This window comes from Bartonella queenslandensis, from assembly GCF_018155095.1.
Taxonomy (GTDB): Bacteria; Pseudomonadota; Alphaproteobacteria; order Rhizobiales; family Rhizobiaceae; genus Bartonella; species Bartonella queenslandensis_B.
Window position 1 is genome coordinate 1 of sequence record NZ_NAAI01000008.1, and the last position, 57,671, is coordinate 57,671.

Consider the following 57,671-nt stretch of genomic DNA (forward strand, 5'->3'; position numbering starts at 1 on the left):
TCTTAAGTTCCTGACATAAAGCAGCATGAACCATGCAAGAGCTTGTGCATTTTAATTGCCCTTCTTGCTAAGCAAAGCATCTAGGACAATCACCACACAACCTTATGGGAATTCCGCTCTATGACAATTCAAGCGCTCACCTTTTCCTGCTCTTTTGTCCATTGTCCTAAAGCCGCAAGATGATTCATCCGAGCACGATGACAAAATGCCTTTTGTGCAACAGCAATATTTTCATGCTTGCCAGCCCATGCTTTTAAAGCAGCCGCTTGCAATGCGCGTCCGTAGGAAAAGGTCAATTTCCAAGGCAATGTACCCATAGCATTCATGGCCGATAAATGCGCCGTTGCTTCTTGATCAGATTGCCCTCCAGAAAGAAAAGCAATTCCTGGAACAGCGGAAGGTACGGTTTGTTTAAGCACATGGACAGTCTTTTCAGCCACTTCTTCAACACCAGCCTTGCGTGCATCTTTGCCATCAATCACCATATTTGGCTTTAAAATCATCCCCTCTAAAACGACACGGGCTTCAAACAATTCTTTAAAGACAGCCTGTAAAACAGTGCGTGTCACTTCAAAGCAACGCGCAATGGAATGCCCGCACGACGGTCCATCCATCAGCACTTCCGGCTCAACAATTGGCACAATCTTAAGTTCCTGACATAAAGCAGCATAACGCGCAAGAGCTTGTGCATTTTGATTGATAGCGCCTCTTGTTGGCAAAGTATCTGCATTAATAGCAATCACCGCCCGCCATTTAGCAAAACGCGCTCCCAAAGTATAATAGTCTTTTAACCGTTCACGAAGACCATCTAACCCTTCGGTAATTGTTTCTTGGGGAAAAGCGGCCAATGGCTTAGCACCCGTATCCACTTTAATCCCTGGTAACGCCCCTGCATCACGAATAAGATCTGTCAACATTTGCCCTGTTGATGCTTTTTGTCGAATGGTTTCATCAAATAAAATGACCCCAGAGATAGCGTTTTCCATAGCTTCTTTTGCACTAAAAAGCATTTCACGATAAGCACGGCGCCTATCTTCATTGGATTCAACACCAATGCTTTCAAAACGCTTTCCAATGGTTGCTGTACTTTCATCTGCCGCCAAAATACCTTTACCCGCCTGCACAAGAGAAAGTGCAATATCTTCAAGCCGTTCAGTCATAAAAAATTCCTCTTTATTTTCTCTATTTTTTCTTAAAATTTTCCAAAAGTGTGCAATACGCTTAAACTCACCTTACGCAACACACAGCTTTAAAGCTGCTTTTAAAATAATCCCTTTAAGCCTGCATAAGAGCAAGAATACCGGGCAAAACCTTCCCTTCCATCCATTCCAAAAAAGCCCCTCCAGCAGTCGAGAGATAAGTAAAATCATTGGCAACCTCAGCATGATTAAGAGCAAAAACCGTATCGCCTCCTCCAGCAATTGAAACCAATTTACCCATTAAACTCCGTTCTGCTGCATGACGTGCAACGGCAATTGTTCCCTTATCAAAGGGAGGCATCTCAAAAACACCAAGGGGGCCATTCCACACGAGGGTAGAAGCTTCATCAATTGCAGCATTGATATGGGCAATAGAGCGGGTCCCGATATCTAATATCATGCCATCTTCAGGAATATCGCCAATATCATAAAGACGATGCGGTGCATTTTTTTCAAAACGAAACCCAACGACAGCATCCACAGGAAGCAGAAGTGTACAATGACACCCTTGTGCTTTTTTAATGATTTTTTTTATCGTTTCCATCAATGCATGTTCACACAATGACTTCCCCACATGGATACCTTGCGCGGCTAAAAAACTGTTAGCCATCCCGCCCCCAATCACCAAGGAGTCGACTTTTTCCACCAAATGATTGAGAACAAAAAGCTTACTGGAAACTTTCGCCCCTCCCACAATGGCAACGACAGGATGCGTTGGATTTCCAAGCCCTTTTTCTAAGGCCTGCAACTCAGCTTGCAAAGAGCGCCCCGCATAAGAGGGCAACAAATGCGTTATTCCCTCCACCGAAGCATGGGCACGATGAGAAACGGAAAAAGCATCATTGACATAAAGATCCCCATTATGCGCCAAAGCCTCTGCAAAAGAACAATCATTCTTTTCTTCACCGGCATAAAAACGAATATTTTCAAGTAGTAAAACACCACCATTTTGTAATGACTCAATCGCCACCTGCACGGCTAAGCCAATACAGTCAGGAGCAAAAGCAACCGGCTGATGAATGATTTTTTCCAACACTTCTACAACAGGACGGAGTGAAAATTCTGGCTCTACCTTTCCTTTAGGACGACCACAATGAGAAAGCAGAATAAGTTTAGCACCACGCTTTTGTAGCTCAACGAGCGTTTCTTTATGTCGTACAAGACGCGTCTTATCACAAACTTTGCCCAGTGCCATAGGAACATTAAAATCTACGCGCACAAGAACACGTTTGCCCAAAACATCAACATCATCAAGTGTACGAAATCCCATCACCGCTTCCTCTTCACTTTCCATTGTTTCAAATAACAATGCATCAAGCAAACCTACTCACTTTTTTCCACTTACCCCCTCCTCTTTGCTTTTGCATGACACATCTTTGTTTTGCATGAAAGAGCTCTACGACAGCCACCCTTCTCTCCCCTCTGCTTGGAAAATCCAAAGCCTCTATCATCAAGTGTACAAAAGCTCACCATTGTTCTTATCTTCACATCCCACTGTTGCAAAACAAATGCATTTTCTCAATTTGATTTCCATTCAAGACTCCTTTTACTTTTATGCAAAAGAGTTTACACTTTTCGTTTTTTTCACATTGTCTCATACAGCATTTGCTTCCTAGCACACAAGACAACACCCTTTATCCGCTTTTCTCAAAATTGTATAAAATGAGGCTTTTTCTTATAAGAAAAGGACCCGAAGGTCCTTTTTTCTAGACTGTCTTGGCAAAAGCCACAGCCGTATCGCTCATACGGTTAGAAAAGCCCCACTCATTATCATACCAAACCAGAACACGACAGAGCTTACCATCAATGACCTTGGTTTGATCATTGTGGAAAATAGCTGAATGAGGATTATGATTAAAATCACAACTCACAAGCTTTTCCTCTGTATAGTCTAAAATTCCCTTTAAGGAACCGCGTGCTGCAGTCGCAATCGCTGTATTAATTTCTTCAATCGTTGTGGAACGCTTAGCGGTAAATGTCAAATCCACCACGGAAACATTTGGTGTTGGAACACGGATCGACACACCATCGAGCAAGCCTTTTAATTCTGGCAAGACCAATCCCACAGCTTTCGCTGCTCCTGTTGAGGTAGGAATCATCGAAAGAGCTGCCGCACGCGCCCGATAAAGGTCACGATGCATAGTATCCAAGACAGGTTGATCACCCGTATAAGAATGAATTGTTGTCATAAATCCCTTTTCAATACCCACCGTGTTGTGCAGCACTTGAGCAACAGGGGCTAAGCAGTTTGTTGTACAAGAAGCATTTGAAACAACGCGATGCTCTTTATTTAAAGATTGATGATTAACCCCGTATACCACGGTAAGATCGGCTCCTTCAGAAGGTGCAGAAACAAGCACACGCTTTGCCCCCGCATCCAAATGAGCCTTTGCTTTATCACGCGCAGTAAAAATGCCCGTACATTCCAAAGCAATATCGATATCTAAATCCTTCCAAGGCAATTGTGCAGGATCACGCTCTGCGCATACCTTTATTAAACCACTCCCCACATCAATGGCATCCCCCACCACCTTAACAACTCCAGGGAAACGCCCATGAACTGAATCATAGCGCAACAAATGGGCATTTGTTTCCACCGATCCCAAATCATTAATTGCAACCACTTCAATATCTTGTCGTCCACTTTCCATAAGTGCACGTAAAATATTGCGTCCAATACGACCAAACCCATTAATTGCAACACGAACTGTCATTTCACATATTTCCTTATCTCATTTTTAAAGCACAACAAATGGGCATCTTCTAATCCCGAATCATGAATTCCTAAAACGTCAATATCTCGATCAATGACTGACTTATCCACAATAATGCACAACATTATCCATAACACTGTACAGAATAGGATATCCTACAACTACCCCCACTCATGACAACACAAATTGTCATTTTGTCTTTTCCTCTTCGATCTTTTCCAGCTCTTTTTCAGCGGTAGCAACGACATTTTCCCAAGTAATACCAAAATGCGCATAAAGGTCATCAATTGTTCCACTTGCACCAAATCCCTCCATGCCAATAAACACACCATCACAGCCAATAAAACGCTCCCATCCTTGGGCAACAGCAGCTTCAATCGCGATTTTAATCGGCGCTTCTCCAATGAGAGCCCGTTGATAGGAGCAAGATTGTTGAGAAAAGAGCTCAAAACAAGGCACAGAAACCACACGCGTTGGAATGCCTTTTTCTTCTAAGACCGCATGTGCTTTTACCGCAATTTGCAATTCTGAACCAGAAGCAAACAAAGTCACTTGCGCCTCATCACTTGCCGTTAAAAATTCATAAGCACCAAGCATACAGAGATTTTCTTCTTCATATTCTTGACGCAAAAGCGGTAGATTTTGTCGGCTCAACGCTAAGGTAGAAGGCGTCCCACGTACTTTCAAAGCCAATTGCCAACACTCGACTGTCTCCATAGCATCAGCAGGGCGGAACACAAGATGATTAGGCATAGCGCGCAAGCAAGCCAAATGTTCCACGGGTTGATGAGTCGGACCATCCTCTCCAAGACCAATAGAATCATGGGTCATGACATAAATCACCCGCAACCCCATGAGAGAAGATAAACGCATAGCAGGACGCATATAGTCAGAGAAGCATAAGAACGTGCCTCCATAAGGAATAAAGCCCCCATGAAGAGCTATCCCATTCATTATAGCGCCCATTGCATGCTCACGAATACCATAATGAAGATATCGCCCTGAAAAATCATCCGCAGAGATACTTTTCATCTGACTGCTTTTTGTATTATTGGATCCCGTTAAATCGGCAGACCCCCCAATGGTCTCACTCACGACTTCATTGATTACTTCAAGAGCCATTTCCGAAGCTTTACGCGTAGCAACCACAGGAGCCTCTTCAATGAGTTTCTGTTTATAAGCATCGATAGCACCATCAAATCCACCCAATAGATCACCACGCATCAATCTTTCAAACTCGACCCGTTCTGAGACAGGAAGATCAGCCAATTTTTCTTCCCACTTTTGTCGCCTTTTAGCGGCATTAAGCCCTGCTAAGCGCCAATTATCGAGAATATCAGCTGGAATAACGAAAGGCTCTACCTCCCACCCCAAGGCGATACGGGTCTCAGCAATTTCTCGTACACCTAAAGGGGATCCATGAACTTTATTGGTTCCAGCTTTATTTGGTGCTCCAAAACCGATCGTTGTTTTACAAGCGATTAAAGTTGGTTTATCAGAATTTTTCGCCTCTTCAATGGCATGCGCAATGGCTGTTTGGCTATGTCCATCGACTTTGATTGTATTCCAACCAGATGCCTTAAAACGCGCACACTGATCTGTGCTATCTGCAAGAGAAATTTCTCCATCGATAGAGATATTATTATCATCCCACAACACGATAAGCTTGTGAAGTTTTAAATGCCCAGCCAAGGAAAGTGCTTCTTGCGAAATCCCTTCCATCAAGCATCCATCCCCCACCAAGGCATAAGTATAATGGTTGATAAGATCGCCAAAACGAGCATTTTGCAAACGTTCTGCAAGAGCCATCCCCACAGCATTAGCCAACCCTTGTCCGAGAGGTCCAGTTGTTGTTTCAATTCCTGCCGCATGCCCATATTCTGGATGCCCCGCAAGCTTTGCGCCTAATTGGCGAAAATTTTTGAGATCCTCAATACCGATATCTTCATAACCAGAAAGATACAGCAAAGCATAAAGCAACATAGATCCATGTCCTGCTGATAACACAAAACGATCACGGTTAGGCCAACGAGGATTTTTAGGATCATGAGCAAGGAATTGTGTATAAAGAACCGTAGCAATATCGGCTGCCCCCATTGGCAAGCCCGGATGACCAGAATTTGCTTTTTCAATCGCATCAATAGCAAGAAAACGGATAGCATTAGCCATCTGATTCTGTTGGAGGGTGTTTGTCATGAATGATCGACCATTTCGTTAACTACGTTATTCTGTTGCTTTTTGCGTATTCTCTTAAAATTCCTTAAGAAATACTGTTTTTAACCACCAGCATGAAACTTCTTGTCACCACTTCAATAGCATTAATAACATTCCCCTCACGCATCCTGTATATCCATGTCATTTATGTCAATACGCGTAAAAAATCCAGCTTTTAATTTATATCTATCTCCTGCTTTGCTTGCTAAAATATCCTACATACTTAAAAATAAAATACACACAATACCAGAATGTAAGTGATTCGTTTTTGCATAACGCATTGATAAAGGATACAATTACCCAGAGGACAAAAACAATGAACCAAGAGACTACGGTTCTACAAGATGCTCTAGAGCACCTAGAAAAAGCACTTAGGACTTTAGAGATCACCATAATAAACCGCAACGCCGTTATTGATAAAAATAACGAATGGGAAGAAGAAATTCAACGAATGAATGCTGACCGCAGCCATCTTGCCCAAGCGCTTGACAAAGCTGAAGCCCAAATTGAACGCTTAGAATCTGTTAACAAAGAAGTTTCCAAACGCCTTATTAAAGCAATGGAAACGATTCGTATCGTCATTGATAGATAAAGGTTTGAATGTATGGAAACAGTTTCCGTTACCATTGATGGTAAAAATTATCGCATGGCTTGTAATAAAGGGCAAGAAAGTCATCTTATTGCGCTTGCCGCTCAATTGGATCAATACATCACCCATTTAAAGAAAAATTTTGGTGAAATTGGCGATCATCGTTTATCGGTTATGGCTGGCATAATGATTATCGATGAAATGGAAGAAATAAAACGAGAAAATAAAAAGTTACAAGAAGACTACAATGCTCTTTTACGCCTTCACAATGAAAAGGAGCGCACCATGGGAAAAATTATGCGTGACACCACACAACGCATTGAAAATCTCACCAATCAATTGCTCAAAGATGATCAAAACAGCACAAACATTCAAGAACAAGAGCAGGAAGATTTCTAAAACATACAACAGCGCCGTAATAAACGTGCGATTTGATTTGCCTCCCCCTCATAGGATAAAAAACAGGATAAAAATTCTTAAACCCACACCCCATAAACAATCCGATTTTTTATCGAGAGAATTCCAGTGACAGATCATGCATACGATCAAAAAGCTGTACCTCGAATATTTCGCTGACACACAAACACTTCATACATCAAAGAAGCAGCCTTATATTACCACGCTTCCAATGAGGGGTCTCGCGCAACAAACGACCAAAACCAATATCCCAAAACCAATATAATTGTAAAAAGAAATCATATCGATGATCAATCAAACAATGCGTAAAGCCTATTTTTTACATAAAAGCAACGCACGAAAAGCATATTTTTTAAACATATTCATCCATCACTTTAATTCTCATGCCATACCAGCATGGCTTTTTTGAACCCATAATTTTATTCAATTCTGTTTGCAAAAGTTTCATCCGTTCATAGAGGCTTAAAATGAGAAAATTTTTAAAGCTCTCAAACAGGACTAGAATGAATTCTCATGATCAATGAATATCTCGCTCGTAAAAGATTAATAAAGCGATTCCTAAGATGCCTTAATGAGATAAAAGGGGATCTTCCATTAAATGCTCCACCATAAAAGCAACTTTCTCAGAACTACAAACAAAATCAATAGACCATATCACCACATCTACTCTGTTCCCATCACCAAACCTCATGCCCAAACGAAATGCCGTGCGGTTTCCGCAAAAGGCAATGGCTGCGGCTCGATCAACCATATCCTCTAAATTCTTTGCATCATCGGTCACCACACGAATGATGCCCCCAAACGAGAGCCAAACGCCGTGCAGTTTCCACAATAGGAGATAACACAATAATCGGTCTATTGGGACGTTCACGAGAGGTGCGCCTCCCCGTTGTTCCTAAAGTCGGTTCAAAGATGCATGAAAAAATACCAAGCGTAAACCGCTCAAATCCCCTTCGTACCATCTTGAGAAACAGAAGCAATACGCAAGAGGTTGGTAGCCCCAGGCGTTCCAAGGGGAACACCAGCTGTCACAAGGAAGCGATCCCCTCCTTGGCAAAAACCTTCCTGAAAGGCAATGGCTGCGGCTCGATCAACCATATCCTCTAAATTCCTTGCATCATCGGTTACCACACAATGAAGCCCCCAAACGAGAGCCAAACGCCGTGCGGTTTCCACAATGGGCGATAACGCAATAATCGGTCTATTGGGACGTTCACGAGAAGTGCGCACCCCTGTTGTTCCTGAAGCCGTATAGGCAACGATAGCCGCTAACGCAAGTGTTTCAGCAATCTGACGTGCTGCAAGAGAAATCGCATCGGTTCCTGTTGATTCTGGAGCAGGATGTTGAGCCCCAACCTGAGCGGCATAAGTGTGATCTTGTTCGATTTGCCGCGCGATTCGGTCCATCATAAGCACCGCTTCTTCCGGATAACGACCAGAAGCAGATTCAGCCGACAACATCACCGCATCTGTTCCAGCATAAACCGCCGTAGCAACATCTGAGACTTCTGCGCGTGTCGGAACAGGAGATGTGATCATTGACTCGAGCATTTGTGTTGCCACCACAACCGGTTTTCCAGCTAAACGACAAGCTTTTATTAACTCCATCTGAAGCGCAGGAATCCTTTCCAGAGGCATTTCCACACCGAGATCACCCCGTGCAATCATAATACCATCACAGATTTCAATAATCTTCTCTATATGCTCCAAGGCTTGAGGCTTTTCGATTTTAGCCATCAAAGACACCTTGCTTTTCGTCAACTGACGCACCGCTATAATATCTTCTGGACGCTGAATAAAAGAAAGCGCAACCCAATCAACAGGATACTGTAACAGAGCCTGAAGATCCTCTTTATCTTTTGAGGTTATCGAATCAAAAGGCAAAATTGTATCAGGAAAACTCACACCTTTTCGATCAGAAATACGGGTTCCAGCAACCACACAACACTGAACAAAATGATCATCACATACTTCAGCGCGCAGTTCCACCCTTCCATCATCAATCAACAACCGATCCCCTGGTTTAAGTGCCGAAAAAACATCCTTATGAGGAAAAAAAACACGCTGTGCATCACCAGCCGCATCGCGATGATCTAATGTAAAGCTTTGCCCAACACACAAATCTTCTTGACCTTTGGCAAAACGACCAATACGCAGTTTGGGTCCCTGAAGATCCACTAAAATACCGATGGGCCGTTGAACAATTTTTTCAACCTCCCGTATAGACTTGACCAAATCAGCCAGTGTGTCACGATCTGTATGACTCATATTAAGGCGAAAAACATCTGCCCCTGCCCTAAAAAGCTTCTCAATCATTAAACGAGAAAAAGAAGAAGGGCCAAGAGTCGCAATAATTTTTACTTTACGGGCACGTTTCACGGTGGAGAACTTCCTGAAAAAGAAGGGACAACTGAATTGTTAAACAAAGAATCATCCGTCAACTGTACCATCCAACTGGTTTGATTACCGGTATCGATTTCCTGAAACTCAGCCTTTTGATATCCTCGAGGAAAACAATCATGAACCCCCTGAATGGTAAATTGGCTATCTTGCACACACATGGTCACAGAGCCTGCCCAGTTCCCCTTTTTTTGTGCTCCTTCCGCATAAAAATAATAAAATCGCGAGGCAAGAGGTCCTTCGATGAGGGTTTTACATTCTGTCACGGGAACCACCCACCAGCCTTCGCTCACCCACCCTGAAAACGTACGATATCCAAGAGCAACCCCTACAGACTGCTGCGTTGTATTACACACCCTAAAGTCAGCTTTTGCACAAATAGCAAAGGGAAACAAGAGCAAAATGCTCAAAAGAAAAACCTTTAATCCTTTCTGAAGAGCCCAATATTGCTTTTTCAAAATCAAAGAACTTTCTCTATAATGCAAATTCTCAAAATAAACCATACATCTCTTTTTTCAAAAGCTTTTCAAGTTTAAAACATATATTTTTCTTTTTATAGCCCTTTTATCAAGGCATATATTTTAAAAATTTTACAAAATATTTAAAATCAATTGGTAAAAAAACTGTAGTGCTTGATTGAGTTTTTGTTTTTTCAAGCTTTTCCAACATAAATTTATCGTCGAAAAAACAACTTAAAAATATATAAACTGGAGAAAATACAATGAATGATACAGTAACCGACCAAACACACGCTATATCCGTCAATCAATTACGCTCTTTTATCGAACGAATTGAACGACTAGAAGAAGAAAAAAAGACGATTTCTGACGATATTAAAGACGTATATACTGAACTTAAAGGCTCTGGTTTTGATAGTAAAGCGGTTCGAAGCATTATACGGTTGCGTAAAAAAGAAGAGCATGAACGAATGGAAGAAGAAGCAATCATTGAGCTTTATAAAAATGCACTTGGGATGAGTTAACTCTATTGATAACGTTGGAAATTTTCTTAAGAAAATGGAAAAAATGAGTAAATGCGAAAAAATTCTGCTCACTGTTTAAGTCATTTGTGCAAAATAACAAAAAATTCATGTAACTTGTGACAAGACGACTGGTCACAGGATGCGCAAGGTTACCACAGCCCTCACATTTAAAAGGATTCATGATATGATGATCAATTAATTCATTATATAAGGAAAAATATTGAAAAAGATCAGCAAACTAAAATCGGCTAAACAAGAGTCTGAGCTTTTTACAGAAAAAGAGGTGTTAAGGATCTTAATCTTTTAGGATAGGGAAGAATTCAGCTTATTGATACATCTGGTAAAAAAACCTTAATAAAGCTTCATTCGAATCCATAGGCAGGCTCATAGCGATTATTCCTTCGAGAAGTTAAAATGTGATCCCTCCATTTTCCAGCAATCATCAAATAATCTTTGGCATAGCCTTCTTTTTCAAAATGAAGACGTTTTAATAAAAGCCCGCTTTTTATGTTCTCTGGTCTATAATTTGCCATCACTCTATGCAGATGATAAACATCAAAGATATGCGCTATTAGAGCCGATAAACTCTCAAACATGAGGCCTTTGCCTTGTTGTTTTTCATCAAGAGAAAAACCAAGATGACAGGCTTGAAAAACACCACGAACCACGTTTGTAAAGTTCACAACACCAATAATTGTGTTTTCATTTTTTAATCGTACAGCATATCGGTATGCTTGTCCTTGTGCGCTTTCATAAGCAAATGTACCGGCTCGTGTTTCCCAAGCTGTTAGGCTGTGGTAATCATCAGATCTTGACGGTTCAAAAGGACGCAAATAATTCACATTACGCAAAAAATAAGAAGATAGTTCAACAACATCTTCTAAACCGATCAATGTAGAAATTGTTCGCTTTGTTTTAATTACCACCATTTTCCCCTCCTAGAAACATTCCAATAACGCGTTAATTTATCATGACAAATCATGAGGTTAAACTTAAATTATAACGGTGACTACAGAAAGCTTTTCTCACCACATCGCTTATCACATTAGAATCAATAAGGACCATTTGCTTTTCCTTCATAAGCAAGATTGGTATATTCTAATAGGGTCACGACCTTCACGTAAAACAGAACACCAGCCAGTTGCCAATTCACGGGCTTGTTTTAAAGAGACATCTCTCAAAGAGCACCCAAGCCCATTTCACAACGCCAACCATGAAGGGTATAACGATAAAGCCCTCATGAAATAATATAGCACCACCATCTTTACGCTTACAGAAAAGCAAGCCGGTATACCATCACACACTTTGCCAGCTCGTGGATGTTGCGACAGCTCTTGGCACTTGAGAGCGTTCATAAGCGGCATTTTTAGTCCTTGTCTATACAGTTTTTACCCACATGGCCCACCCGCTTGTGGTGTGCAAGCAAGTGTTTTTATTGATTCAACATGGAACAGATTTGAAATGAGAGAATCTTACGTTATTCGAGGTTCTAATTCAATATAAATAATGTTAAATTATCATTATAAATCAATATATTGTCTAGGTCATAAGGTATAAAGACAAGGAAAGACTTCTTATAAATTTATGAATGCACTCAAATACTAAAAGCTATAGGAACATTGGAGTCTGGCAAAATCTGCGATGAGACGGGCATACTTCTATGTATGAAATTGCGACAAAACGCACCGCATCAATCGTTTTTTCTTTATCAAGAATTGTGTAAAAAAGCCAAACATAAACAGTAAAGCTCGCTCGCAACCCCCATTAACCAGAGTCATAACTTTTAACCGCAGTCAAAAGTGTGGAGCCAAAAGCTGCTCTTTATAAATTTAATGGCACATTATTTTTCAATACACCCAAGCGTTCTACATAAAGCAATGATACAATACGAATCAAAATACTTAGATATTAATATTTGAAACATTAACGTGAACATGCATCCATTTCTTCGCGTAAAATTTCAAGTTCTAGCCATTCTTCTTGCTTTTGTGTGCAAGTATTTTTCTTTTTTTCCAATGCCGTTGATAAACGTTCAAAGCGTTCTTTATCACGGCGATAAAGAGCTGGATCAGAGAGCTCTTGTTCAATTTTTTTTATTTCATTTTGCAAAACAGCGATTTCTTCAGGTAATTTTTCCAATGCATAAACCTGTTTATAAGACAGTTTTCTTGGTACTTTTTTCCCTCGCGCTATCAAGCTACCCTCTGTTGATGAGGTCTGTTTTGAAAACGCTTCCGCATGAGATTTTGAAGATTCTTTACGAGGCGATAATTTTATTTCTTTGCGTTTTGAATTCAAGACTTTCTTATTTTGCGCTATCATATCACTATAGCCGCCCGCATATAAAACCCAATGACCATCGCCTTGAGGTGCCAACATATGAGTTACAGTACGATCTAAAAAGTCTCTGTCATGGCTAACCAACAACACTGTTCCTGTAAAATCAGCAATAAATTCTTGTAACAAATCCAAAGTTTCCATATCCAAATCATTGGTCGGTTCGTCAAGAATCAAAAAATTTGCAGGACGCGAAAGAAGGCGTGCAAGCATGAGACGTGCTCTTTCTCCCCCTGAAAATTCTTTAAGGGGGGTGCGTGCTTGTTCAGGCAAAAATAAAAAGTCTTTCATATAAGAAACCACATGCCGTTCCTGCCCATTGATCACAAGAGTATCACCCCTTCCCCCCGTTAAATAATGCGCCAAAGTTTCTTCTTCATTGACAATACGTTGCTGATCAAGCAATGCTACGGAGAGGTTATAGCCATGCCTCACCGTTCCACTATCCACAGCTTCTTTCCCAATCAATACAGAAAGGAGCGTTGTTTTTCCAATACCATTAGGCCCGACCAATCCGATTCGATCCCCCCGTTGAATGCGTAAAGAGAAATCTTTCACAATAACGCGCTCACCATAAGATTTTAAAACTTTCTTTGCTTCAAGCACCAGTTGACCAGAATCATGACTTTTAGCTGCGCTCAAAAGTGCACTTCCCGGCTGTCCTTTATAGGTTTGATGACGCTGTCGTAATTCTTTTAATTCGCCCAAGCGCCGTACATTACGCTTACGCCGTGCACTCACGCCATAACGCAACCATTGCTCTTCACGAGCAATTTGGCGCCCCAATTTATGCTGCTCAATCGCTTCTTCTTCCAGTGCTTTATCACGCCAATTTTCAAACTCAGAAAAACGCTTTTCCAGCCTTTTGGTTGTGCCACGATCAAGCCATACCGTTGAACGCGTAACATTTTCTAAAAATCTCCGATCATGGGAAATCACCACAATTGCTGAACGCAAAGAAGACAAAACCCCTTCCAACCATTCAATGGTTGGCAAATCAAGATGATTGGTTGGTTCATCTAAGAACAAAATATCAGGCTTTGCAGCAATGGCCCGTAACAATGAAACACGCCTCTTTTCACCCCCTGAAAGCGTTTCTAATTTTTCTACCCCCGAAAACCCTAAATTTGTGCGAAGCGTATTGATCCACTGGACATCAGATGTCTCGTCCAGCCCCGCTTCCATATAAGCGTTAATATCTTCAAAACCCGAACAATCCGGATTTTGAGAGACATAACGAAGTGTCACCCGAGGGTGGCGAAAAATTTCACCCCCATGAGGCTCTAATATTCCTGCGGCAATTTTCAACAGGGTCGATTTTCCACAACCATTCCGGCCCACCAACGCAATACGCGCCCCCTGCTCAACCGATAAAAAGGCTCGGTTGAGCAAAGGCGTTGTCCCAAAGGTTAGGAAAATGCGGTCAAGCCGCAGCAATGGCACCGCCATTAACGAACGCGGCGCGGACAAGGTGCTTGATACATCATCCCTCTTGCATCACGGTAAGTACACAATTGTTGTACCGGAACTCTTTGTGCACAAGGTGCTTGGTAAACATGTCCTCTACGACCACGATACGTACACAATTGTGACGCCTGTCTTTGTTGTCTTCTTTGATTTGCAGCTTCACCTGTTACTGTTCCAGCCAAAGCACCAAATGCTGCACCGGTAAGCACGGCTCCAGCAGTACTTCCACCAATAGCACTTCCAGCCAAAGCACCGATTGTTGCTCCCCCCAAACCGTAACGTGCAACACGTTCATCATTTGTGGTACAAGCTACCGAACTGAAACCAATTGCGGAAACGACGGCCACTTTTAAAACTGATTTTAACATATCAAAACCTTTCCTTCTCAAGATCAATACATAATATATCGTTTATGTCGGCACTTAAATCACTAGGCCCCCCCCTGCCTTATTCAAAATATATCGGAAGAGCTTTATGGAATAGGCACAGACGCTAACAATATAGCTTTTCCAGAACCTAAATGGCAAGAAAAGGTTCCACAAATACGGTTAGAAAGTGTTAAAGAAGATCCAAATGACACATTTTTACCACAAATTGGCCATTTTACGCCTTTCAGCGTTAAGTCTTTTAAGTCAGAAAAACCGATAAGACTAAATAAACACCCTTTAGGCAAATCATATGACACGAGATTTGGCAAAACCGGCCAGCCTTCTTCCAAACCGCTTGTCAACAACACTGAAATGCCTTTTTCAGCCATCATCAACGCTTGCGTCATATGAGAAAGGCTATGATCACTTCGCTCCCCTCCTAAAGCCCCGCACAAAATAAGCTTTTTAGCACCATTTTGTAGCGCTCTTTCACAAGCCAAAGCGCTATCTGTCATATCTTTATCAGCAGGAAAAACCTCACGTGGAACATGGTTATATTTGTCTATCAAAGTCTGATCAGACGAATCAAAATCCCCTAACCACAACTCAGGCTTCACATTAAGCACGGTCGCATGACGCATACCACCATCCGCAGCAATCACTCGGCTATTTTGAATTTGATTAAGCAAACGATCAGTGATAGAAAGATTTCCATTTAACAATATCGTAAATGTTGTCATGCCCTATTTTGCCTTTCACAGAATTTTTTCTCTCGCATCCCTTTATCGATGAGCGCTATTTTTTATACATAAGAACTGTAATATAGCCAAACGAACCCTTATCCCTAAAGATTCTTAAAAAAAACACACACAATACAAAGATACATATGAAATTCGCCAAACTACACCGGAGAAGCACTCTGCACCACAATCCAACACACGCGATTTTTCAACGAAATTTTCTTTTTCGCTCTCTCCCTTATACAATCACTTTCATCAGTTTAATGCTTCTCCTTTCAGCTTGTCATACGCATCTATCTCAAAATGATAAGCTCTCTTCCAATTCCTCTGAAACAATCAAACGTACCAACAATAATAATATCTATGTCACATTAAGCACTCTGCAACACCCCCGTATTGTGCAAATGTATGGTGGCGCCTATCGTGATGCAAAACTTGAACGCTTTTTAGCAAGAATTATCCGTAAACTAACCATTGCATCCCACCATTCTTATCATAACTATTCTGTAACAATTTTAAACTCAGAAAGTATCAATGCATTTGCACTCCCCAATGGTTCGATATACATCACCCGTGGTATGTTAGCACTTGCCAATGATTCTTCAGAAGTTGCTGCAATTTTAGCTCATGAGATAGCACACATCAGAGCCAATCATGGTATTTTACGCCTGCAAAAAGAAGCCCAATTGAAGAGGACCCATCATATGTCCTCACGTCTTCTTTCTTCTATAAGCAAAAAACTTCACCCTCCCTTACAAAACAACCAACAACTTGCACAATTTTCCCGCAATCAAGAGCTGGAAGCTGATTTCCTTGCCCTCGAAATGCTCCAACAAACAGGATATGATCCATTTGCTTTACCGCGTTTTCTTCAAACGATGGAAGCCTATAGTCATTTTCAGAATATTTTTGGCCCGTCAAACGCCTTCTTAGACTTTCTAGCCTCTCACCCAACCACCCCCCAACGCATTCAACTGGCAATAGAAAAAGCACATAAAATCAGTAAAGAGAATAATAAAATCATCGATCGTGATTCTTTTCTCAAAAGCATTGATGGCATGACTTTTGGAGGAAGCTTTTACACTGGATTTGTACGAGACAACCAATTTATTCATCCACAATTGCGCATTGCTTTTTCTGTTCCCAACGATTTTACAATAGAACATTCAGCACACACTGTTTGGGCCAGCGGATCCAATAAAATTGCGATTCGTTTTGATGCTATTCCCCATTCTCCTGGAATATCTGCAAGTGATTATTTGAAAAGCGGGTGGATTATTGGGCTAGACCCATCCTCTATCCGCCCCCTCACAATTCAAGACCTCCCCAATCAAGGATTCACGGGTCCAGGACATCTCGTCCACAATTTACTTGGAGCACAAGCCCGCGCAACCCATGAGAAATGGCAATTTGATGTGGTTGTCATTCTGTTCAATAATCATATTTTTCGTTTTCTGACAGCAGCCCCCCGTAATTCTCAAAATTTTGCAGAGATTACCAAAAAAACGGTACAAAGCTTTCACCCTCTTTCAACTTCACAGTTAAAAAAATTGAAACCCTTAAAGATCAGTATTGTCCGCGTTAAACAAGGAGAAAATGTTGCAAACCTTGCCAATAAAATGCAACACACACCAGACAAAGAAAAACTCTTTCGTATTCTCAACGGCCTCTCACCAACTCAAACTTTAAGCGCCGGTACAAAAGTGAAAATTATCACCGAATAAGGCTCTTTTTTCACCTGCTATAGTTTTGATTCTTTTCTGTCTGTATCACGCCTTCCCCCCAAGCAATTGGCAAATGAAGCTGGTTCCCTCAAAACCAGCTTCATCATGCCCCCCTCACCTATAACATTCTCCTTCCCCCTAAAAAGCCTTATCGCAGCTTATATATCGTGAAGATCTTCTGAATGAACGGTCAGGAGAGCAGAAGATTATTTCTGCGCAGTCCTTCTCAGACAAACCTCCCCCTCCAATCTTCTTCTGCTCATAAAACGGCTCAATGAACCCGTAAGGAAAGGTATTGCTTGATAAAGCTGGTACCCTCAAAACCAGCTTCATCACGCCCTTCCCCTCAGCTATAACATTCTCCTTCCCTCTAAAAAGCCTTATCGTAGCTTATATATCATAAGCATCTTCTGAATGAACGGTCAGGAGAGCAGAACGCAATTTTTGCAAAGCCCGTGCTTCAATTTGACGCACACGCTCTTTCGAAATTCCTAATTTTTCACCCAAGACTTCTAAAGTAGCCCCCTCTTCATTGAGGCGACGAAAGCGAATAATTTCCAACTCTCGTTCATTGAGAATTTGCAACGCATCGTAAAGCCATTGCGTACGCCGTTGACCATCAATCACCTGCTCAATTAAAGCATCAGGAAGAGGGCTCTCATCAACCAAAACATCCATCTTCGCAATGGGATTATCACTGTTTTCAGAAACAGAAACGCTCAAGGAATTATCAGAACTGGAAAAACGAAAATCCATTGTTTCAACATCTCGTACAGAAACACCAAGTTTTTCGGCGATTGTGCGAAAAATATCCTGTTTTGACAAAGCACTATCATCTTGCACCAGTTTTGCGCGTAAACGCCGCAGATTAAAGAAAAGTGCTTTTTGCGAAGAACTGGTTCCTCCACGAACGATTGACCAGTTTCGCAAAATATAATCTTGAATAGAAGCGCGTATCCACCACGTTGCATAAGTCGAAAAACGTACTTCCCGATCAGGTTCAAAACGTGCAGCGGCTTCCAATAATCCGACATAGCCTTCTTGTACCAAATCCCCTAAGGGCATTTTGAAACGTTTAAAGCGGTTTGCAATAGCAATCACCAAACGCATATGAGCCGCTGCAATTTGATGCATGGCATCATCATCGCGTTTATCTTTCCATCGCAGAGCCAAATCATGCTCTTTTTGTCGTTCAAGATAAGGTGCTTTCATAGCAGAACGCATCATATTACGTCCTAAGCTTTTGTCTGCATCGCTATAATTTTTGCTGTTTTTATAAACAGCATTTGAAAGATTACCCATAATAACCCCTTGCGATTAAAATTATCAAAATTGATTTGGCAACGACATCATTGTTATTTCTTAAAAAAGAACGCAAAAGTTGTCCACTTATGCATCACTACTTTAGCGTGTAATTTTATAATCGCAATTGTTTTTTTCATCATCATGGTAAAACTTCTTGTCATACGACATAATTTCACCTGCAAAATTCCCCCACAATATACCTTTTAGCCTATGAAATATTTGAAAAAACTTTCTGTTCACTTTTCATGGCAAAACAGCAAAAAAAATAAAATGATCAGACAAAAAACATTGCTGCTTTTTTGATGACCGATTCCGTTTCCTTTTAAATTTAGAGAATCTATCATGCTTTCAGCTTTACATTACAACTAATAAGCCTTACATTACAACTAATAAGTGTAAATAGAAAATATAAAATATCCCAACTGAATGAAAACTGAATAAAAGAGAAGCATCTAAGTTGTAAATGCGCAAAAAGAAACATCAAAAAACGACAAGAGTGATTGAAGCAAGCGCAACAAACGTGTTAAAGAAAGAACAGCATTATGGGGTTGTCGCAAAAAGCTTTTTACCAGTATCGCACTGAGAAAGAAAATGATCATGGATAGCAAGATTGTTCAACAGAATGAGATTCTTCAGGATGATATTCTCATTGAAAAACACGGAAGGGGTAAATTTGAAGGTTTTCGTTTTTATGCCAACAAAAACGATACCGATCAAACAGCTGAGGAGCAATACTCAATAGAGAATGAAAATTTGATTCTTGCGTTTTCCAAACGTGCGATACGTTTTTGTGCTTGCGCAAATGGCGATTTTACCCTTAGTTCTGATGGCATTGTGCGCTGGATTGGTCAGCCTGTAGGGCAACTTGTTGCCACAGAAGATTTTTTCAAACCCAAATTGATTGTTTTAGCAGACTCACAACTTTCGGGAGAATCCCGCGATAACGTCGTGAAACGATTAGAGCGCTTTGTAACCTTTCATTTTGAAACGGCTTTAAAGCCTCTATTTGATTTACGCAATGCTGATGATTTAACAGATTCAACCAACAGTCTTGCCTTACAACTGGTTAGCTCTTTAGGCGTTATACCCCGCCGCGAAATTTTAGACCTTGTCAAAAACCTTGCGCAAGAATCACGTGCTGTTCTTCGACGTCTAGGTGTGCGTTTTGGTGCTTTTCATATCTATGTTGCAGGAATGCTTAAACCCGCTCCGGTTCAAGCCATTACCCTTTTGTGGAATCTTCAAAATGCAGGACAAGACCAAACGGGATGGGCTGAAATTTTTACAGCGTTATCTGCGGGGCGAACCTCTTTGAGTGTTGATCCTACCTATAACCGCCAATTTTATCAATTAGCCGGTTACCGAATCTTAGGACAACGTGCCGTACGAATTGATATTTTAGAACGTCTAGCCAATCTCATCCGCCTCGCCCTTCATTGGAAACAAGGAAATGATCCCAAACCCGATGGTGCTTATGACGGTAAAAGTTTTTTTGTAACCCCAGCCATGATGTCCATTCTTGGGGCCAATGGAAACGATATGGAAGAAATCCTCAAGGGACTTGGCTACCAATCATACAGTATAAGCAATACCGTTTTTGAACAAAATCTTCTTGCACACAAAGCTTCTTCCTCTATCAATGAGACAACACAGGATGTTCCAGCAGCAGAATGCGTTGGCAGTCTATGGCAAACAATCAGTGCTTCAGGAACAACCCAAGAAGAACAAAATACCTCATCTCTGAATACTTTACCTTCAGCCTCTTGTATTGAAAAACACGCCCATAACACCAATCATTTACCATCAGCTGAACCTGTTGGAAATTTTGCCAAAGCCACTTCCCCTACAGCAGAAGATAAAGTCATTTTATTATGGCACTATAGGCATCAACTTCACCGCCATATACAAAAAAAACGTGATAAATCTGGACATAAGTGGAAAAATAAACCGAAGAGTGCTGTACAAAAAGAGGGCAATGCGAATGGAAATTTCCCTCAAGAAGCACCATCACAAACAAAGCGTTCTCATAAGTTCCATAAATCCCAAGACAAACGTGCAAATGCAAACTATAAACCTTTTCAAAAAGAAAAGCGTCTTAACCCTGATTCACCTTTTGCGAAATTAGCTGTGCTACGCGATCAACTCTCCAATCACAAAAACACGCACACACTTTCCTCTAAAGAGCATTAAAGTAACAAATGGAGTTTGATCTTGACCCACGTAGTAACCGACAACTGCATTCACTGCAAATATACGGATTGCGTTGAAGTTTGTCCTGTCGATTGTTTTTATGAAGGTGAAAATATGTTGGTCATTCATCCTGATGAATGCATCGATTGTGGTGTTTGTGTGCCAGAGTGTCCAGCAGAAGCCATTGTACCTGATACAGAACCAGGACTAGAAAAGTGGTTAGAACTTAATCTTCATTATGCAAACAAATGGCCTAATTTAACCACAAAAAAAGACCCTCTCCCTCAAGCAAAAGAAATGGATGGTGTTCCAAACAAACTAGAAAAGTATTTTTCAGAAAATCCAGGAAGTGGAGAAGAGTAATGATACAGTGTACAACTTCCTTCTTCAATAATTGAAAGAGTTCTTTTGTAAAAATAAAAAATCCTTAAGCGAAATGATTGATTCTTTTGAAGTTTGATGTTAGTGTTATTCTAACATGATCATCTTTCTAAGTATTTTTCTTTGCTTTTTTTAGTAAAGCAATGTATTTTTTTTGGATTTAAAAGTACTCGGCTTTTATGCTCACTTAATTGGTACAATATACTTGGTTAAAGAAAACTCACCCTCAGGTTTATAACCTGTTTTCCGATGCATTTGTTGATCATAAGGGAGTAAACTAAAATATGGCATCCCAACATGGAACGTCCTCCAAGACTAAAGAATTTGCAACCTCTGAATATATTGTCTATCCCACGCATGGCGTGGGACAAATTATAGCAATTGAAGATCAAGAAGTTGCAGGACATAAATTAAAACTTTTTGTCATCCATTTTGCGAAAGATAAAATGGATGTCAAAGTCCCCATTGCAAAAGCCCTTTCCGTTGGAATGCGTAAATTATCTGCTGGTGATTCCGTTGAACGTGCTTTAAAAGTTTTACGCGGAAAAGCACGCGTTAAACGAACCATGTGGTCACGCCGTGCTCAAGAATATGATGCTAAAATCAACTCAGGAGATCTTATTTGTATCGCTGAAGTGGTCCGTGATCTTTTTCGCTCTAACCTACAGCCCGAACAATCCTACTCTGAGCGTCAACTTTATACCGCTGCTCTGGAAAGAATGGCTCGCGAAATTGCGGTTATTAATAGTCTTTCTGAAACAGAAGCTATCAATCTCATAGAGATGCATCTCTCCAACAAGCCAAAACGCGAATTTAAAACTGAGAGAGAAGAGACAGTTGAAAACAGCAAAACTGTCTACGCTGCATAATACACTCTTTCATAACAACAAGATATTTTGATAAAACCAGCAAAAAGCTGGTTTTATTTTTTTATCATCCTCTGCAGGCTCAAGGACAGAGTTTTTAACCAGCACCAATAAATAATCTAGCTTTTCAACAAATTCCATCTGCCACCACTTCATGCGCTTTACTTCATAAATAGCTCATTACTTAATTGTCATAATAGGTCATTCTTTATATTCAATCATAAGTCTAAATACAGGAAGATTCTCTTACATCAAATCATTAAAATGACTTCCTTATACGTCACATTCAATTCAATATATTGATTTATAAAGATAGTTTATCGTTTTTCCATATTGAATGAAAACCTCGAATATCGTAAGATTCTCTCATTTCCAACCTATTCTACGTTGAATCAATCAAAGGCGCTTGCTTATCTCTTACAAACGGGGACATAGGAATAAAGCTTTACCAAAAAGGCATACCTCTTATGAACCGCTTCAAGAACCAAGGGTTGTTGAAACATTGAGAGCTAGCAGAATGTATGACGGTGCTCGCTTGCTCTTTCAGGAATCCTAAAGATAGAGTAAATCAATTTTATCTCATTTCATGGGGCGTTATGGTTATACCATTCACGAAGCGCCATCGCGAAATGAGCTGAAAAACACGTTGAGAGAGATTCCTTTAAAAAAAACGCGTTGGATGTACAACACAAGTATATTTCGTTTGAAGCGTTTTATTTTACATGATGGTTATGATCCCATAAAAGAGTGATAAAATAGAATACAGCTCTTTAAAAATATTTTTAAGAAAAATGATTCCATAACTGAACAAACTTATATCGATACCCAAGCTCTTGACAAAACCATTATAAAAGACACTGCGCACAAGCAATCCTTTATCGCCTTTCAAGAAAACAAGAAAAACATCCTCCACAATAGAATCATTGTTCTACAGCAAAATCTTATTACCCTCTATTCAAGGAAAAGCAGCCCCCATGCATACACCGATGAACCAAAAGAAACTTACTATCGCAGAAAAAAAATAAAAACAATAAAGTCTTAACCACGAGAATGGAACATCCACGATACATTCCCGCTTTCAAATCAAGGAAATGAGGACGACACAAGGATACCTTAACCGCCACCTTAGAGCAAAAACACACGCTCTTGAGCGTGCATTCACCGATGAATCAAAAAAACTTACCAGCGCAGAAAAAAAATAAAAACACTAAAGTCTTAACCTCAAGAACGGAACGTCCACGATACATTCCCGTTTTCAAATCAATGGCATGAGGGCGACACAAGGATACCTCAACCGCCAGCTTAAAGCGAAAATGCACACTCTTGAGCGTGCATTTACCGATGAATCAAAGAAACTTACCAGCGCAGAAGAAAAATAAAAATACTAAAGTCTTAACCTCGAGAACGGAACGTCCACGATACATTCTCGCTTTCAAATCAATGGCATGAGGGCGACACAAGGATACCTCAACCGCCAGCTTAAAGCGAAAATGCACACTCTTGAGCGTGCATTCACCGATGAATCAAAGAAACTTACCAGCGCAGAAGAAAAATAAAAACACTCAGTCCTTAACCACGAGAACGGAACGTCCACGATACATTCCCGTTTTCAAATCAATGTGATGAGGACGACGCAATTCACCAGAATTTTTATCTTCGATATAAGTTGGCGCCTTCAGAGCATCAGCCGAACGGCGCATGCCCCTCTTCGCTGGAGAGGTTTTTCGTTTAGGTACAGCCATAAAAAGACACTCCAAATCCATTAAAACAGAAAAAGCAATGCCAAAAATGACAATGCTTCATTTAAAAACACCATAAAATTTTGAGGCACTATACACTGATAAAGAAGAAGAGGCAATGTCAAAATGATCCTCCTCTTTGCAAAAATAACCATCCTTTTATCAAAAATGGTGTCACAATACCCAAGTGCATATCAAAAGCACCGCAAAGTTTGTAAATTTTATACAGCAATGAAAACATTTTCATAAGACGAGTATTTAATTTTTTTATTTGGCTTTAAAAGGGATTTACGCATACAGTAGACAGACGCATAATGGGGAGGAATTGATTTTTAATAGAAACCTACACAAATTGACGAAAACAAGAAAAAGCGACAGCATCTCTCTTTGAACTTCATAATTTCATTTTTATAAAACAAAGGAAGCAAGAATGCACGAATTTACCACCCTTCTTGCCAAACATAGCCACACCGTTGAAAGTCGACTGAACATACTGTTAAGTGATCAAATCCAAAATGGTGAAATTTCACGCCCTGAAAACTTAATCAAAGCCATGCGCTATGGGGTGCTAAACGGTGGAAAACGTCTGCGTCCTTTTCTTGTGATTCAAAGTGCGGCGCTTTTTGATATCCCTGTAGAACATTCTCTTGATGTTGCATGTGCCTTAGAATGTGTTCACTGTTATTCGCTCATTCACGATGATCTTCCGGCCATGGATAACGATACACTCCGACGCGGGAAACCCACCGTCCACGTAGAATTTGATGAAGCAACAGCAATTCTAGCAGGCAATGCCCTCTTGACATTTGCCTTTGAAATCATTGCTCATAAAGCGAATGCACTCTCTCCAGATATGAGAATAAAATTGATTACAGCTCTTGCACAATCAGCTGGGCTTGGTGGTATGCTAGGGGGACAAATGTTGGATCTTGAAGCTGAAAAAAGACCGCAAGAGAGTACTGACATCATCACACTACAACGCATGAAAACAGCCGCCTTAATAAGCTTTGCTTGCCAAGCAGGCGCCATCATTGGCAATGCCTCCAAAGAACTATCGACAAAATTGGCTGCTTTTGGGAGCTATCTTGGTTTAGCCTTTCAATTAACCGATGATCTTCTTGATGTCACCGCAAACACGCAAACCCTAGGCAAAACCGCTGGGAAAGATGAAACGGCACAAAAAGCAACTTTTGTTCGTCTTTATGGCATTGAAGAAACCCAAAAAAAGCGAGATGCGCTCATCACAAAAGCAGAAGCCCTCTTACACCCTTTTGACGCCAAAGCACTCCCGCTCCAACAAGCTGCCCGCTTTAGTGCAACACGCAAAAATTAACTTCATCTGCCCGATTACACTCCGCCCTATTGTACCTATCGTACACCATCCTTTTTGTTAAGTGTACAATAAATTTTTCAAAAAACCTTACCATTAATCCACATTATACTATTGGTTTCATCATTAAATGCCGCTCATTAAATGCCACCATTAAACGGATGTGAAAAACCTTAAAAGGGCTTCATTAAAACAAGCGCATGAATTTATAAAACATGTGCACTCTGGACATTCTATTTTGCATGAAGAATGCCTAAAGAACAAAAGAAAAAACTTAAAAAAATACGCATTCAACGCATTGATTTATAATATTTTAATTTGAATCATAACAATGCTGAATATCGTAAGATCTTCTCATCACATAGCCTCTCATATTGAATCCATGAGAATCACTTACCTGTCGACACAAGCGAGAGCAGCCTTTGGATAAAAGCTGTACAAGAAAGGGTAAAATACCTCTTATAAACCTTCTTAAGTGCCAAGGACTGTCGCAAAATCATTGGGAAGTGAGGATGGTGCCGATTTGCGCTTTTGAAAAACAGAACCACTTTTACAAAAGTATATAATAGCTATAGTTTAATAAGCATCACTATAATTCTTCAATTTGTTACGCTCTTTATCGTATTTATTCAATTCATTGCATAAAAAAATTAAACAGAGCATAATTCTTACAACAAAAAGGGAAGTCTTTATTATTCTATATAATAAAGCAATTTGTGCCCTCTCCCCACATTTCAAAGAGCAAGGCTTCCCACCAGTACCAATTTATAAATAATCTAGATTCTTAAAGCAGAAGCTTACGGCTGTTTTATGGTTTACTGATAAAAGGCTCAACAAACAAGACTGAAGAATATTCATCACGCACTTAATATTGCATGTAAAATTTAAATCTCTTCACATCACCACGCCTTAAACGACAGTATTTTACGGATAATTAAAGGATTTTTTTCAAGCTAAGAATAAATTTCTTCCTTTAAGTGAAATTTTTTCATAAAGATGAAGAGCATCAATATAACCAAACCCAAACCCGTTTCCAAAGCTGGAAAATATGGCCATCATGTAAAAATATGCAATAAGACTAAGAAAATATTGTGATAACCAATTATATCATAACCATCGAATATCTTTCATTGGCTCACTCAATGTTCTTTAGAAATTCCTCTTGGGTTGCATCATGTCATATATCGTGTGGAGCTCTATGCAAAAACGCGCTATTTGTTTCGTGTTTTCATCATTATCGGTTCTCATATTCGACACGAGATCAATAATTTGTGCTTTGGAACTCATGCCATTTCCACTTGAAGAATTAAGAAATTTTTTCGTATAATCAATCATGGGATCCTTAGAGTTCATAGACATATTATAAGCCCAGATAAAATCGCTTTCTCTCCAATTATAGTCATTCAGCAAACTGCTTATGACATTAAGTAACATGTCTGCTGATATCCCTTCATTATAATCACCGCGCAATAAATTAACAAAGAGTTATCAATGTTATAAGAGGCGTTATGGATAACGATTTCATCGCTTTAACCTTTTAATAACCATATTTTTTGGGCTACACTGCGTCCTATCAAATACATCAATCTGTATGGTTGTTTTGTGGCTTATATGGAGCAAATTGTACGCAACACTATGCCACGCACTTGGTTTTATTTCCTCTCACAAAGAAGGGATATCATTCAAAGTCTCCATAAATAGGTTTATTATCTAAGAATATTTTATGACATCAGACAATACAGAGCTATCGCTGCAACCAAAGATAAAATATCCAGAATGAAATATGGGATTATCTGACAACATATTTTAAAAGGAAATAGAACCCACTAACGATACCAACAACAAAATCGATCATCAGGGCATTCATCTGGAGCTATGAACTTTCACCACTGAATAAGCACAATTTAGCGAGATATTGGCCGGCAAATAACAAGTGAGAATAAAAATATTTTATATACGACCCCATTGACTGAATGGGTACCTCCACCATTCCTTGAACAAGAGCATAATCCAGCATAATCATTTTCTTGGCTCCTTTCCAATCTTGTTAGAAACTCTTGGCACAATGTTCATAAGAAGAAACTTCTTTTTTAAATGATTTTTACACCATTCCTCTTTGTCCATTCCTCTTTGTAAAGTGCAAAAGGCATGATTTTTATTGATTGAACAAACATAGATTTGCAATAAAAAGAACGGACCATATTTAGCTTTCTCATTCAACATGCAAAACAATAATGGAACTCAAACAAAAGCTTAACGCGCTATAACACCCCATAAAACTCGTATAATAATAAGTTACTATTTTCACTGAACTTTTTTGAGATTTTCATCTCAAAAAAATACTGCCAACAAGTAAATCAATAAATAAACAGCAAAAATATAAACGAGCGAGAAAAAGCCAAATATATTAACCATAGATGCACTCATGTAAAAAAATACCAATAAGCTCAATCTTCCAACGGTTGACAAGAAAGACTCGTATGTAGCCCTAAAACGATCGCTAATACAATCATGGAGGATAACTTCCACACGAAGATAGGTGTACTTAATGAGATAAAAAATCATACAGACTAAAATGACAGCAATTTCTTTTCTTGATTCAAAAAAAGCGACTGTAAAAATCATGGAAACTGAAAGAAACAACAATAAAACAAAATTTATCGTCTCGCTTAGTTTGGTAAAGAGAACACTAGCCAGAAGCTGAGAGAGCAATATCAGTGAAAATGTCACCCCAAGATCAAAATAAGTGACATGAATATGATAATCTTTAAAGATCCACTGCCAATATTGCGAAAATATATTGAAAAAAATCAATGAAAAATAAAAGCATAAAGAGATATAAGGAACTTTAACAAAAATAGAGACCATCTCTTTAGCTTCACAAATGAGAGAATTTTTCTGAAGAGAATTTCCATGACTTGGTTTTCTCTGTCCTTTAAGGTCATCAAGAAAAAACAAACCAAAGAGTGTTGTCATCAACATTAAAAATGCCGCGATATACCATATATATTGGCTTGAATAATCAGCAAAATAGGCACCGATCAAACTAAAGATAAACATGCCAATATAATTATATTGAGAACTCGATCCCAGCACCTTTTTAGTCGATGTCAATTTTGCTTTTGCATATTGCACAAGTAAAGCGTTATAAGCCCCCGCAATCAATGTCAACGACACTGCATTAAAAGCTTCTGCCAAAAGAAAACCATAAAAGCTTGTAGAAACGCCCATAAGAAAGAGCCATATAGCTGCAAAAGCCGCTGCCAAAACAATCGATATTTTATAACTTTTTCGATCAGCAAAATATCCCAGAGGAATGTCGGTCACCATCATAATAAAAGCCTGAAATGACTTAATGATCCCAATATCAATAAGCGTTAAGCCTTTTTCCAGCATATAAAAGACAATAAAGGCACCTGTTAAAATTCTTATACCATTAAATAAAAAGCCAAAGGCTAATATACTTGTCATGCATTCCCCCAATAGCGCCAAAAAAGGCACCCGTATACATCATTTTAGATCGATATAAAAGCTTACATTTTATGACAAATAGGGCAATAACCGCTATAAGGATCTTCAGTCCTATCAATTTTATAGCTGGAAAAATGCCCGAAAATGACGGAAAAATGAGTAAATAATGTTCTTTCTATAATTGGATATTTTCAAAATCCATTAAATATTTCATTGCTTCAAGAACCGCCAAAGAACCAGCAACAACATTTACGGATCGATTCAAAGTATTCGTCTCATTTTTCTTGAGATTTTTAACAAACTCAAACGCATCGATATCGGTCACAGGCTTCTGATTCACACACGCATAACATCTGGTTTTACTTGAGATAATAAGCAGTCCAATAGCTTTCACCGTATCCACAGCAGCGTATCACAACAACACATTGATTGATATAAAAAGTATTCATTGTTTTGCATGTCGAATGAGCATCCTGAATATTGTAAGATTCTTTCATCATATACCCTCTCATAGGTGTATCAATTTAAATCACTGATTTACCTTTCACAAGCGCAGAGGTGGCATATGAGTCAAAACTTTACAAGCAAAGATTAAAATGCCTCTTATAAGCTATCTCAAGTATTAAGAACTATATAAGAGCAGCCCTCCCCCCAAGTGCGTGATACAAAGTGCGTGATACAGCCCCAGCTTGTGCTCTTTTATTAAACTTAAAAGATGGAGGTATTCTATAAGTTTGATAAACTTCATAAAAATTTTATCCTTATAGCATTCATCAAGGCTATCGTGAAATGGCGACCTTATTTTTTTAAAATAACGCGCCTCTCTTCACCTCAACCTTGTATCATTGTTTAACCCTGTCCAAAGCGTGTATGAATATAATCACTCAAAAGCTCTTCGAATTCTTCAGCAATGTGATCACCACGCAAGGTTTTTACTTTTTTTCCTTCGATAAAAACAGGTGCCGCTGGACTTTCACCCACGCCAGGCAATGAAATTCCAATATCAGCATGTTTTGATTCCCCGGGTCCATTGACGATACATCCCATCACAGCGACCTTTAAACTTTCAACCCCAGGATATTTTTCACGCCAAACGGGCATATTTTTGTGTAAATCCGCTTCAATTTTTTGTGCCAATTGCTGAAACACTGTCGAGGTCGTGCGACCACATCCAGGACAAGCAGCAACAACAGGCAAAAATTGTCGAAACCCCATAACTTGCAAAAGTTCTTGCCCTACTTTTACTTCTCGTGTTCGATCCCCACCAGGTTCAGGGGTTAATGAAATGCGTATCGTATCACCAATTCCTTGCTGTAATAAAATACCCAAAGCCACTGACGAGGCGACAACCCCCTTTGTTCCCATCCCAGCTTCCGTTAATCCCAAATGAAGAGCATAATCACAACGCTCTGCCAAGGCAATATAGACAGCAATAAGATCTTGAACATCACTCACTTTAGCAGAAAGAATAATTTTATCACGCCCCAAACCTAACTCTTCTGCTAAAGCAGCCGAAAGCAAAGCTGACTGCACAACAGTTTCTCGCATCACTTCAGCCACAGATAAAGGATTTTCTTTCTGTGCATTTTCATTCATAAGCTGTGTTAACAACGCGTTATCAAGCGACCCCCAATTCACGCCAATGCGAATAGGTTTATGGTGCTGACAAGCAATCTCAATAATTTCTGCAAACTGACGATCTTTTTTTGCACCAAACCCTACATTTCCAGGATTGATGCGATATTTTGCAAGTGCCTCAGCACACGCCGGATGCTCTGATAAAAGCTTATGGCCAATATAATGAAAATCCCCAACCAATGGAACAAAAAGTCCTAATCTTTCCAATCGCTCGCGTATTTTTGGTACAGCTGCCGCCGCTTCATCACGGTCAACAGTAATCCGAACCAATTGTGAACCTGCTTGCCAAAGAGCAGCCACTTGAGAAACAGTTGCATCAACATCAGCAGTATCTGTATTCGTCATTGACTGTACAACGATCGGGTTCTGCCCCCCAACCATCACATCACCAACAGCAACACCAACAGAGCGACGACGCTCAAGAGGTTTCGACAAAGAATAGGTCGTGCTCATCAAGTCCTCAAATTTTTAAAACCTGCACTATCAATCATCATTTACATCGACCTCCTCCGCGCCTCAAAAGACGAAAACGACACCCTCCATAAATCTTAACAGATTGCTTTAAGTTTCACCTGTTACTCCCTGATGCAATTCAGCTCATAAGAGAGATTCATTTTACAGATACCTCGGATAAGTCCTAACAGTCCTGTTCACCTTCACACTTTTACACTTGGTTGCTTCAAAAAGAAACTGAAATCAGACAGAGATAAAACTCTATTTTTAAGTTGCATACCTATACCTTACATCAAAGTCATCGAAGAAGAATATTTTACAACACAATAGATAACGCTTATGAAAGTACAATTTTAAAAAATGTAAAAAAGCGCACGAAATATATCATCAAATTAAGACAACATATTGATTTATAATCATTTATTTTACAAATTTGACGAGAAGCCGAAACATCGTAAGCTTCTCTCATTTCAGATCTGTTCATCATCAATCAAAACCATCCCCCTTCCAGATCACCAGCAACCATGGAGATAAAAATGAAAAAAGTGAAAATTCTTGGAAGAACTGTCTCCAAAAGCGATCACAACACTTTGAAATAAGCATAAGAACTTTGAAACAAGCACAAGAAAATGAAACGACCAACTTGATACCTTTATGAAATAAAGATGAGGATACGCAACGCGCTTGATAGCCTTTACAAGGGATTATTCTTTGCAGGAGATTTTACCCTATATCCTTCACATCCCTCATCATGAAATGAACACGAACTCGCTAAGAAAATTCTTATTAAACCCAAACGCTTAATTTTCCCCCCATCCCCAAGCAGCATAATCAATGCAACTTTTCAAATTTTAAGCCGTTATAGCAAAACCCCAAACATAATTCTAACGATCATGCAACAATTTAATAGATGAAGGAGTCTACAGATGTATCTGTTTTCAACCAACGCCAAAAATGCTAAAATCAAAAAACGTATTGCACAATTAAAAAGAGAGCTCGTCCCCGTAAATCACTGGAGTTCTCAAAATAATAGCTTTGAAAACATTTCTGAACTATTGAACACGTGGAAACAAAAGGGTCGTCACGCACTTTACCATCTCAACGAACATGCAACAGAATTAAAGAAAAAAGCGAAAGAAAACCCTAAAAAAACCCTCGCACTAGCTGCTGGAGTTATTTTGGCAAGCTTCTTGCTGATCCGCAAAAATTACTAATACCAATAACTTCCCACTTTTAATGCCCGACTCAAAGCGGGCATTTTTTTCATCACTGATAAAGCACAATACTTATACGTTCTTCCCCTTAACTGTACGTCTTCTAATCTCGTCAAAGGATAAATTTTCTACCTCATCAGTCTATCATCCAGCTTTTCATTAGCACAACACCCTCTTTCCACGCATGGCGCGCCCCACACCAACACACCTCAAAGAAGACTGTTGCGAGGAACGATAGCAAAACCTCATCAATCCCCCTTCTATTGAAGTTATGTCAAAAAAATGAAAGTGATTAAAAAGGCATGCGCTTTAATGTTCTTTAGAACATTATTTTACATCATGATAAATGAGAATTTTAACAGCTTTAAGAGATGTATCATAACAAACCAAACGAAATCTTCTAAAGTGAACGCCCACTTGCTATAAGAAAATGGTATAAAAATTAAACTCAAAAAACCCAAAATTTTACCCTCCAGAATCGACCCGCTGCGAAGTATCCACATACGTAACCACAGACATCCCAGGAATGAGCTTTTCAACCCCTTCCTGACCAGGATCTAAAGCAATACGTACCGAAATACGTTGCGCAATTTTAATAAAATTACCAATCGTTGTATCCGTTTTTAATAATGAAAACTCTGAGCCTGTTGCTGGAGCAAAACGAACCACACGCCCTGTTAATTTTTTATTGTTCAATGCATCAACAGAAAAAACAACCGGTTGTCCCACACGCATCTGAGAAAGTTGCGTTTCTTTATAATTAGCAATAATCCAAATATCATCAGAAATCACGGAAACCAATTGCGTTCCCGGCATAACATATTGCCCTACTCTAGCGCCAACCAATCCGATATAGCCTGTTCGAGGCGATAAAATCTTTGTATGATCGAGATTAAGTTTTGCCAACTCAACACTCACCTTTGCTCCTGCAACTTCTGACTGTAAACTTTGCCGTTCAAGATTTAATTGTTTTTGCAATTGTCGTTTTGTTTCCAGTGCCGCCAAGAGTTGTGAAATAGGACGCGAAACAGAACTTGCTGCATCACTAAAGCCTAACTTTTTACTATTAGGAACCACATTAGAGAATGCTCGTGAACGCGCTAATTCTGCTTCTGCAGCATTAACTTCTCCCTGTAAAATCTGAGCTTGCAATTCAATACTAGCTAATTTTGCATTTTTTGAATCGAGAACAGCCTGTGCTCGTGCAAGCTGCTGACGCAAAAGAGAATCATCAAGCTCAAAGAGCAGCATTCCCTTTTCAACGCGTTGATAATCTTGCACATAAATCCGTGCGATTACCCCAGAGATCTGCGAACTCACCAGAGTAACATTGCCCTTAATGGAAGCGTTATCCGTCATCTGAATGTTACTCACAAAAGGAGGAAGTCTCCAAGCCCACAAAATCAGTAAAACACCCATAATACCCGACAGGAATGCAATAATCGTAGCTTTTGACCGTAACGCTTTTATCATTTTTTGCACCCCTCTTCTATGGCATCACTTTTTTTCTAATGCACGCATAGAGCATGACTTAACAACCATTGTGACAAGAAAAACAACGAATACAGCCATTGAAATATAAAAATAAAGCCGAAAAACGTCATCATAGGCAAAAATATTTGCTGTTAATTTAAATTTCTCTATCAACAGAGAAGTGCCCTGCTCACTCCCAAAGCTATGGGGAACAAAAGCACCATAAGAAGGCGAAAATAAAGTATTCATCTCACCAGAAATAAGCGGATCAGTCACAACAATATTTTGTGTTAAGGACTCAAAGTTTTTATGGGCAAAATAAAACTGTAGGCTTCCAAAAAAAGCTGATCCCATCAATCCCCCAGTGACTTGCGTTAGCAAAAAAACAGCAATAAAACTCAAAACATAACGCGGCCCTCGCTCACCAGCGATCACAAACCCTTTGAAAAGAGCAGGAGGCAAAAAAAGTGCATAACTAAAACTCACCAACCCTTGGCTCAACATCATATCTTTAGGCAACGTTAAATGATTGACACGACTATCTAAATAAGCACCAAGTGCCAAACACCCCAAAGATAACAAATAAAAATAATCCTCACGCCCCGCCCGTAAAAAAAAGACACAAACAGCCCCCCCTAACAGAATCCCCAATATCACCGCAAAATACATGGGCGCCATCTCACGATTAAGCAAACCAAAAAGATTAAAAAACCCTACGGGTAAACTTGACCTCTCTAACAAGAAAACGTGAAAGATAAATAAAATAAAAACAGATTGGACCATCTCTTTACTGAAAATCCAACGCAGATCAATCAACGGTTTTTCTCTATTAAGCTCAATCATAATAGCAATAGCCAAAGAGAAAATAGCAAGCGCGAGCCCCCAACCAATCCATGACGCTTCATACCACCAATATAATATGCCAACAGACATAATCACGGCATTGAGCCCAAGACCAAGAGCAATCAAACCATAGCTTATCCAATCTAACTTTTGAATAACCTTACTGCGAACCACGGGTGTAAGAGGCAAAGTATAGATACAGACCAAACTGATAAGCACCAATCCCATTTCCAACGCTGAAAGACTGGAAAACCCACCATTTTCTAGCAAATCAGGAGAAATCAAACGAGATAAAGGTGCTGCTAAAGCCGCATTCATATAATTCAAACTAAGACCAACAGTAAACTTCTTTGCTGGAGCAAAAGCCTCCATCATATAAAGCAACGCAAGCGAGGCCAAAGGGGCGGCCGCAATCCCAGCAAAAAAACGAATAATCAACGCAGAACGCAAATCGGTCACAAAGAGTTGCAACGCACAAACCAAAACGAAGCCAAGGATTGACAGTTCAGCAAAAGCACGTAATCCAAATTGATAGCGGATCTTAATCAACATAATCGCCACACTTACATTTGGCGCCATATAGGCTGCGACCAACCATGTCGTCTCAGCTAAAGTTGCATGAAAATCTCCGGTCAGATGGACGATATTAGACTGAACAATATTAGCCCCTAAGCCATAAGCCCATTGCAAAATAAGAGAAGCAAAAATATAAACAAAACATTTCGGCAAAGGTCCCGCAAAAACACGACCAGGACGAGGAAAAGGTTTTCCGCCCCTCTTGGCAGACACAACCGTACTTTTTTTTCCGCTCATGTCACCTTTTCCTGTATACCCCTGCTACGCTTCTATCAACGAAGAACCATCAGCTGACAATTGCTGGAAAAAAGCCTCGATTTTGGGATTGTCCTCATCACTCGTTCCCCCCTTTAAGGTTGCTTGAACCTGCAAAATCTGCTGTTCTAATACATCAAAAGAAAGATGCTCAACAGCGACAACATTCTCTACCAATAAAGAGCAGCCCGAAAAGGTAATATTTGCAACACCACCGCAAACAGCAAATAACTTTTCTTCCGCAGAAGTGCGAACACGAACACTCCCCAACACAACGCTCGCCACCAAGGGAGCATGATGTGCCATAACGGTCAAAGAACCTGAAGCTGAAGGAAGAACAACAGACACAACCTGCTCTGAAAACACAATCTTTTCAGGCGACACAAGCTCAAACAAAAAATGCTCTTCTCTATTGTTTTCCACAAAAGTCTCCACAACACCTGATAGAAGGACTCGCCGCCTTCCTTAACACCTTATCTTTTCCAACAACTTGCCCTTTTTAATGACAAATATTCATGACAGATTTCTCTTTAACAAGAAACTTCCAATTAAGAAGCCTCTGCCATGAGACGCTTTCCTTTTTCAACGGCTTCATCAATCGACCCAACCATATAAAAAGCTGCTTCTGGCAAATCATCATAATCACCAGCACAAAGTCCCTTAAAGCCTTTGATTGTATCTTCCAAAGGAACGAGTTTACCTGGTGAACCCGTAAAGGCTTCCGCTACATGGAAAGGTTGCGAAAGGAAACGTTCAATTTTACGCGCCCGTCCCACCAATAATTTATCATCTTCAGAAAGTTCATCCATCCCAAGAATAGCAATAATATCCTGAAGCGCTCTATAACGTTGTAAAATGGTTTGCACTTGACAAGCGACCGTATAGTGTTCTTCCCCCACGATCAATGGATCCAACATACGTGAGAAAGAATCAAGCGGATCAACCGCCGGATAAATTCCCTTTTCAGCAATAGAGCGCGAAAGAACGGTTGTTGCATCCAAATGGGCAAAAGACGTTGCCGGCGCCGGATCCGTCAAGTCATCGGCAGGAACATAAATTGCCTGAACGGAAGTAATAGAACCTATTTTTGTACTGGTAATACGTTCTTGCAAAGCCCCCATATCCGTTGCCAAAGTAGGCTGATACCCCACAGCAGAAGGAATACGTCCTAAAAGAGCAGACACCTCAGCCCCTGCTTGTGTGAAACGGAAAATATTATCCACAAAGAAGAGAACATCTTGTCCTTCATCACGGAAGCTTTCTGCAATGGTCAATCCTGAAAGAGCGACACGCGCACGAGCCCCGGGTGGTTCATTCATTTGCCCGTAAACAAGCGCACATTTTGACCCTTTTGTTGAACCATTATTCTCTTTTGGATTCACATTCACGCGGCTTTCGATCATTTCGTAATAAAGATCATTTCCCTCACGTGTCCGTTCTCCCACACCAGCAAAGACGGAATAGCCCCCATGTGCCTTTGCAATATTGTTGATAAGCTCCATAATAAGCACGGTTTTACCAACACCAGCTCCACCAAACAGGCCAATTTTACCCCCTTTAGAATAAGGAGCTAACAAGTCCACGACCTTAATACCTGTGACAAGAATCTCTGAAACGGTTGATTGTTCAACATATTCAGGCGCCTCTTGGTGAATAGAACGCGTTTTGGTTGAAGCGATTGGTCCCACATTATCCACCGGCTCTCCAATCACATTCATAATACGTCCCAATGTTTCTTCTCCTACAGGAACACTAATTTGTGCGCCTGTATCCACGACCTTTTGTCCCCGCATGAGACCATCGGTCGTATCCATCGCAATTGTACGCACAGTATTTTCACCCAAATGCTGCGCAACTTCTAACACCAAGCGATTGCCTAAATTTTCTGTCTCCAAAGCATTGAGAATATTTGGCAATGCCCCTTCAAATTGCACATCAACGACAGCACCGATAACCTGCTTGATCTCACCAACAGCGCCTTTTGCACGCTCTTCTTTTTTCACCGGCATCTCTTTAGCTGCACTCCGCGCAGACGCAGAAGAAGTCTTTACATCCACTTGAGATTTTGAAGCGTCTTTTTTCACACCGGAACGAGCAGCTGGTTTCTTTTTTTCACTCTTTTCTGCTCCTTTACTTGAGGTTACTGCTTTTGCCATCAATCTTTACCTTTTCCATTTAAAGCGCTTCAGCGCCCGCAATAATTTCGATCAATTCTGTCGTAATTTGTGCTTGACGTTGACGATTATAAGCCACCGTCAATTTATTAATCATTTCACCCGCATTGCGTGATGCATTGTCCATAGCTGTCATCTTTGCCCCCATTTCACCCGCAACATTTTCAAGTAAAGCCCGAAAGATTTGCACTGAAAGATTGCGTGGCACAAGGGCCTCTAAAAGAGAAGCAGCATCAGGTTCGTACTCATAAACAATTGTCTCATGAACAACCGGCTGTGAACTTTTGCTTGTCTCTTTCGGCTCCACAACATCTGTTTCCTCAACAATTGCTTTTGGAGCCCCCATTGGGATCAAGCCAAAAGCTGTTGGACGCTGATTAATTACGGAAACAAATTCAGAGTAAAACAACGTACAAACATCGAAAGCGCCTTCATTGAACAAATCAACAATACGTTGACTAATCATCATCGCCTCTGCAAAACCAATTCGTTTTACAGCATGTAAATCAATGTGATCAATGATTAAGCTTTTGTAATCACGTGATAAAATATCTGCACCTTTTTTGCCCACAGTGATAATTTTTACAATTTTACCAGCGGCCAACAGCGCTTTAATCTGCTCACGGGCACGACGAGCAATTTGCACATTAAAAGCCCCACATAGACCGCGCTCAGCAGTACACACCACCAAGAGATGCACATCATCGCGCCCCGTACCACGCATAAGAGCCGGAGCATCAATACCATCCACATCAGCAGCAACACTGGTTAAAATATCAGCCATCCTCTTCGCGTAAGGGCGCGCCGATTGCGCTGCCTCTTGCGCACGATGCAACCTTGCTGCCGCAACCATCTGCATAGCTTTGGTAATTTTCTGTGTTGCTTTAACCGAAGCGATACGGTCTCTAAGATCCTTTAATGAGGCCATTCAAGCATTCCATCAATTCATCACGAAAAATTTTTCGCATAAGTGTTAAGGACAGTGATCAACTTATCTTTCAGTTCATCTGTTATCTGCTTTTGCTCAGCAATTGCTTTTAAGAGATCTTGATAATCACTCCGCAAAAGCACTAAAAGCCCCTGCTCAAACCGCGCGACATCAGAAACTGCTAGAGAATCAAGATAGCCATTTACACCCGCGAAAATAACCACCACCTGTTCTTCCGTTTTGAGTGGAGAAAATTGTGGCTGCTTCAAAAGTTCTGTCAATCGAGCTCCCCGATTTAACAGACGCTGGGTCGATGCATCCAAATCAGAACCAAACTGGGCAAAAGCTGCCATTTCGCGATATTGTGCCAATTCACCTTTAATCGAGCCGGCAACCTGTTTCATTGCCTTAATTTGTGCTGCCGAACCAACACGCGATACGGAAAGTCCCACATTTACAGCAGGACGAATCCCCTGATAAAACAAATTGGTTTCTAGGAAAATTTGCCCATCTGTAATCGAAATCACATTTGTAGGAATATAAGCCGAAACATCATTTGCTTGCGTTTCAATGACTGGCAAAGCTGTTAAAGATCCTGATCCATTTTCTGCATTAAGCTTTGCCGCCCGTTCTAAAAGACGCGAATGCAAATAGAAAACATCTCCCGGATAAGCTTCACGCCCGGGTGGACGACGTAACAAAAGAGACATTTGACGATAAGCCACCGCTTGTTTTGACAAGTCATCATAACCGATCAAAGCATGTTGCCCATTATCACGAAAATATTCACCCATAGCACATCCAGCAAGCGGAGCGATAAATTGCAGCGGTGCCGGATCAGAAGCGGTCGCGGCAACAATAATAGAATATTCCAGAGCTCCACGTTCTTCCAAAACTTTAACGAATTGTGCCACCGTTGAACGTTTTTGACCGATCGCCACATAAATACAATAAACTTTATCTTGCTCTCGTTCAGCTCCTTTTTCATGAAAAGGTTTCTGGTTTAAAAATGTATCGAGCAAAATCGCGGTTTTTCCTGTTTGGCGATCACCAATCACCAATTCACGCTGTCCTCGTCCAATCGGGATGAGCGCATCAATAGCTTTTAATCCAGTCGACATTGGCTCATGCACAGACTGACGCGGAATAATCGCGGGCGCCTTAACATCAACACGACGACGCTCTGTTTCCTTAAGAGGTCCCTTACCATCTATAGGGTTTCCAAGTGCATCGACCACACGTCCAAGCAAAGCGGGTCCCACAGGGACATCCACAATAGCTCCCAATCGCTTTACACAATCCCCTTCACGAATATCGCGATCTGAGCCAAAAATGACCACACCGACATTATCGACTTCCAAATTGAGCGCCATACCGCGCACACCATTTGGAAAAGCAACCATTTCCCCAGCTTGAACATTATCCAAACCATAAACGCGAGCGATACCATCCCCCACAGAGAGGACCCAACCAATTTCTGAAACCTCAGCTTTTTGGTCAAAGTTTTTGATTTGCTCTTTTAGAATTTTTGAAATTTCAGATGGTCTAATATCCATCAGCTGACCTCTTTTTTCAATGCAAGCTTAAGTGAAGACAATTTTGTTAAAAGAGACGTATCAATTTGAAACGCCCCGACACGAATGATTAATCCACCAAGAATTGTTGGATCCACAATAATATGTAGCAAAACTTTTCCCCCAATGACACCTTCCAAAGTCTCACACAACTCTTGTTTTTGTTGAGAACTTAAGGGGCGAGCAGAAACAATTTGTGCAGTAACTTGCCTTCGAGCGCGTGCAACACAACGCTGAAAAGCATGGAGAATACCAAATACAGCATTAAGCCTATGATTTGCTGCGATAACGCGTAAAAAATTACCAACAATCTGCCCTGCTTCTTTATCAGTAAATTTGATGTTTTCACAAACAGATTGTATCACCTTAATTTGCTCTTTGACTGAAAAGAACGGACTGAGCACGAAGCGTTTTAAATCTTCATTTTGCTCTAAGACAAACAAAAAATCTTCCACTGCCTTTTCAATCTTTTCAACGTTTCCTGCTTCTTGAACGCAATTAAAAAACGCTTGCGCATAACGTTGATCTACCAACGGCAGCGGTATGAGAGAAAATGAATCCGACACGAAATACCGCCTCTTTTCCTTGAGCGACTCTCTGATAGTTATCAGATTATAATGAAACAGACATTCCCAATTTTAAGAATCTTCTTCTTAAAACCTAGAACGAAAACCATTCGGTTTCTAGCATAGACATAGCCGACTCGCAACACCACAAATCGCTGCTTTTTAAAAATTTTAAATAAAATATTCAAAATATTTTTGAAAAAGATTTTTTTAATCGGCGTGATAGCGTCACGATTTTTTTTATGCTTCTTTTTAACATTCTCTGAAAAAAATTCTCTCTCAATGTTTCTTTAAAAGTTCTTTGCCGTTAGAAAAGCTTTAGTAAGAAACGAGAAGCGAGAAGCGACTGCGACTGCGACTGCGACTGCGACTGCGACTGCGACTGCGACTGCGACTGCGACTGCGACTGCGACTGCGACTGCGACTGCGACTGCGACTGCGACTGCGACTGCGACTGAAAAATCTGTTATTTCAAATAGATAATCAAGAAGTGATAATGGATATCCCCTTAAAATTAAGAAAAATTATCCTTTTGCTTTAAATACCCACTCTTTTTAAAATATTTCAATAAGTATATTGTCCAAATATATTGTTTTGTGAAAACACTTTTAAGCATAAAATGCATTGATTTATAAGGATAATGCATCACTTTTTATTTCATATGCCCCCCAACATCGTGAGATTCTCTCATTTAAAATCCTTTTATCAAAATCGTTCTCTTGCTTCATCATAAGTAAAAGAAGAAAGATAAAACGATTACAGCAAAACACTTCCTATAAACAAACACACTCAAGTATCAAGAGCTTATAGAATCTCAATAATGGTGCTAACTTATACCTTTATAAAAGTATTTATATTATTCACGAACAACATCATAAACTGAATTCAAGAATTCTGAGAAATATCTGCTCAAACAAGCCTATGAAGGTAACTATAATGACATTCTGTTTTGGGTATATTCTATTTTGAACGTTCTGCTTTGTATGGGAAATCTCCCCCCATTAAAGAACGCAAGTAACACAAAGTGTAAGGATTTCTTCACTTCGCGACAGCGCCCATGAATGCGATAATAGCCCCCTCATTAAGCCCACATCTTTACGTTTGATCAAAAGCCAACCAGCACCCTCACGCACGACCTCAATGTTACAACAGCCCTTGACACTTGAAATAGTTCATAAGAGCCATGTCTTTTTTATACAATTTCACGCGATAAGAATTTCCTCATCTGGAACAGATAAAAAGTGAAAACTCTTAATAAATCAATATCTTGTCCTAATAATGGAAATGCCTCTGCGGGTCTCATAACCGAGATATTTTTTTTCCCGTAGCGCCGCTTGACGGAGTGCCCGCGCATAATGCTCTGCTCCTTGATGCTACTTAGAAGACACAATCAAAGAGGCAAGACACCAATAGGGAGGGAAATGATAATGCTGACCGTACTGCAATCGCACATATGTAAAAATCTTCTGGTTGGCATGAAAGGAAAGCTTTTATGACTGGATGATCGGGTTGATAAGCTTGCAATAACCCTAAGCTTTCCAATCCTACCCGCTCTGCTCTTCCAGTCACTTGAAAGAGAAATTTGATTTTTAAAAAAAACTTTGCGGATCAATATCAATTTGAACCCGAACGGAACTGGGCATTTTGGGGGTATTGCTAAGCATTGTACGAATAAACCCTTGGATATCAAAAGAGCGCTGACCTTGCAATAAGAGTCGAAAACGATAACGTCCCCGAACCAGAGCCAAAGGTGCCTCTGCCGGTCCCATAACCGAGATATTTTTTTCCCTTGGCGCGGCTTGACGGAGTGCCCGTGCATAATGTTCTGCGGCTTGACGCTGTTGTGCAGACACAATCAAAGAGGCAAGACGCCCATAGGGAGGCAAATGATAATGTTGGCGTGCTGCAATCTCACGTGTGTAAAAATCCTCTGGTTGGCATGAAAGTAAAGCTTTTATAACCGGATGATCGGGTTGATAAGTTTGCAATAATCCTAAACTTTCCAATCCCACACGCCCTGCTCTTCCGGTCACTTGAGAAAGCAGCTGGAAGGTACGTTCACTAGCGCGTAAATCACCATTGGCAAGACCAAGATCAGCATCAATAACGCCAACCAAAGAAAGCTTGGGAAAATGATGTCCTTTAGCGACCAACTGTGTCCCAATAATAATATCCACATCGCCATTGGCAATGGCTTGCAATTCGCTTCGCAATTGTCCAATCCCCCCTTTGAGATCTGTTGAAAGAATCAATGATCGTGCCTGAGGAAAAAGCACTTTTGTTTCTTCTGCAATTCTCTCCACACCCGGTCCACAAGCCACAAGATGATCTAATGTTCCACATTCAGGACAGGCTTGAGGAAGGGGTTGATGATATCCACAATGATGACATTTCAATTGCCCTTGCGCACGATGTTCGACCAACCAACTTGAACAATCGGTACAATGAAAACGATGTCCACAAACTCGGCATAAAGTTAAAGGCGCATAACCACGGCGATTAAGAAAAAGCAGCGCCTGCTCACTTTTCTCAAGCGTTTGTTTTAAAGCCCTTTCAAGAGCAAAGGAAATAAAGCGTCCCTTTTGCACCCCTCCTTGACGCATATCAACCACCCGCAACTGTGGAAGGGCTACTTCTTTGAAACGAGAGGGTAAATGCAACTTTTGATAACGCCCTTTTAAAACATTGGCTTGGCTTTCAATCGACGGAGTGGCTGAGGATAAAATAACAGGAAAATGCTCAAAAGAGCCCCGTGCAACCGCCATATCACGCGCATGATAAAAAATGCGCTCTTCTTGTTTATAAGCGCTATCATGCTCTTCATCGACAACAATCAAACCAAGCGCGTGAAAGGGAAGAAAAAGTGCTGAACGAGCTCCCGCAACGACACGTACCCGCCCTTCTGCAACTTGTCGCCAGACGCGTTCTCTACGACGCGGTGTCAAGTCGGAATGCCATTCTGCTGCCGCAGCGCCAAAGCGTGCATAAAAACGATCTAAAAACTGCTGTGTTAAAGCAATTTCCGGCAATAAAATTAAAACCTGCTTACCTCCTTTGAAAGCTTGAGCGACCGCTTCAAAATAAACTTCCGTCTTTCCTGAACCCGTGACACCATCAAGCAAAAAAACTTGAAACTGAGAAGATAAAACACCTTCCCGCAACAATGTTGCCGCTTTATTTTGTGCGCCCTGCAACTGAGGAGGACAAAAATCAGGATCAGGCATGCCCACAAGATCAGGCGCAGGAACCTTCACCTCTTCAAAAATTCCTAGCGCTTTTAAACCTTCAACAACAGAAACAGAAGTTCCAGCCGCATGTGCAAGACCAGAACGTGTCCATATCTTCTCACTGCGCACCAATTCCAAAATCCGTGACCGCGCCGGTGTAAGACGTTCCACATTTCCACCACAATAGCGCAGCCCCAGCATCTGCGCTTCCGGTTCTAAAGCAGCCGGTACAGACAAAACCAATCGTGCAACAAGACCAAAAGGCGTCATTGTATAACGACTAACAAAACGCAAAAATGTGATCATTTCTGCCTTTAACGGGGGACAATCAAAAACATGAAGCACAGAGCGTAATTTTTCACGCACCACCGAAGCAGTCCGTTGCCCATCCTTTGTCTGCTCTCCAATATCCACAATAAAACCGCAAAGCTCACGCCCCATAATAGGAACCCGAACAAAAGAACCAAGTTCCACCTCCATAGAAGACGACACTTTATAACTATAAGCATGCGCAATAGGAAGAGGAACCAATACAGAGACAATCTTTTCCTCTATCATGTTTGAATTCATCTTCTTAACCAATTTACGATTCCCCGCCCTTGTCTACGGTCATCTTGTCTACGATCATCTTGAGAACCAAAAGATCTATACCTTATCTTTAAACACTCTTATATAAAACGCGTTGCAAGTAAAATTCACTACGGGATTCAATCACTCTCCCTTAAAGAGACATCTCTTAAAACACCCAAACCCATTTCACGACAGCGCTCTTAAGGAAGCCAAACCCATTTCACAACGGCGCCCGTGAATAGTATAACGGTAAATTCATTGAACACCTCCATCTTTACACTTGAAAGAGAAGCAATCTGGCACCATCACACACTTTGCCAAGCCCCTTGTATTGCGACAGCCCTTGGCACTTGAGAACGTTCATAAGAGCCATTTTTAGTTCTTGTCTATACAAACTTTATCCACACACTAATCCCGCTTGTAACATGCAAGCGAATGGTTTTGATTGATTCAATCATAAAACAGGCTTGGAATGAGAAAAGCTTACGTTATTCGAAACTCTCATTCAAGTTGAATAACAATATATTATTATTATAAATCAATATATTGTCTTTATGAAAAAACATTTTTCTCACAAAAATTCTTTTTCATACGCTATTCCATCACCAAAACACCAGTCATGAACACAACATCATCCCCTATAATAAAAAAACAGCGCCATTCTTCTGTGCAAATAAAGTCCATCGCGATTAAGCATTCAACATGATATCGTAAGTATGTCTCTCAACAAAGCTATCTGATAGGTGTGACTTCTTCTCACTATACACACTTTTATTTTCTTTCCACCTCACCCTCAATTTATCATTAACGGATTGATTTACAAAGATAAGTTATTTTTACATACCGTGATAAAAACGTTCAATACGAGATTTTTTTTCGTTATAAATCAATTCTTTAAACTCCATAGGTAAAACGCATACCTTCTTTAATAGTGTTTTACGACACAAAAATCTATTCACTGACACGCAACAAGAAAAACGAAACGTCAATCTCGTGAAAATCAAGAGAAGTCTTCTAAAAATTCTCAGATATCAAGAGCAATCACCAATGAGAAATGAGCATAGAAACAACACGTGACCTTTCTTTACAAAAAGTGGATGTATGATGAAAACCATGCCATTATATTCATTCTTGCTCTTGCTTTTGTAGTCAACAATAGCGCATAACAAAAATAGGATAAGATGCAAAAATCTGCGAATAAAAAGGCTTAAAAGAAGAGGTTAGAGATGAAATTTTTTGTGGATAGCGCCAATATTGAAGAAATACAAGAATTACAGAATTTAAGCCTCGTTGATGGTGTTACCACCAATCCCTCGCTTATCCTAAAATCAGGACGTAATATTCTTGATGTTACAAAAGAAATTTGTTCCCTCGTTAGCGGGCCTGTTTCTGCTGAAGTTGCGGCGACAGAATTTGAAAATATCATGAAAGAAGCCGCTATTTTAGCAAAGGTTGCTGACAATATTTGCATCAAGCTTCCTTTAACACTTGATGGATTAAAAGCTTGTAAAGCCCTTACAGCAGCAGGACTAAAAACAAATCTGACACTTTGTTTTTCTGCCAATCAAGCCTTACTTGCTGCCAAAGCAGGTGCAACATTTGTTTCACCTTTTATCGGAAGACTCGATGATTGCGGAATAAATGGCAGTGAACTCCTTCATGAAATTCGCACAATTTATGATAACTATAACTTTGAAACACAAATCTTAGCTGCTTCAATCCGCACCGTTAATCATGTCAAAGAGGCAGCCCTAAGCGGTGCTGACGTTGCAACAGTTCCACCAGCAATCTTAAAAGCCTTGGTCAAACATCCTCTCACTGATAAAGGGTTACAAATATTTCTCAACGACTGGAAAAAAACAGGACAAAATATTGCCTAATGGTTAGGAGTTTTATGAGAAAGATCTCTTGAAAGTAACAAAAAAATCTGTTCAGCGAGCTCTTCTGCCACACGTTTTTTTGCATCTTCTTCTGCTTGCATTGTTGCATATTCTTGGCGCAATCGCTCAAAAGATGCATTCATTATTGCTGTTCCTTTTGCAACAGGCATATTTTTCATATCCTGCAAGGTATAGGAAGCTTTACTCATAACAGTTCCAACAGAAGGTCGTCCTTTTCTCTTTTTTTCAAAATCAACCTCTATCTGCATCGATTCTTTTATAAAGACGGATGTCTGCAATGCCAATCGATAAGCAGGTAGAGAAGGGTTTCCACCATTTCCATACAAAAGAAACAGCAGATGATTGCGTACCATTTGTCCAAAACGATCCGAAGGCTCTTCCACCACAATAGAGGCAAGCTTTTGCGCAAGCCCCAAAGAAACTTGCCCAGAAATAGAATCCTGATGAACAATAGTCCCCCCATACAAAGCAGAATTCATTGCCCTTGAACTCTGTGACTCTTGACGGTAGAGTGGTTCAACTTTGCATCCACACAACAGTGTGAAAACACCCGCTAAAACGACAAGCGGAAAACTTTTAAAGAACGACATTCACAATCCTTTGAGGAACAACAATAATTCTTTTCATAGGCTTTTCAACCAGCTGCGCTTGGATGAAATCTAAAGCCAAAACCGCTTCTTTAATCATCGTCTCACTCGCTGTTGCTGCAACGGTCACCTCACCGCGTTTTTTACCATTAATCTGTACCGGCAAAGTATAGCTTTCTTCCACGATTAATGCGGGATCATAAACAGGCCAAGCAAGTTCAGATATTAAAGTTTTCTCCCCTAAAGCAGCATGGCATTCTTCTGCTAAATGGGGCATGATGGGTGCAATCATAGCAAGGAAAAAATCCATAGCTTGACGTAAAGAGGCTTTCATTTCATCATCAACACTTTCTATCCTGTTGAGCAATGGCGCCATAATATTCAAGAATTCATAAAGGCGTGCAATAGCGCGATTAAAAGCGAATTTTTCCAAATCATCGTCTACAGCGTGGAGCGTGCGATGCGCTACCTTTGAGAGTTCCAAAGCCGCCCCTTGATGCCCCGCACGAGGTGCTACTTCCCTTAACAGAGGAGCACTCAAAGCCACATGGCGCCAAACACGTTGGACAAAGCGATGTGCACCTTCAACACCTGATTCTGTCCAGATAACATCCCGCTCAGGTGGAGAATCAGACAACACAAACCAGCGCACAGTATCAGCGCCATAGGATGCAATAATATCATCAGGATCCACCACATTCTTTTTTGATTTTGACATTTTTTCAATCAAACCAATTGTCACTTCGCTTTGATCGGTTAATTTATAAGCGCACCGCTTTCCATCTTTTTCAACAATGGAAATTTCTTCAGGCGAAACCCACCCCTGACCATCCCGATAGGTCTCATGCACCACCATACCTTGGGTAAAAAGCCCCTTAAAGGGCTCATCCACACTCACATAACCTAACAATTTCATGGCACGCATAAAAAAGCGCGCATAAAGAAGATGCAAAATCGCATGCTCAATTCCACCAATATATTGTTGTACAGGCAACCATTCAGCGGTTGCTTGTTTCTCAACAGGTTCTGATGCAAAAGGAGCGGTAAAACGTGCATAATACCAAGAAGAGTCAACAAATGTATCCATTGTATCGGTTTCACGTGTTGCAGGTTGACCACAGGAAGGACAAACAACATCCTGCCATGTTTCATGCCGCACAAGAGGGTTGCCCGGTTGATCAAAAGTAACATCATCTGGCAAAACAACAGGCAAATCAGCACGTGGAACAGGCACCACCCCACAAGATGTACAATGGATCATAGGGATCGGGCATCCCCAATAACGTTGACGCGAAATTCCCCAATCCCGCAAACGAAATTGTACTGTTTTTTCCCCCTGTGGCTGCCCATAAAGCATTTGTCCTTCAAGCCTTTTGGCTGCTTCTTCAAAGGCTTGTTGGGGTGTTAAACCATCCAAAAAGCTGGAATTGATCATTACCCCATCACCAACATAAGGCGTTTCAGGTGTGACAAAGTCTTCTTTCTCAACCCCTGAAGGCAAAACCACCGGTTTTATCGGAAGTCCATATTTACGCGCAAAATCGAAATCTCTCTGATCATGAGCCGGACAACCAAAAACAACCCCCGTTCCATATTCCATCAACACAAAATTAGCGATATAAACGGGAATATGCTTCGTTGAATCAAAAGGATGCACCGCCACAAAAGGGGTGAGAAACCCTTGTTTTTCAGCTGTTTCAAGTGCTGCTGTTGTCGTTCCACCACACCGGCAATTTTCGATAAAAGCCTTTAGTTCTTTGTCTTTTTGTGCAAGAGCTTGTGCAATGGGATGATCAATAGACAGCGCTAAAAAGGAAGCGCCAAATAGTGTATCAGGTCGTGTTGAATAACAGACAACCTCATTAAAGGATTTACAAACCTCATCAGCATTCTCTGTCGACTTTAAAGCCCAACGAATCAGCAAGCCTTGTGACTTACCAATCCAATTTTTTTGCATAATGCGGACTTTTTCAGGCCACTGTTCAAGCTCTTCAAGCCCCGCAAGTAAATCTTCACTAAAATCACTAATTTTGAAAAACCACTGGGTCAATTCCCGCTGTTCAACCAACGCGCCTGAACGCCACCCCCGTCCATCAACAACCTGCTCATTTGCCAAAACAGTGTGGTCAACGGGATCCCAATTCACCTTAGCGACTTTTCGCGCCACCAATCCCTTTTGATAAAAATCAAGAAACAGCATTTGCTGTCGATGATAATAATCCACATCACAAGTCGCAAATTCCCGAGTCCAATCGATTGAGAGCCCCAATTGCTTTAATTGCCCACGCATTACCGCAATATTTTGATAGGTCCAAGTTTTAGGATGCACTTTATTTTGCATAGCAGCATTTTCAGCCGGCATACCAAAAGCGTCCCACCCCATAGGATGAAGCACGTTAAAGCCCTTTGCACGTTTATAGCGTGCAACCACATCCCCCATGGCATAATTGCGCACATGCCCCATGTGAATACGCCCTGATGGGTAAGGAAACATTTCTAAGACATAATATTTTTCACGACCATCTTCTTGAACAGTCTGAAAAATTTTCTTTTTATCCCAAATTTCTTGCCATTTTTTTTCTCTCGCACGTGGATTATAGCGTTCGCCTATCTTATAATGCTCAATCGTCATTCCCATTATACTCTTTTAATAAAACTTAACCAAAAACTTGTTTTATTATGCTTGACCATGGATTAACCTCATCGTCAACATTTTCGTGAAATATTTCCCTAAGTATTTTATAAAAACACTACCCCTTGAATAAAACTTGAATAAAAACGGTAAAACACAAAAACATGACTACACACACGCCCCCTCATAATTCTTCCCCCCCTCATAACGCTTCCATTGAAGCATTGCAAAACATTCAAAAGGACATTGCAGCACTATGCCAAGAGCTACAACGCCCCGTAGAAGAAGTTGAACTTATCGCTGTTTCAAAAACTGTCTCCATAGAGGATATACGCCCTCTTTTACAAACCGGACAATCTCAATTTGCAGAAAACCGTGTGCAAGAAGCAGCACAAAAATGGCTCGAATTACGTCAACAATTTGAAAATATTAAACTTCATCTCATCGGTCCCCTACAATCCAATAAAGCTGCTGAAGCTGTAAAGATTTTTGATATCATTCAAACGGTTGATCGTGAAAAAATAGCCAAAATTTTGGCAGAAGAAATGCAAAAACAAAAAAGACATCTTCCCTGCTATGTTCAAGTCAATATTGGCTTAGAACCGCAGAAAAGTGGTATAGCACCGCAAGAAGTGATTCCTTTTGTTTCTCAATGCAAAAACAACTATGGACTTGATATCATTGGTCTTATGGGCATCCCGCCTCTCAAAGAAAACCCTGGTCCCTATTTCGCTCTTCTAGCAAAATTAGCAAAACAAGCCGGTCTTCCAAAGCTTTCCATGGGCATGTCCAATGATTTTAAAACAGCTCTACAATTTGGTTCAAATGTCCTTCGCATTGGCTCTGCTTTATTTGGAAAGCGCCCTGTGTAGAGCAATTTTCCTTCATATAAATTCACTCCCCCTTCATATAAATTCCTATTGAAAACTCTAAGAACAAGCCAAAAACAATAGAAATGAGAAAAAATATTCCCCTCACAATCAATAAAAAAGCAACTCTAGCAGAAAAAACACCCGTCTCTCCTTGTCCTCCCCGTCTTTCCACCCCCTCTTTCCACCCTATGAGCAAAATGAGCAAAAAATGCACCTTCTAAAGTTTCTCACCAACACATTCTCACCCCCCACAATGACTTCAAGACAACCCTGCAATTTGGCTTGCATGCTCTCACACCTTAACGCTTCATTACTCTCCTCCTCTAACACCTCTAAATAAAAAGCAAAACATTGATTTATAATGGTAATCTAGCGTTATTCAACTTGAATGAGAGCCCCGAATATCGTAAGATTCTCTCATTCCAAACCTATTTATATTGAATCAATCAAAACCACTTGCTTGCACATTACAAATGGAATGTGTGTATGGATAAAATTTGTATAAAAAAGGAATAAAAATGGCTCTTATGAACGCTCTCAAGTACCAAAGGCTGCCGCAACACAAGAGAGCTGGAAAAGTGTGTGATGGTACCAGCTTGCTCCTTCATAAGCCCAAAGATGGGGGGGCTCAATGGATTTATCATTATACCAATCACGCGCACCGTTTTGAGATGGGCTTTGCTGCCTTGAGAAACGTCTCTTTAAAGCACCCAAAAAAGAAATCCTGAATATAAAGGCAAAATGATAAAAATAGAGACGTTATACATGAATGAAAAAACTGTCGTGAAATAAATAATCGCAAAAGAATATTCAGCACGCTTATCGCAATGATTGCCATTAAAAACCAAGAATTCTCTCAAACTTGTCTAATATGCGTAAACAATTTCCCCACCTACCAATGACGTAAAGCAGGCAAAAGAGGCTTAGGACGATCAATACAGAACTTCAATTCTCGTGTAAGTCACTTGGGCACAATCAGCACCTTCAATACCAAAGCGAACATAAAAAAAACAGCGCTAAACAACATGATAACAATCATAAGGACAAACGATAACATAGAGTTTTCTACACACTGAGAGGAGCAAGATGCAATCAACAATCACTAAAAAAGTATTCATATCAATCCGCAGAAACACACAATAACAATACAACTGAATTCAATTATTAAATATCCCCTTGTTATTCTCATAAATTAAAAGAAAAACACTAACTTTTTATATGGGAAATTCTTCTAATTTTAAATTTTAATTAAGAAAAATAGGATAATATTTCAATTAAAATTTAGATTAATATAAGCAATATTCTTCTCTTATTAAGAATAAGACTTCATATATTCATAATAATATTTATTTTTTAAAGAGTATTTAATTGATATAAAGCAAAATTATATTTGATACTTCTCTAAAATTCGTGATAACAATTTGAAATGTATCATTGTGATACTATTTTAGGTAGATAATTCAAGGGAGGTAAGGAGAGATTTTGGTTCAGGTTTAACTTATACGATACATGACTCAACACCTATCATTTATGGAAGTGCATGTAGACCTAGTGATTTTATAAATCACATGAATGCACAGGGCTTCGCAGTAGGAGTACCGTCAGGAGTAGTGGGTGCACTTCAAGGTGGTATAGCTGAGGGGCCAGTAGGAGCATTTACGGGTGGAATGAGAGCTTTTGCATTGGGATTCACAGGAGGTGCCATTTTGGGCTTTATAGATAAAGCTCATGAGTGTTGGTTCTAATTTATAGAGAATAGCGACAAAGATATCCCTGAAGTTAAATAATTTTGTAAGTATATTTTCAAGAATATATCATAATTAAATATCTCCATCTATGGATAAAATATTTTTCAGGGATATCTATTATTTATAATATATTATAATTTAGGATTTTTTATAATGAATATTCGTTATGAAATAATAAGGCTTTTTTGCATCCTCATTGTATTCTCCCCTATATATGCTATTGGTTTAAAAAAATTGGGGGCTACAGTTGGAAACTATCTATAAAATCAACATTATATACAGTAATTCTGTACATTATTATTGATATTTTGTGTAGATATTTTGGTTTATTTAATTATTAATGAACTTATTCTTATTTAAATAAGGGAATACAAAATAAAAAAACATTTAAAGCGATAATCAATAAAGTACCTTCATCTCCCTCTTTTACATGATATTTCTTTAATATCTTTATACTGTTTATAAAAAGCTCTGTACGACAAAGCTCTGCCGCATTTAAATATCCTAAATAAGCATAAAATACTCTCTTGAAGACCAGAGTATCGATTTTAAAAATTGACTATTCCAATTTTTGTCATTTAGTCTAACCTCACAATGAAAAGCTTTTGGAAAAACGCTGCCAAAAATATAAAAACACAATGGTCGATTTTTCCAAACAATAAATTAAAAGAGGGAAACATGACTGAAAAAATTTATCCGATATCAAAAGAGATCAAAAAAAATACTTTGCTCGATGAGGAAACTTATCAAAAATGGTATCGAGAAAGCATCAATGATCCAGAAAGCTTCTGGGCAAAACATGGTCAACGTATTGAATGGTTTAAACCCTATACAAAAGTAAAAAACACTTCTTTTAATGGAGATGTATCAATTCAATGGTATGAAGATGGAATAACAAATGTAGCCTATAATTGCATTGATCGCCACCTGAAAACCGATGGAGACACAATCGCGCTCATTTGGGAAGGAGATAATCCTTATCATGATAAAAAAATAACCTATAACGAACTTTATGAACATGTTTGTCGCTTTGCCAATCTTTTAAAAAGCCATGGCATAAAAAAAGGCGATAAAGTAACTATTTATCTTCCTATGATTCCCGAAGCAGCCTATGCCATGCTTGCTTGTTCCCGCATTGGTGCCATTCATTCGGTTATTTTTGCGGGCTTTTCTGCTGAAGCGATAGCAGGACGCCTTGTTGACTGTCAATCGACCTTCATTATTACCGCTGATCACGGGTTGCGTGGCGGCAAACGGATTAACTTAAAAGACAACGTTGACCATGCCATTGAGATCGCTGCACACCAAAATGTGCATGTGAATCAAGTCATGGTTATACGGCGAACTTGTGGCCCCATTCAATGGGTAGAGGGACGAGATTTTTGGTATCACGAAGAGATAGCTCATGCTAAAACAGACTGTCCAGCAGAACCAATGAATGCTGAAGATCCGCTTTTTATTCTTTATACTTCAGGCTCCACAGGCAAACCTAAAGGGGTTTTGCATACCACAGCGGGCTATCTTGTTTATGCCGCGATAACCCATCAATATGTTTTTGATTATCACCCTGGTGAAGTTTACTGGTGTACAGCCGATATTGGCTGGATTACAGGACATTCTTATTTGGTTTATGGACCTTTATGCAATGGTGCCACCACTTTAATGTTTGAAGGCACCCCAACCTTTCCTGATAAGGGAAGATTTTGGGAGATTGTCGACAAACACCAAGTCAATACGCTCTATACAGCACCAACAGCTATCCGTGCCTTAATGGGTGCGGGAAACGCGTTTGTTGAACACACAAAAAGAACCTCCTTACGTCTCTTAGGAACCGTAGGCGAACCGATTAATCCAGAAGCATGGGAATGGTTTTATCACACCGTTGGCAATGACCGTTGTCCGATTCTCGATACATGGTGGCAAACAGAAACAGGAGGGCATATGATTACACCTTTGCCCGGTGCAATCCCCCTCAAAGCAGGATCAGCCACACGTCCCTTTTTTGGTGTTCAACCGCAAATCGTTGACGATCAGGGCAATGTTTTAGAAGGTGAAGCAGAAGGTAATCTTTGTATCGGTGATTCATGGCCCGGACAAATGCGCACGCTCTATAAGGATCATGAACGCTTTATTCAAACATATTTTTCCACCTATAAAGGAAAATATTTTTCAGGTGATGGCTGTAGGCGCGATAGCGACGGCTATTACTGGATTACAGGACGCGTGGATGACATTCTCAATGTTTCAGGGCACAGGCTAGGAACCGCTGAAATTGAATCCGCCCTTGTTTTGCATCCTGCTGTTTCCGAAGCTGCTGTTGTTGGTTACCCTCACCCCATTAAAGGGCAAGGAATCTACAGTTTTGTTACCTTAATGGAAGGAACATCGCCAAGTGAAGAATTGCAAAAAGACCTTATCAAGCATGTTAGAAAAGAAATAGGCTCCATTGCCATATTGGATAAAATTCAGTTTGCTCCGCAACTCCCCAAAACACGATCAGGAAAAATTATGAGACGCATTTTACGCAAAATTGCTGAAAATAATTTCGATAATTTAGGAGATACTTCAACCCTTTCTGAACCACAAGTTGTTGAAGATCTGATTGCCAACCGCCAAGATTAAAGAAAACATGGTTTAATACACAACAACACCGGTAAGCTTTAGCCCTTTACTGAAATAATTCTAACATTCTTGCTAAAGCTACCGGTAAAAATCTAAGCCAGCACCCCTATTCTGTTTGCAACCCCAAACATTGCCACCCCTTTTCTCTTATAACCTAAGCCTTCATAAGAAATATATTTAAACATCAGATGTTTTTATCCACACACACATTTCAAGCCGCAAATGAATGCCATAAAAAACTTGCCATGGTCGGTAAATTTTTCTGTCGGTAAAACTTTTCTATCAATTTATTTTAGCATTTTATCAATTTATTTTAGCAAAAGAAAAAAACAACAAACAGACTTTCAAAATCTTTGAAAAAAATAGTTTTTTCCATAACCAATAAAAACAAATAAAGATTAAAATTATAAAAGACGTAATTTAACGCACATTAAAGCGAAAAAAGCGCAAATCTCATCAACCACAAAACGAATAAGATCAAGATCAAGTCAAAAAACAGGTATAGCAGTTCTTATGTTTCTGCTAGAAACACCTTGGAATTCCTGCTAAAATCATAAATAAAGATAAAATAAAGAAATATAAGAGATATTTTACAAACAATATTTCTCAAGCACAAATTAAGAAGTATTGGGGAGCTGTAAAGTATGAATAAGATTGAAAACCATAGGAGCAAAAATCCTGAAAGTAATATACGGTAAAAACGGAAGTGGTAACAAAAAGTGATTCATTTTGAAAATGTCGGTCTGCGCTATGGAATGGGCCCAGAGGTCCTTCGCGATATTAGCTTTCATATTCCTGCTGGATCATTTCAATTTCTCACGGGTGCCTCTGGAGCGGGTAAAACATCATTGATGCGTCTGATGTTTTTGGCACTCAAACCCACCCGTGGTCATATTGATTTATTTGGAACAGACACAGCATTGCTGAGAAGACAAGAACTCCCAGCACTGCGACAACGTATCGGTGTGGTTTTTCAAGATTTTCGTCTCCTTGACCACATGACCACTTATGAAAATGTTTCCTTACCTTTACGCATTAAAGGGCAAGAAGAAGCAACCTATCGCAGTGAAGTAGAAGATCTTCTCTGTTGGGTAGGTCTTGGAGATCATATTCATGTTTTACCCCCTGTTCTTTCCGGAGGGGAAAAACAAAGGGTCGCCATTGCACGCGCGCTTATTGATCAACCAGAAATTTTGCTTGCCGATGAACCAACAGGTAATGTCGATCCGCCCTTGGCAAAACGCCTTCTCCGTTTGTTTATTGAATTAAACCGTTTTGGAACGGCTGTTATCATTGCCACCCATGATATCGCCTTAATGGAACAAGTTGCAGCACGACGGATGCTTCTCCATAACGGCCGGATGACGATTCATGAATAAATTTTTCTCTATTTTTACCAACAATAAAAGAAACACAACAGCGATTATTCCCAGTAGCAACATTTCTGGGCAAGCGCTGGTTGCCGTCATTGCTATTATGACATTTCTCTCAAGCCTCACCTTAATTGGTGTTGATTTAATCCAACGTTCTGCCAAAAATTGGAGCAATCAAATTAGCTATGAAGCAACAATACAAATACGCCCCGTTGACAATGTTGATATCAACAAAGCGCTTCATGATGCTGTACAATTGGTTAAAACCTTTTCTGGTGTACAAGATGCGAAAATTGTTGATCCCAAAGCCACCGAAAAGTTGCTGGAACCATGGCTTGGAACAGATTTTAATATCAATGAATTGCCTCTTCCCCGTCTTATCATTGTAACTCTAAAAGAAGATGTAGAAATCAATTTTTCCGCCATCAATCATGCCATTAAAACTCAAATTCCAGGAGGTCAATTTGATGATCATCGTGTTTGGGTCCATCGTTTTACGACCATGGCATATAGTTCTGTTTTCGTTGGTTTTTCAATTTTATCATTGGTTTTAGGCTCTCTAATCCTCACCATCATTTTTGCCACCCGCAATGCATTGGCAGAAAATGCACATATCATTAATGTATTATATTTTCTTGGTACAGAAACTCTTTTCATTGCGCGTCAATTTGATTGGCATTTTTTTAAAACTGCGCTGCGTGGTGCTTTATATGGTGGTCTCACAAGCATATTTCTCTTTTCAGCCCTTTGTTTTTGGACGAATTATAACTTAGGAAGAGCAGAAGCTAGCCAAATAACCGCTTTATTTGGACATATTTCCATAAGTTCCATTCCTTACGGAAAAATCATTTTCCTTATTATTTTCGTTTCTTTTCTCACTACCCTTACAAACCGCATGACTATTTTAGCACAACTGAAAAAAATCGACCAATGTGAAAACGGTTTATTTTAATTTATGACTCATAACACTTCCAATTCATTGACACAAAACGATTTGGAGCATCCTATTCTAAAACAGCTCCACAATGGTCGGTCTGTGCGCTGCTTATTTCGCTATTTTCCTCCCACAACGCTTACTCTTGCAGTCATTGTTTTTATTTTTTGGGGTGGTTTTATCATTTTTTCTGAAAAAACCGAACGCCTTATCCCCCCACAGCCTCTCCCCAAAGCCGATGCCATCATCGTGCTTACGGGCGGAGAAAACCGAATAGAGACAGGGCTTCATCTCTTACAAAAGGGGTTTGGTTCACGACTCCTCATCAGTGGTGTAAACACCTCAACCAATCTAAAGAGTTTCATGCAGAACATGCATATTAGCCCACGACTTATCTCCTGTTGCATTGACATTGGGCATCAAGCGATTAACACCAGAGGAAATGCCAAAGAAAGTGCAGCTTGGATCAAAAAGCACCACTATAAAACCCTTTATATTGTTACTCATGATTACCACATATGGCGCTCAATGCGTGAACTTAAATATCTCATGCCTGATATCCATTTCATTGCCTATCCTGTTAAAAAGAGCAAAGCTGAAAGCACAGTACAACAGATTAATCAAACCCGCATTCTTATCTTCCAATATATTAAAACGCTCCATGTTTATATCAGAACCGCCTTCTGATCTTTCTCCCTGATCTTTCCTCTTATGACTTTAAATCTTACCACCCACGAACTGCTTCATAGCATTCTCTCTATTCACTTTACACGAAGTTGCCTCCATAAAAGCGCGACAGAATTTCCCCTCATAAAAGCAAAGCGCCCCAAGAAACGTGTCACTGTCTTGCATATTTACACGTCTAAAGAAACATCTCTCACATCTCAAACTTATCTCACGACACGGATCTATCAATGACATCTTAATGGTATAAAAAACTCCTCATAAATAGAGCTTCCAAGACAACTATAAGATCTCCAGACTTGTTATAAAAATCTATTTATACCACCATCTTTACACTTCATAAAAAATACCAACCGCCCCATCTTATATTTTGCTATCCCTCAATATTACGATA

Annotated in this window: 43 protein-coding genes and 2 pseudogenes; 16 read left to right on the forward strand and 29 right to left on the reverse strand. The window is 40.0% G+C overall.

Annotated elements, in window-relative coordinates; translation table 11 throughout:
* Positions 1-128 precede the first annotated feature (128 nt).
* The 4 genes from B5V81_RS06315 to tkt form a co-directional block, all read right to left on the reverse strand.
* On the reverse strand, positions 129-1,160 hold the full coding sequence (locus B5V81_RS06315) for a class I fructose-bisphosphate aldolase (protein WP_212112714.1): 1,032 nt from the start codon (positions 1,158-1,160) through the stop codon (positions 129-131).
* 115 nt (positions 1,161-1,275) lie between these two features.
* Positions 1,276-2,469: a phosphoglycerate kinase gene (locus tag B5V81_RS06320; RefSeq protein WP_212112767.1), complete on the reverse strand. Its 1,194-nt coding sequence runs from the start codon at positions 2,467-2,469 to the stop codon at positions 1,276-1,278.
* Between the two features lie 436 nt (positions 2,470-2,905).
* Positions 2,906-3,913: a type I glyceraldehyde-3-phosphate dehydrogenase gene (gene gap / locus B5V81_RS06325; RefSeq protein ID WP_212112715.1), complete on the reverse strand. Its 1,008-nt coding sequence runs from the start codon at positions 3,911-3,913 to the stop codon at positions 2,906-2,908.
* Positions 3,914-4,102: 189 nt separating this feature from the next.
* Positions 4,103-6,109 (reverse strand): transketolase, encoded by a 2,007-nt coding sequence (tkt, locus tag B5V81_RS06330; protein ID WP_212112716.1) that lies wholly within the window; start codon positions 6,107-6,109, stop codon positions 4,103-4,105.
* Between the two features lie 334 nt (positions 6,110-6,443).
* On the opposite strand from tkt, the gene B5V81_RS06335 reads away from it, so the two are divergent.
* A complete protein-coding gene (locus B5V81_RS06335) occupies positions 6,444-6,719 on the forward strand; it encodes a DUF4164 domain-containing protein (RefSeq protein WP_039760787.1) in 276 nt (91 codons plus the stop codon).
* Between the two features lie 12 nt (positions 6,720-6,731).
* Positions 6,732-7,115, forward strand: coding sequence for a cell division protein ZapA (locus B5V81_RS06340; protein ID WP_212112717.1), 384 nt, complete (start codon positions 6,732-6,734; stop codon positions 7,113-7,115).
* 739 nt (positions 7,116-7,854) lie between these two features.
* Here B5V81_RS06340 and B5V81_RS08900 read toward each other — a convergent pair.
* From B5V81_RS08900 to B5V81_RS06355, 3 genes and pseudogenes are all read right to left on the reverse strand, one after another.
* Positions 7,855-8,032 (reverse strand): annotated as a pseudogene (locus B5V81_RS08900) (pyruvate kinase alpha/beta domain-containing protein); the annotation flags it as partial.
* Positions 8,033-8,075: 43 nt separating this feature from the next.
* Positions 8,076-9,512 (reverse strand): pyruvate kinase, encoded by a 1,437-nt coding sequence (gene pyk, locus B5V81_RS06350; RefSeq protein WP_212112718.1) that lies wholly within the window; start codon positions 9,510-9,512, stop codon positions 8,076-8,078.
* Positions 9,509-10,036: a DUF1036 domain-containing protein gene (locus tag B5V81_RS06355; RefSeq protein WP_212112719.1), complete on the reverse strand. Its 528-nt coding sequence runs from the start codon at positions 10,034-10,036 to the stop codon at positions 9,509-9,511. Before B5V81_RS06355 ends, pyk begins: the two co-directional genes overlap by 4 nt.
* A gap of 218 nt (positions 10,037-10,254) precedes the next feature.
* Between B5V81_RS06355 and B5V81_RS06360 the strand changes: the two genes are divergently transcribed.
* Positions 10,255-10,515, forward strand: coding sequence for a DUF2312 domain-containing protein (locus B5V81_RS06360; RefSeq protein ID WP_039760779.1), 261 nt, complete (start codon positions 10,255-10,257; stop codon positions 10,513-10,515).
* A 362-nt stretch (positions 10,516-10,877) separates the two neighbouring features.
* Here B5V81_RS06360 and rimJ read toward each other — a convergent pair whose 3' ends face one another.
* The 5 genes and pseudogenes from rimJ to B5V81_RS06380 all read right to left on the reverse strand — a co-directional run bounded on the left by rimJ (position 10,878) and on the right by B5V81_RS06380 (position 15,427).
* Positions 10,878-11,444, reverse strand: a complete 567-nt coding sequence (rimJ, locus tag B5V81_RS06365) for a ribosomal protein S5-alanine N-acetyltransferase (protein ID WP_212112720.1) — start codon at positions 11,442-11,444, stop codon at positions 10,878-10,880.
* A gap of 168 nt (positions 11,445-11,612) precedes the next feature.
* A pseudogene (locus B5V81_RS08905) lies at positions 11,613-11,879 on the reverse strand (Arm DNA-binding domain-containing protein); the annotation flags it as partial.
* Positions 11,880-12,438: 559 nt separating this feature from the next.
* The gene (locus tag B5V81_RS06370) at positions 12,439-14,301 is read right to left on the reverse strand and encodes an ABC-F family ATP-binding cassette domain-containing protein (RefSeq protein ID WP_212112768.1); all 1,863 of its coding nucleotides are present in this window, start codon (positions 14,299-14,301) and stop codon (positions 12,439-12,441) included.
* Positions 14,301-14,687, reverse strand: coding sequence for a YMGG-like glycine zipper-containing protein (locus B5V81_RS06375; RefSeq protein WP_212112721.1), 387 nt, complete (start codon positions 14,685-14,687; stop codon positions 14,301-14,303). The genes B5V81_RS06370 and B5V81_RS06375 overlap by 1 nt, the downstream gene beginning before the upstream one ends.
* Positions 14,688-14,791: 104 nt before the next feature.
* Positions 14,792-15,427, reverse strand: coding sequence for a thiamine diphosphokinase (locus B5V81_RS06380; RefSeq protein WP_212112722.1), 636 nt, complete (start codon positions 15,425-15,427; stop codon positions 14,792-14,794).
* Positions 15,428-15,573: 146 nt separating this feature from the next.
* Here B5V81_RS06380 and B5V81_RS06385 point away from each other — a divergent pair, with 146 nt between their 5' ends.
* Positions 15,574-17,151 carry a M48 family metalloprotease gene (locus B5V81_RS06385; protein WP_212112723.1) on the forward strand — a complete coding sequence of 526 codons (1,578 nt, stop codon included), beginning with the start codon at positions 15,574-15,576 and terminating at the stop codon, positions 17,149-17,151.
* A 390-nt stretch (positions 17,152-17,541) separates the two neighbouring features.
* Here the strand turns inward: B5V81_RS06385 and B5V81_RS06390 are convergent, their stop codons facing one another.
* The gene (locus B5V81_RS06390) at positions 17,542-18,453 is read right to left on the reverse strand and encodes an RNA polymerase factor sigma-32 (protein WP_039760766.1); all 912 of its coding nucleotides are present in this window, start codon (positions 18,451-18,453) and stop codon (positions 17,542-17,544) included.
* A gap of 600 nt (positions 18,454-19,053) precedes the next feature.
* Between B5V81_RS06390 and B5V81_RS06395 the strand changes: the two genes are divergently transcribed.
* The 3 genes from B5V81_RS06395 (at position 19,054) to B5V81_RS06405 (ending at position 21,896) form a co-directional block, all read left to right on the forward strand.
* Positions 19,054-20,646 (forward strand): hypothetical protein, encoded by a 1,593-nt coding sequence (locus tag B5V81_RS06395; protein WP_212112724.1) that lies wholly within the window; start codon positions 19,054-19,056, stop codon positions 20,644-20,646.
* A gap of 21 nt (positions 20,647-20,667) precedes the next feature.
* Positions 20,668-21,009, forward strand: a complete 342-nt coding sequence (gene fdxA, locus B5V81_RS06400; RefSeq protein ID WP_012232471.1) for a ferredoxin FdxA — start codon at positions 20,668-20,670, stop codon at positions 21,007-21,009.
* A gap of 302 nt (positions 21,010-21,311) precedes the next feature.
* Entirely contained in the window at positions 21,312-21,896 is a 585-nt protein-coding gene (locus B5V81_RS06405; RefSeq protein ID WP_212112725.1) for a CarD family transcriptional regulator, read from the forward strand.
* A gap of 9 nt (positions 21,897-21,905) precedes the next feature.
* Here the strand turns inward: B5V81_RS06405 and B5V81_RS09045 are convergent, their stop codons facing one another.
* Positions 21,906-22,034: a hypothetical protein gene (locus B5V81_RS09045; RefSeq protein WP_280528004.1), complete on the reverse strand. Its 129-nt coding sequence runs from the start codon at positions 22,032-22,034 to the stop codon at positions 21,906-21,908.
* A gap of 1,421 nt (positions 22,035-23,455) precedes the next feature.
* The gene (rpmF, locus tag B5V81_RS06415; RefSeq protein ID WP_005774555.1) at positions 23,456-23,635 is read right to left on the reverse strand and encodes a 50S ribosomal protein L32; all 180 of its coding nucleotides are present in this window, start codon (positions 23,633-23,635) and stop codon (positions 23,456-23,458) included.
* 427 nt (positions 23,636-24,062) lie between these two features.
* On the opposite strand from rpmF, the gene B5V81_RS06420 reads away from it, so the two are divergent.
* Positions 24,063-24,965, forward strand: coding sequence for a polyprenyl synthetase family protein (locus tag B5V81_RS06420; protein ID WP_212112726.1), 903 nt, complete (start codon positions 24,063-24,065; stop codon positions 24,963-24,965).
* 2,328 nt (positions 24,966-27,293) lie between these two features.
* Here the strand turns inward: B5V81_RS06420 and B5V81_RS06425 are convergent.
* From B5V81_RS06425 to ispG, 3 genes are all read right to left on the reverse strand, one after another.
* Complete coding sequence (locus B5V81_RS06425; RefSeq protein WP_212112727.1) at positions 27,294-28,433, reverse strand: MFS transporter; 1,140 nt, start codon at positions 28,431-28,433, stop codon at positions 27,294-27,296.
* Positions 28,434-28,608: 175 nt separating this feature from the next.
* A complete protein-coding gene (locus B5V81_RS06430; RefSeq protein WP_212112728.1) occupies positions 28,609-28,758 on the reverse strand; it encodes a hypothetical protein in 150 nt (49 codons plus the stop codon).
* Positions 28,759-29,282: 524 nt separating this feature from the next.
* On the reverse strand, positions 29,283-30,524 hold the full coding sequence (gene ispG / locus B5V81_RS06435; protein ID WP_212112729.1) for a flavodoxin-dependent (E)-4-hydroxy-3-methylbut-2-enyl-diphosphate synthase: 1,242 nt from the start codon (positions 30,522-30,524) through the stop codon (positions 29,283-29,285).
* 926 nt (positions 30,525-31,450) lie between these two features.
* On the opposite strand from ispG, the gene B5V81_RS06440 reads away from it, so the two are divergent.
* Positions 31,451-31,738 (forward strand): hypothetical protein, encoded by a 288-nt coding sequence (locus B5V81_RS06440; protein ID WP_212112730.1) that lies wholly within the window; start codon positions 31,451-31,453, stop codon positions 31,736-31,738.
* 465 nt (positions 31,739-32,203) lie between these two features.
* On the opposite strand, the gene B5V81_RS06445 is transcribed toward B5V81_RS06440, so the two are convergent.
* The 8 genes from B5V81_RS06445 to B5V81_RS06480 form a co-directional block, all read right to left on the reverse strand.
* Positions 32,204-33,211, reverse strand: coding sequence for an HlyD family secretion protein (locus tag B5V81_RS06445; RefSeq protein WP_212112731.1), 1,008 nt, complete (start codon positions 33,209-33,211; stop codon positions 32,204-32,206).
* 24 nt (positions 33,212-33,235) lie between these two features.
* Positions 33,236-34,867: an MFS transporter gene (locus B5V81_RS06450; RefSeq protein WP_212112732.1), complete on the reverse strand. Its 1,632-nt coding sequence runs from the start codon at positions 34,865-34,867 to the stop codon at positions 33,236-33,238.
* A 24-nt stretch (positions 34,868-34,891) separates the two neighbouring features.
* A complete protein-coding gene (atpC, locus tag B5V81_RS06455; protein WP_212112733.1) occupies positions 34,892-35,308 on the reverse strand; it encodes an ATP synthase F1 subunit epsilon in 417 nt (138 codons plus the stop codon).
* A 125-nt stretch (positions 35,309-35,433) separates the two neighbouring features.
* Positions 35,434-37,041: a F0F1 ATP synthase subunit beta gene (atpD, locus tag B5V81_RS06460; protein WP_212112734.1), complete on the reverse strand. Its 1,608-nt coding sequence runs from the start codon at positions 37,039-37,041 to the stop codon at positions 35,434-35,436.
* A 19-nt stretch (positions 37,042-37,060) separates the two neighbouring features.
* On the reverse strand, positions 37,061-37,987 hold the full coding sequence (locus B5V81_RS06465) for a F0F1 ATP synthase subunit gamma (protein WP_212112735.1): 927 nt from the start codon (positions 37,985-37,987) through the stop codon (positions 37,061-37,063).
* Positions 37,988-38,007: 20 nt separating this feature from the next.
* Entirely contained in the window at positions 38,008-39,543 is a 1,536-nt protein-coding gene (gene atpA / locus B5V81_RS06470) for a F0F1 ATP synthase subunit alpha (RefSeq protein ID WP_212112736.1), read from the reverse strand.
* Positions 39,543-40,127: an ATP synthase F1 subunit delta gene (gene atpH / locus B5V81_RS06475; RefSeq protein ID WP_212112737.1), complete on the reverse strand. Its 585-nt coding sequence runs from the start codon at positions 40,125-40,127 to the stop codon at positions 39,543-39,545. The genes atpA and atpH overlap by 1 nt, the downstream gene beginning before the upstream one ends.
* Positions 40,128-41,716: 1,589 nt before the next feature.
* The gene (locus B5V81_RS06480; protein WP_280528007.1) at positions 41,717-43,924 is read right to left on the reverse strand and encodes a primosomal protein N'; all 2,208 of its coding nucleotides are present in this window, start codon (positions 43,922-43,924) and stop codon (positions 41,717-41,719) included.
* Between the two features lie 1,226 nt (positions 43,925-45,150).
* Here B5V81_RS06480 and fsa point away from each other — a divergent pair.
* Positions 45,151-45,804: a fructose-6-phosphate aldolase gene (gene fsa / locus B5V81_RS06485; RefSeq protein WP_212112738.1), complete on the forward strand. Its 654-nt coding sequence runs from the start codon at positions 45,151-45,153 to the stop codon at positions 45,802-45,804.
* Here fsa and B5V81_RS06490 read toward each other — a convergent pair.
* Both B5V81_RS06490 and leuS read right to left on the reverse strand, forming a co-directional pair.
* Positions 45,801-46,415 (reverse strand): LPS assembly lipoprotein LptE, encoded by a 615-nt coding sequence (locus B5V81_RS06490; RefSeq protein WP_212112739.1) that lies wholly within the window; start codon positions 46,413-46,415, stop codon positions 45,801-45,803. The genes fsa and B5V81_RS06490 overlap by 4 nt on opposite strands.
* Positions 46,402-49,044 carry a leucine--tRNA ligase gene (gene leuS, locus B5V81_RS06495; RefSeq protein WP_212112770.1) on the reverse strand — a complete coding sequence of 881 codons (2,643 nt, stop codon included), beginning with the start codon at positions 49,042-49,044 and terminating at the stop codon, positions 46,402-46,404. Before leuS ends, B5V81_RS06490 begins: the two co-directional genes overlap by 14 nt.
* A gap of 164 nt (positions 49,045-49,208) precedes the next feature.
* On the opposite strand from leuS, the gene B5V81_RS06500 reads away from it, so the two are divergent.
* A complete protein-coding gene (locus B5V81_RS06500; RefSeq protein WP_212112740.1) occupies positions 49,209-49,916 on the forward strand; it encodes a YggS family pyridoxal phosphate-dependent enzyme in 708 nt (235 codons plus the stop codon).
* A gap of 537 nt (positions 49,917-50,453) precedes the next feature.
* Here B5V81_RS06500 and B5V81_RS06505 read toward each other — a convergent pair.
* The gene (locus tag B5V81_RS06505; RefSeq protein WP_212112741.1) at positions 50,454-50,630 is read right to left on the reverse strand and encodes a hypothetical protein; all 177 of its coding nucleotides are present in this window, start codon (positions 50,628-50,630) and stop codon (positions 50,454-50,456) included.
* A gap of 854 nt (positions 50,631-51,484) precedes the next feature.
* On the opposite strand from B5V81_RS06505, the gene B5V81_RS06510 reads away from it, so the two are divergent.
* From B5V81_RS06510 to B5V81_RS06530, 5 genes are all read left to right on the forward strand, one after another.
* Positions 51,485-51,661: a hypothetical protein gene (locus tag B5V81_RS06510; protein WP_244979424.1), complete on the forward strand. Its 177-nt coding sequence runs from the start codon at positions 51,485-51,487 to the stop codon at positions 51,659-51,661.
* Positions 51,662-52,342: 681 nt separating this feature from the next.
* Positions 52,343-54,286, forward strand: a complete 1,944-nt coding sequence (gene acs, locus B5V81_RS06515) for an acetate--CoA ligase (protein WP_212112742.1) — start codon at positions 52,343-52,345, stop codon at positions 54,284-54,286.
* 719 nt (positions 54,287-55,005) lie between these two features.
* Entirely contained in the window at positions 55,006-55,665 is a 660-nt protein-coding gene (ftsE, locus tag B5V81_RS06520) for a cell division ATP-binding protein FtsE (RefSeq protein ID WP_139412492.1), read from the forward strand.
* The gene (locus tag B5V81_RS06525; RefSeq protein ID WP_212112743.1) at positions 55,658-56,611 is read left to right on the forward strand and encodes a cell division protein FtsX; all 954 of its coding nucleotides are present in this window, start codon (positions 55,658-55,660) and stop codon (positions 56,609-56,611) included. Before ftsE ends, B5V81_RS06525 begins: the two co-directional genes overlap by 8 nt.
* Positions 56,612-56,614: 3 nt before the next feature.
* Positions 56,615-57,280: a YdcF family protein gene (locus B5V81_RS06530; protein ID WP_212112744.1), complete on the forward strand. Its 666-nt coding sequence runs from the start codon at positions 56,615-56,617 to the stop codon at positions 57,278-57,280.
* Positions 57,281-57,671 lie beyond the last annotated feature (391 nt).

Excerpts from the sequence above, each read along its gene's own strand:
- B5V81_RS06490 (WP_212112739.1), bottom strand. The coding sequence starts at position 46,415 with ATGTCGTTCTTTAAAAGTTTTCCGCTTGTCGTTTTAGCGGGTGTTTTC.
- atpD (WP_212112734.1), bottom strand. The coding sequence starts at position 37,041 with ATGGCAAAAGCAGTAACCTCAAGTAAAGGAGCAGAAAAGAGTGAAAAA.
- atpA (WP_212112736.1), bottom strand. The coding sequence starts at position 39,543 with ATGGATATTAGACCATCTGAAATTTCAAAAATTCTAAAAGAGCAAATC.
- B5V81_RS06530 (WP_212112744.1), top strand. The coding sequence starts at position 56,615 with ATGACTCATAACACTTCCAATTCATTGACACAAAACGATTTGGAGCAT.
- B5V81_RS06425 (WP_212112727.1), bottom strand. The coding sequence starts at position 28,433 with ATGACAAGTATATTAGCCTTTGGCTTTTTATTTAATGGTATAAGAATT.
- leuS (WP_212112770.1), bottom strand. The coding sequence starts at position 49,044 with ATGACGATTGAGCATTATAAGATAGGCGAACGCTATAATCCACGTGCG.
- tkt (WP_212112716.1), bottom strand. The coding sequence starts at position 6,109 with ATGACAAACACCCTCCAACAGAATCAGATGGCTAATGCTATCCGTTTT.
- B5V81_RS06465 (WP_212112735.1), bottom strand. The coding sequence starts at position 37,987 with ATGGCCTCATTAAAGGATCTTAGAGACCGTATCGCTTCGGTTAAAGCA.
- B5V81_RS06395 (WP_212112724.1), top strand. The coding sequence starts at position 19,054 with ATGGATAGCAAGATTGTTCAACAGAATGAGATTCTTCAGGATGATATT.
- B5V81_RS06525 (WP_212112743.1), top strand. The coding sequence starts at position 55,658 with ATGAATAAATTTTTCTCTATTTTTACCAACAATAAAAGAAACACAACA.
- B5V81_RS06355 (WP_212112719.1), bottom strand. The coding sequence starts at position 10,036 with ATGGTTTATTTTGAGAATTTGCATTATAGAGAAAGTTCTTTGATTTTG.
- B5V81_RS06375 (WP_212112721.1), bottom strand. The coding sequence starts at position 14,687 with ATGTTAAAATCAGTTTTAAAAGTGGCCGTCGTTTCCGCAATTGGTTTC.
- B5V81_RS06445 (WP_212112731.1), bottom strand. The coding sequence starts at position 33,211 with ATGATAAAAGCGTTACGGTCAAAAGCTACGATTATTGCATTCCTGTCG.
- acs (WP_212112742.1), top strand. The coding sequence starts at position 52,343 with ATGACTGAAAAAATTTATCCGATATCAAAAGAGATCAAAAAAAATACT.
- B5V81_RS06385 (WP_212112723.1), top strand. The coding sequence starts at position 15,574 with ATGAAATTCGCCAAACTACACCGGAGAAGCACTCTGCACCACAATCCA.
- B5V81_RS06360 (WP_039760779.1), top strand. The coding sequence starts at position 10,255 with ATGAATGATACAGTAACCGACCAAACACACGCTATATCCGTCAATCAA.
- rpmF (WP_005774555.1), bottom strand. The coding sequence starts at position 23,635 with ATGGCTGTACCTAAACGAAAAACCTCTCCAGCGAAGAGGGGCATGCGC.
- B5V81_RS06335 (WP_039760787.1), top strand. The coding sequence starts at position 6,444 with ATGAACCAAGAGACTACGGTTCTACAAGATGCTCTAGAGCACCTAGAA.
- B5V81_RS06320 (WP_212112767.1), bottom strand. The coding sequence starts at position 2,469 with ATGGGATTTCGTACACTTGATGATGTTGATGTTTTGGGCAAACGTGTT.
- B5V81_RS06440 (WP_212112730.1), top strand. The coding sequence starts at position 31,451 with ATGTATCTGTTTTCAACCAACGCCAAAAATGCTAAAATCAAAAAACGT.
- B5V81_RS06420 (WP_212112726.1), top strand. The coding sequence starts at position 24,063 with ATGCACGAATTTACCACCCTTCTTGCCAAACATAGCCACACCGTTGAA.
- B5V81_RS09045 (WP_280528004.1), bottom strand. The coding sequence starts at position 22,034 with ATGGAATTTGTTGAAAAGCTAGATTATTTATTGGTGCTGGTTAAAAAC.
- B5V81_RS06510 (WP_244979424.1), top strand. The coding sequence starts at position 51,485 with ATGAATGCACAGGGCTTCGCAGTAGGAGTACCGTCAGGAGTAGTGGGT.
- rimJ (WP_212112720.1), bottom strand. The coding sequence starts at position 11,444 with ATGGTGGTAATTAAAACAAAGCGAACAATTTCTACATTGATCGGTTTA.
- B5V81_RS06405 (WP_212112725.1), top strand. The coding sequence starts at position 21,312 with ATGGCATCCCAACATGGAACGTCCTCCAAGACTAAAGAATTTGCAACC.
- fsa (WP_212112738.1), top strand. The coding sequence starts at position 45,151 with ATGAAATTTTTTGTGGATAGCGCCAATATTGAAGAAATACAAGAATTA.
- B5V81_RS06480 (WP_280528007.1), bottom strand. The coding sequence starts at position 43,924 with ATGAATTCAAACATGATAGAGGAAAAGATTGTCTCTGTATTGGTTCCT.
- B5V81_RS06340 (WP_212112717.1), top strand. The coding sequence starts at position 6,732 with ATGGAAACAGTTTCCGTTACCATTGATGGTAAAAATTATCGCATGGCT.
- B5V81_RS06450 (WP_212112732.1), bottom strand. The coding sequence starts at position 34,867 with ATGAGCGGAAAAAAAAGTACGGTTGTGTCTGCCAAGAGGGGCGGAAAA.
- B5V81_RS06390 (WP_039760766.1), bottom strand. The coding sequence starts at position 18,453 with ATGGGTAATCTTTCAAATGCTGTTTATAAAAACAGCAAAAATTATAGC.
- B5V81_RS06315 (WP_212112714.1), bottom strand. The coding sequence starts at position 1,160 with ATGACTGAACGGCTTGAAGATATTGCACTTTCTCTTGTGCAGGCGGGT.
- gap (WP_212112715.1), bottom strand. The coding sequence starts at position 3,913 with ATGACAGTTCGTGTTGCAATTAATGGGTTTGGTCGTATTGGACGCAAT.
- B5V81_RS06380 (WP_212112722.1), bottom strand. The coding sequence starts at position 15,427 with ATGACAACATTTACGATATTGTTAAATGGAAATCTTTCTATCACTGAT.
- ispG (WP_212112729.1), bottom strand. The coding sequence starts at position 30,524 with ATGAGCACGACCTATTCTTTGTCGAAACCTCTTGAGCGTCGTCGCTCT.
- B5V81_RS06500 (WP_212112740.1), top strand. The coding sequence starts at position 49,209 with ATGACTACACACACGCCCCCTCATAATTCTTCCCCCCCTCATAACGCT.
- B5V81_RS06370 (WP_212112768.1), bottom strand. The coding sequence starts at position 14,301 with ATGGCGGTGCCATTGCTGCGGCTTGACCGCATTTTCCTAACCTTTGGG.